The organism is Corallococcus sp. 4LFB (genome assembly GCF_046520365.1).
Classification (GTDB): Bacteria; Myxococcota; Myxococcia; order Myxococcales; family Myxococcaceae; genus Corallococcus; species Corallococcus caeni.
In genome coordinates this window covers 1-42,484 of record NZ_JBKGHJ010000012.1, presented here as the reverse complement: position 1 = coordinate 42,484, position 42,484 = coordinate 1, and the positions used below count along the sequence as shown (strand labels likewise).

35 protein-coding genes and 1 tRNA gene are annotated in these 42,484 nt (G+C 69.8%); 17 read left to right on the top strand and 19 right to left on the bottom strand.

Features of this window, described 5'->3' with window-relative positions; all coding sequences use genetic code 11:
* The coding region (locus tag ACLEQD_RS02715; protein WP_410381534.1) for a non-ribosomal peptide synthetase at positions 1–2,987 on the top strand (2,987 nt) is incomplete at its 5' end.
* A 116-nt stretch (positions 2,988–3,103) separates the two neighbouring features.
* Positions 3,104–3,177 (top strand) — tRNA-Arg (locus tag ACLEQD_RS02710).
* A gap of 116 nt (positions 3,178–3,293) precedes the next feature.
* Here the strand turns inward: ACLEQD_RS02710 and ACLEQD_RS02705 are convergent.
* The 3 genes from ACLEQD_RS02705 to ACLEQD_RS02695 form a co-directional block, all read right to left on the bottom strand.
* Positions 3,294–4,967, bottom strand: a complete 1,674-nt coding sequence (locus tag ACLEQD_RS02705; RefSeq protein ID WP_410381532.1) for a peroxidase family protein — start codon at positions 4,965–4,967, stop codon at positions 3,294–3,296.
* Positions 4,968–5,268: 301 nt separating this feature from the next.
* Positions 5,269–6,237: a pyridoxal-phosphate dependent enzyme gene (locus ACLEQD_RS02700; protein WP_410381530.1), complete on the bottom strand. Its 969-nt coding sequence runs from the start codon at positions 6,235–6,237 to the stop codon at positions 5,269–5,271.
* Between the two features lie 98 nt (positions 6,238–6,335).
* Positions 6,336–6,974, bottom strand: a complete 639-nt coding sequence (locus ACLEQD_RS02695) for a glutathione S-transferase family protein (protein ID WP_410381529.1) — start codon at positions 6,972–6,974, stop codon at positions 6,336–6,338.
* Between the two features lie 92 nt (positions 6,975–7,066).
* Between ACLEQD_RS02695 and ACLEQD_RS02690 the strand changes: the two genes are divergently transcribed.
* Positions 7,067–7,699 carry a glutathione S-transferase family protein gene (locus tag ACLEQD_RS02690; protein ID WP_410381527.1) on the top strand — a complete coding sequence of 211 codons (633 nt, stop codon included), beginning with the start codon at positions 7,067–7,069 and terminating at the stop codon, positions 7,697–7,699.
* Between the two features lie 473 nt (positions 7,700–8,172).
* Here the strand turns inward: ACLEQD_RS02690 and ACLEQD_RS02685 are convergent, their stop codons facing one another.
* Together ACLEQD_RS02685 and ACLEQD_RS02680 are read right to left on the bottom strand one after the other, a co-directional pair.
* Positions 8,173–9,363 (bottom strand): sensor histidine kinase, encoded by a 1,191-nt coding sequence (locus ACLEQD_RS02685; RefSeq protein WP_410381525.1) that lies wholly within the window; start codon positions 9,361–9,363, stop codon positions 8,173–8,175.
* Positions 9,353–10,021, bottom strand: coding sequence for a response regulator transcription factor (locus ACLEQD_RS02680; protein ID WP_410381523.1), 669 nt, complete (start codon positions 10,019–10,021; stop codon positions 9,353–9,355). Before ACLEQD_RS02680 ends, ACLEQD_RS02685 begins: the two co-directional genes overlap by 11 nt.
* 113 nt (positions 10,022–10,134) lie before the next feature.
* Here ACLEQD_RS02680 and ACLEQD_RS02675 point away from each other — a divergent pair, with 113 nt between their 5' ends.
* The 4 genes from ACLEQD_RS02675 to ACLEQD_RS02660 all read left to right on the top strand — a co-directional run bounded on the left by ACLEQD_RS02675 (position 10,135) and on the right by ACLEQD_RS02660 (position 15,138).
* Positions 10,135–10,908 (top strand): alpha/beta hydrolase, encoded by a 774-nt coding sequence (locus ACLEQD_RS02675; RefSeq protein ID WP_410381521.1) that lies wholly within the window; start codon positions 10,135–10,137, stop codon positions 10,906–10,908.
* Between the two features lie 1,094 nt (positions 10,909–12,002).
* Positions 12,003–13,121: a pyridoxal phosphate-dependent decarboxylase family protein gene (locus tag ACLEQD_RS02670; RefSeq protein WP_410381519.1), complete on the top strand. Its 1,119-nt coding sequence runs from the start codon at positions 12,003–12,005 to the stop codon at positions 13,119–13,121.
* 191 nt (positions 13,122–13,312) lie between these two features.
* A complete protein-coding gene (locus ACLEQD_RS02665; RefSeq protein WP_410381517.1) occupies positions 13,313–14,404 on the top strand; it encodes a saccharopine dehydrogenase family protein in 1,092 nt (363 codons plus the stop codon).
* Entirely contained in the window at positions 14,404–15,138 is a 735-nt protein-coding gene (locus ACLEQD_RS02660) for a TetR/AcrR family transcriptional regulator (RefSeq protein ID WP_410381515.1), read from the top strand. The genes ACLEQD_RS02665 and ACLEQD_RS02660 overlap by 1 nt, the downstream gene beginning before the upstream one ends.
* Here the strand turns inward: ACLEQD_RS02660 and ACLEQD_RS02655 are convergent.
* Both ACLEQD_RS02655 and ACLEQD_RS02650 read right to left on the bottom strand, forming a co-directional pair.
* A complete protein-coding gene (locus tag ACLEQD_RS02655) occupies positions 15,068–15,844 on the bottom strand; it encodes an SDR family NAD(P)-dependent oxidoreductase (RefSeq protein WP_410381513.1) in 777 nt (258 codons plus the stop codon). The genes ACLEQD_RS02660 and ACLEQD_RS02655 overlap by 71 nt on opposite strands.
* Positions 15,844–16,515 carry an SDR family oxidoreductase gene (locus ACLEQD_RS02650; RefSeq protein WP_410381511.1) on the bottom strand — a complete coding sequence of 224 codons (672 nt, stop codon included), beginning with the start codon at positions 16,513–16,515 and terminating at the stop codon, positions 15,844–15,846. Before ACLEQD_RS02650 ends, ACLEQD_RS02655 begins: the two co-directional genes overlap by 1 nt.
* Positions 16,516–16,768: 253 nt before the next feature.
* On the opposite strand from ACLEQD_RS02650, the gene ACLEQD_RS02645 reads away from it, so the two are divergent.
* The 3 genes from ACLEQD_RS02645 (at position 16,769) to ACLEQD_RS02635 (ending at position 21,329) form a co-directional block, all read left to right on the top strand.
* Entirely contained in the window at positions 16,769–18,463 is a 1,695-nt protein-coding gene (locus ACLEQD_RS02645) for an alpha/beta hydrolase (RefSeq protein WP_410381510.1), read from the top strand.
* Positions 18,464–18,783: 320 nt separating this feature from the next.
* Positions 18,784–20,862, top strand: a complete 2,079-nt coding sequence (locus ACLEQD_RS02640) for a sodium-translocating pyrophosphatase (protein ID WP_410381508.1) — start codon at positions 18,784–18,786, stop codon at positions 20,860–20,862.
* Positions 20,863–21,131: 269 nt separating this feature from the next.
* Entirely contained in the window at positions 21,132–21,329 is a 198-nt protein-coding gene (locus tag ACLEQD_RS02635; protein ID WP_410381506.1) for a hypothetical protein, read from the top strand.
* A gap of 40 nt (positions 21,330–21,369) precedes the next feature.
* Here ACLEQD_RS02635 and ACLEQD_RS02630 read toward each other — a convergent pair whose 3' ends face one another.
* Entirely contained in the window at positions 21,370–22,899 is a 1,530-nt protein-coding gene (locus ACLEQD_RS02630) for a M28 family metallopeptidase (protein WP_410381504.1), read from the bottom strand.
* 257 nt (positions 22,900–23,156) lie between these two features.
* On the opposite strand from ACLEQD_RS02630, the gene ACLEQD_RS02625 reads away from it, so the two are divergent.
* Positions 23,157–26,654, top strand: a complete 3,498-nt coding sequence (locus ACLEQD_RS02625) for a hypothetical protein (protein WP_410381502.1) — start codon at positions 23,157–23,159, stop codon at positions 26,652–26,654.
* A 23-nt stretch (positions 26,655–26,677) separates the two neighbouring features.
* Here the strand turns inward: ACLEQD_RS02625 and ACLEQD_RS02620 are convergent, their stop codons facing one another.
* Positions 26,678–27,694, bottom strand: a complete 1,017-nt coding sequence (locus tag ACLEQD_RS02620; protein WP_410381500.1) for an alcohol dehydrogenase — start codon at positions 27,692–27,694, stop codon at positions 26,678–26,680.
* Positions 27,695–27,948: 254 nt separating this feature from the next.
* Between ACLEQD_RS02620 and ACLEQD_RS02615 the strand changes: the two genes are divergently transcribed.
* Together ACLEQD_RS02615 and ACLEQD_RS02610 are read left to right on the top strand one after the other, a co-directional pair.
* Positions 27,949–29,331: an ATP-binding protein gene (locus ACLEQD_RS02615; protein ID WP_410381498.1), complete on the top strand. Its 1,383-nt coding sequence runs from the start codon at positions 27,949–27,951 to the stop codon at positions 29,329–29,331.
* Between the two features lie 33 nt (positions 29,332–29,364).
* A complete protein-coding gene (locus ACLEQD_RS02610; RefSeq protein ID WP_410381536.1) occupies positions 29,365–30,300 on the top strand; it encodes an NAD(P)-dependent oxidoreductase in 936 nt (311 codons plus the stop codon).
* Positions 30,301–30,311: 11 nt separating this feature from the next.
* On the opposite strand, the gene ACLEQD_RS02605 is transcribed toward ACLEQD_RS02610, so the two are convergent.
* The 3 genes from ACLEQD_RS02605 to ACLEQD_RS02595 form a co-directional block, all read right to left on the bottom strand.
* Complete coding sequence (locus tag ACLEQD_RS02605; RefSeq protein ID WP_410381496.1) at positions 30,312–31,052, bottom strand: fatty acid desaturase; 741 nt, start codon at positions 31,050–31,052, stop codon at positions 30,312–30,314.
* A 174-nt stretch (positions 31,053–31,226) separates the two neighbouring features.
* The gene (locus tag ACLEQD_RS02600; protein ID WP_410381494.1) at positions 31,227–32,096 is read right to left on the bottom strand and encodes an OmpA family protein; all 870 of its coding nucleotides are present in this window, start codon (positions 32,094–32,096) and stop codon (positions 31,227–31,229) included.
* Between the two features lie 146 nt (positions 32,097–32,242).
* Positions 32,243–33,421, bottom strand: coding sequence for a right-handed parallel beta-helix repeat-containing protein (locus ACLEQD_RS02595; protein ID WP_410381492.1), 1,179 nt, complete (start codon positions 33,419–33,421; stop codon positions 32,243–32,245).
* Between the two features lie 174 nt (positions 33,422–33,595).
* On the opposite strand from ACLEQD_RS02595, the gene ACLEQD_RS02590 reads away from it, so the two are divergent.
* The gene (locus ACLEQD_RS02590; protein WP_410381490.1) at positions 33,596–33,745 is read left to right on the top strand and encodes a hypothetical protein; all 150 of its coding nucleotides are present in this window, start codon (positions 33,596–33,598) and stop codon (positions 33,743–33,745) included.
* Between the two features lies 1 nt (position 33,746).
* Here ACLEQD_RS02590 and ACLEQD_RS02585 read toward each other — a convergent pair whose 3' ends face one another.
* Positions 33,747–34,790 carry an NAD(P)-dependent alcohol dehydrogenase gene (locus ACLEQD_RS02585; RefSeq protein ID WP_410381488.1) on the bottom strand — a complete coding sequence of 348 codons (1,044 nt, stop codon included), beginning with the start codon at positions 34,788–34,790 and terminating at the stop codon, positions 33,747–33,749.
* A 145-nt stretch (positions 34,791–34,935) separates the two neighbouring features.
* Between ACLEQD_RS02585 and ACLEQD_RS02580 the strand changes: the two genes are divergently transcribed.
* Positions 34,936–35,841 (top strand): LysR family transcriptional regulator, encoded by a 906-nt coding sequence (locus tag ACLEQD_RS02580; protein ID WP_410381486.1) that lies wholly within the window; start codon positions 34,936–34,938, stop codon positions 35,839–35,841.
* A gap of 21 nt (positions 35,842–35,862) precedes the next feature.
* Here the strand turns inward: ACLEQD_RS02580 and ACLEQD_RS02575 are convergent, their stop codons facing one another.
* Positions 35,863–36,852, bottom strand: coding sequence for an aldo/keto reductase (locus tag ACLEQD_RS02575; RefSeq protein WP_410381484.1), 990 nt, complete (start codon positions 36,850–36,852; stop codon positions 35,863–35,865).
* 323 nt (positions 36,853–37,175) lie between these two features.
* Here ACLEQD_RS02575 and ACLEQD_RS02570 point away from each other — a divergent pair, with 323 nt between their 5' ends.
* Positions 37,176–37,481, top strand: coding sequence for a hypothetical protein (locus ACLEQD_RS02570; RefSeq protein WP_410381482.1), 306 nt, complete (start codon positions 37,176–37,178; stop codon positions 37,479–37,481).
* Positions 37,482–37,530: 49 nt separating this feature from the next.
* Here ACLEQD_RS02570 and ACLEQD_RS02565 read toward each other — a convergent pair whose 3' ends face one another.
* The 5 genes from ACLEQD_RS02565 to ACLEQD_RS02545 form a co-directional block, all read right to left on the bottom strand.
* A complete protein-coding gene (locus ACLEQD_RS02565; protein ID WP_410381480.1) occupies positions 37,531–38,202 on the bottom strand; it encodes a tyrosine-protein phosphatase in 672 nt (223 codons plus the stop codon).
* Positions 38,203–38,268: 66 nt separating this feature from the next.
* Complete coding sequence (locus ACLEQD_RS02560) at positions 38,269–39,588, bottom strand: Kelch repeat-containing protein (protein WP_410381478.1); 1,320 nt, start codon at positions 39,586–39,588, stop codon at positions 38,269–38,271.
* A gap of 289 nt (positions 39,589–39,877) precedes the next feature.
* The gene (locus ACLEQD_RS02555; RefSeq protein ID WP_410381476.1) at positions 39,878–40,213 is read right to left on the bottom strand and encodes a hypothetical protein; all 336 of its coding nucleotides are present in this window, start codon (positions 40,211–40,213) and stop codon (positions 39,878–39,880) included.
* Between the two features lie 173 nt (positions 40,214–40,386).
* Complete coding sequence (locus ACLEQD_RS02550; protein WP_410381474.1) at positions 40,387–40,815, bottom strand: DUF4326 domain-containing protein; 429 nt, start codon at positions 40,813–40,815, stop codon at positions 40,387–40,389.
* A gap of 95 nt (positions 40,816–40,910) precedes the next feature.
* Positions 40,911–41,300 (bottom strand): hypothetical protein, encoded by a 390-nt coding sequence (locus ACLEQD_RS02545; RefSeq protein ID WP_410381472.1) that lies wholly within the window; start codon positions 41,298–41,300, stop codon positions 40,911–40,913.
* 219 nt (positions 41,301–41,519) lie between these two features.
* On the opposite strand from ACLEQD_RS02545, the gene ACLEQD_RS02540 reads away from it, so the two are divergent.
* The coding region (locus ACLEQD_RS02540; protein WP_410381470.1) for a CCA tRNA nucleotidyltransferase at positions 41,520–42,484 on the top strand (965 nt) is incomplete at its 3' end.

Genomic DNA, 42,484 nt, shown 5'->3' with positions numbered 1-42,484 from the left:
ACGCGCACCAGGAGGTGCCGTTCGAGAAGCTGGTGGAGGAGCTGAAGCCGGAGCGTGACCTGAGCCGGACGCCGCTCTTCCAGGTGAGCTTCCTCCTGCAGAACACGCCGACGCAGGCGAGCGAAGCGAGGCCGAGGGACGCGCTGGCATTGCGCGGAGTGGAGATGGAAGCGACGACGGCGAAGTTCGACCTGACGCTCGCGATGGCGGAGACGGGCCAGGGGCTGGCGGCGACGCTGGAGTACAACACCGACCTCTACGACGCGAAGACGGCCGAGCGCATGCTGGGCCACTTCGGGATGCTGCTGGAGGGCATCGCGCAGGACGCGGACGCGGGGGTGTGGGAAGTGCCGCTGCTGAAGGCCGAAGAGCGTCAGCAGGTGCTCCACGACTGGAACGCGACGGCAGGGGACTCCGCGCTGGAGGGCACCCTCACGGAGGCCTTCGAGCAGCAGGTCGCCCGGACGCCGGAAGCGCCCGCCGTGCGCTTCGAGGAGGAGGTGCTCTCCTTCGCCCAGTTGGAGGCCCGAGCCAACCAGCTCGCGCACCACCTGCGCACGCTGGGAGTCGGTGCGGACGTGCCGGTGGCGCTGTGCCTGGGCCGCTCGGTGGAGGCGATGGTGGCCGTGCTGGCGGTGATGAAGGCCGGCGGCTACTACGTCCCGCTGGATCCGGCGTGGCCCGTCCACCGCCGCACCCTGGCGCTGAAGGACAGCGCCGCGCCGGTGCTGCTGACGCACGCGCGCATCGCTTCGGGTTGGGACGTCGAGGGCGCCCAGGTGCTCCTCGTGGATGCGGCCCTGCCCGAAGGGCTGCCGACGCACGCCCCGGTGCGGGTGGCGACGGCGCGCAACCTGGCCTACGCCATCTACACCTCGGGAAGCACGGGCACGCCGAAGGGCGTGATGGTGGAGCACCACGCGGTGCTGCACTTCCACCGTGCGCTGAAGCAGACGGTGTACGCCGGCCAGCCTTCGGGGCTGCGCGTCAGCGTCAACGCACCGCTGTACTTCGACGCGTCGGTGCAGCAGTGGGTGCAGCTGCTGGACGGCCATTGCCTCTGCATCGTGCCGGAGGAGACGCGGCAGGAGCCCAAGGCGCTGGTGGAGTGGGTGCGGCGTGAGCGGGTGGCCGTGCTGGACTGCACGCCGTCGCTGCTGAGGCTGCTGATTCCGCAGGGGGTGCTGGAAGGGGAGACGGCCCCCAGGTGGGTGCTGCCGGGCGGCGAGGCCCTGGACGCGGCCACGTGGGCCGCGCTGGCGGCGGCGCCGGGGACCCGGGCCTTCAACGTGTACGGCCCGACGGAGTGCACGGTGGACGCGACGGCCTACGAGGTGCGTCCCGGGACGCAGCCCGTCCTCGGAAGGCCGCTTCCCAACGTGCAGGCGTACGTGCTGGACACGCACGGACGGCCGGTGCCGGTGGGCGTGCCGGGAGAGCTTTACCTGGGCGGCGAAGGCCTGGCGCGCGGCTACCTCCAGCGCCCGGAGTTGACGGCGGAGCGCTTCGTGCCGAACCCGTACGGGGCGGCGGGGACGCGGCTGTACCGCACGGGAGACAAGGCGCGGTGGAGGGAGGACGGGACGCTGGAGTACCTGGGCCGCATGGACTTCCAGGTGAAGGTGCGCGGCTTCCGCATCGAGCTGGGCGAAGTCGAAGCGGCGCTGGCCGCGGAGCCGACGGTGCGGGACGCCGTGGTGGTGGCCCGGGAGGACGTGGCCGGAGACAAGCGGCTGGTGGCGTACGTGGTGGCGCAGCCGGGCCACACGGTGGAGTCCGCCGCGCTGCGCAGTGCCCTGAAGGGACGGCTGCCGGAGTACATGGTGCCGTCGGCCTTCGTGGTGCTGGAGGCGCTGCCCGTCAACGCCAACGGCAAGGTGGACCGCAAGGCCCTGCCCGCGGTGAAGCCGGACGCGAGCACGGCGGGGAAGGTCATCGCGCCCCGTGACACCGTGGAGCTGCAGCTCGTGTCCATCTGGGAGGAGCTGCTGGGCATCCAGCCCATCAGCGTCGACGCGGACTTCTTCGAGCTGGGCGGCCACTCACTGCTGGCGGTGAGGTTGATGACGGCGATCCGCAATCGCATGGGCCGGAACCTGAAGCTGGCGGCGCTCTTCCAGGGGCCGACGGTGGAAGGCCTGGCGTCGCTCCTGCGCGAGGAGGCGGCGCCGTCGCTGTCGCCGCTGGTGGCCATCCGGCCGGAAGGCACCCGGCCGCCGCTGTTCTGCGTCCACCCGGCCGGCGGCAACGTCCTCAGCTACGTGGAGCTGTCCAGGCGCCTGGGCCCGGATCAACCGTTCTACGCCCTGCGCTCCCTGGGCATCGAGGGCGAGCAGGAGCCGCTGAAGACCATCGAGGCGATGGCGACGGCATACGTCGAAGCCGTGCGCACGGTGCGGCCCGAGGGGCCCTACCTGCTCGCGGGCTGGTCCATGGGGGGCGCCGTGGCCTACGAGATGGCCCGTCAGCTGCGCGCGGCGGGACAGACCGTGGCGCTGCTGGCGCTCCTCGACCCGGGCTCGGTGACGCGGACGGGCGGCACCGGCGCGGAGGACGAGCAGATTGGCCAGGAGCTGGCCGCGCTCTTCACCCAGGACGGGGAGGGTGCCGAAGCCCAGGCGCCCCAGTCCACCGACGCACGGCTGGCGCGCCTGCTGGAGGAGGCGAAGCGGGCGGGGGCGGTGACGCAGGACGTGGAGCTGGAGGACTTCCGCATCCTGATGCGCGTCTTCGAGCTCAACCGGAACGCCGTCCGCCAGTACGTCCCCGGGTCCTACGAGGGCGTCATCACCCTGGTCCGCGCGAGCAAGAGCGTGGACCCCGCGCCCCTGGGCCGGGACCGCGGCTGGGAAGCGGTGGGGCAGGGCGGCGTGAAGCTGCTGGAGGTGGAGGGCGACCACTACTCCATCCTCCGCGCGCCCCAGGTGACGGCCCTGGCCGAGGCCCTTCGGAAGCTGATCGCGGAGGCCCTGGAGGAGGGGAAGTAGCAGGCAGGGAGGAGCGTCCCCCAAGGAGCATTCGTCGCCCGGCGGTCACCCCGCCGGCCAGGGGGACGCTCACGCATTGCGCGCGTCGATGCGCCTGCTATAAAGCCCGCCGTCTCGATCCCGTAGCTCAGTTGGATAGAGCGGCGGTTTCCTAAACCGCAGGCCACAGGTTCGATTCCTGTCGGGGTCACTCGCCCTGCTTCCCAAGTTGGCGGAAGCAGGGCGTTTTTTCTGTCCGGCGGCGCAGCGCCCGGCTCGTCGCTCGCGGTGCGCGGCGGGCCGGGGTGGTGGGGCGGGCTCCTCGCGCTACTTCACGAAGAAGACGTTGTTCTGGATGTTCCGGATGCTGGTGTTGCGCCGGATGATGTCGGACAGCCGCGTCGTCTTCACCCGCAGGAGGTCGAAGAAGTTCAGCGACCGCTCGTACCAGAAGCGGTCACCGGCGCGGGTGCGCTCGAACTGCTCCACGAGCGCCGCGCGCAGCGTCTCGCCGACGATGCCGCCCGGCACGTCCTGCTCGACGAACATGCCCGTGAACACGTCGATGTTGTCGATGCTCCCGTACAGCTGCTCCAGCGCCTGGGCGGCCTGGGCGTCGTTAGTGATGTCCGAGAAGCGCGTGTACTTCCTCAGCCCCAGCTCCGCGCGCACCGTGTTGAAGTCCGGCAGGCCGTGGTCGCGCCCGCGCTGGAGGTTCAGCGAGAGGAGGTCCAGGCCGCCGGCGCCCGCCGGGCCGAAGAGGAAGCTGCGCACGTCGTCGATCATGAAGCGGTCCAGGTCCTGCGCCTTCTGGGCGGCGACACCGCGCAGGAACGGCTCGATGCCGCCGTTCTCCAGCAGGGGCGGCGTCGCGCTGAAGAAGGCATCGCGCAGCGACAGCGGCCCCGCGGCGACCGGCGAGCCGTCCTCATTGAGCCGCAGGATGAAGGGGCTGAGCAGCGTGTGGCCGAGCCGGTAGGCGGAGGTCGAGAAGCTCTGCGCGATGCCCGCGTTCACGCTCGGGTTGTAGCCGCGGTAGGGCCGCAGCGCGTGGGCGCCCAGCAGGGCATCCAGGAACTCGGTGTAGGTGATGTGCTGGAGCTCGGCGATCACGATGCGCCGCGCGGCCTGGTAGATCTGCTCGTCGGAGAAGCGGGGGTTCTCCCGCGCGATGCGCGCCGCCTGCCAGTTGTGCTCGCGCACGAACAGCGTGTGCATGACGGCCAGCGTGGGCTGCTCGTTGGCGCGGATGTCGCCGCCGACGAACAGGTCCGTGGACAGGTCCGGCTGCTCGGGCGAACCCGCGTTCGGCTGCGTGCCGTCGTTGTAGGGCAGCAGGTCGCCATAGGAGGTGTGCGTCACCTTGAGCCGGCCGCCCTGGAACGTGCGCAGCCAGGCGGCGCGCGCCGCGTCGGAGCCGTACACGTTCGACCCGTCCAGGTAGCCCGTGATCTCATTGAACTGCTGGCGCGGGTTGGTGGGGCCGGTACCGGTGGCCGGGTCATACACGGAGCGCTTGAAGGGGATCTTCTGCGTCCCGGTGCAGAGCACGTCCATGTACGGGTCGCACTGCGGCACGGGCACCGGCACGGACTCGTTGGCGCCCTCGGTGAGGCTGAAGTCGTGGTCGAGGAACTGCCCCCAGGTCCAGATGAAGTCGCTGATGCGGTGCTGGTTCGGGACGGAGCCGTTCTGCTGGAAGAGCGCGTTGCTGACGTCGCGCGGGCTGGGGCGCCCGGCGCCGCCCATCGCGGACACGCCATCCGCGTAGTGCGCACCGCTCGCCCCGCGCAGCAGGTGCTCCTCCGTCGCGCCCCACCGCGGGTGCGCCACGTTGTTGCCCGTTCCGTCGATGGAGCGGTACTGCGTGTGCAGCGACTCGGTGTCCGCCTCTTCGCTGGAACGATCCTGCGCGTGCGCGGCGGAACCAACGACAACCGTGGCGAACATGATCAACGCACGGGCCGGCTTCTTCGAGACAGCAATTGACGCTCTACGCATGTGCACTCCCCCTCGCTTCAATGCTTGCCCTCTATACAATTGTCATTGTCCAGTTGTCATCATAAAAGTGTGGCAGGCTTTAAACTCGGAGTGATGCAGGTGGGTCAAGGATTTCAGTCCCCGGGTCTTTCACGACATCAAAAACCCTCTCTGTGCAATGTTAACGATGGCATGGCGCGGATCGTCACAGCCCATGGCTGGATGGGCTGCGTTTGGGGACGGGCGGAAATGCTTTCAAGTCTGGAAAAGGAATCCCGGAGGTTGGGCGTTTTGCGTCACCCACCTCCATGACGCGCTGGGTTCAGGGGCCCGCCGGTACATCCCTGGCCATTGCCCGGCGGGAGGCCTGCTCCTCGCGCCACGTCACGAGCTTCGCCAGGTCCACGGCAATGCCACCGCAAACAACGAGGAGGGGCCGGCGATAGGGGGCCAGTACGTCGAGCCCCTGGTACGCGACCGCGAGGGCGGCGCCGCAGGCGGGTTCGACGAGGATGCGCAGGTCGTCTGCGAACTGCAGACACGCATCGAGCGCCTGCGCATCGCTCACCGTCACGCTGTGGATCGGGTGGCGGCGCGTCCATTCGAAGGCCGCGGGCGCCACGCGCTTGGCGCCGAGCGTGGTTGCGATGGTGGTGATGGCCGGCAACGTCACGAGCTTGTCGGCGTTCACCGCGGCGTGCAGTGAAGCGGCACCCTCGGTCTCCACGGCGATGACCGGCACGTGCGCCAGCTTGTTGCGGTGAAGCCCCTCCAGCACCCCACACATGAGCCCGCCGCCTCCTACCGCGCACACCACCACGTCGAAGCCATCCTCGGCCTGGGCCACCGCCTCGTCGATAAGTGTGGCGTTGCCGTCCCAGATGTCCGGGTGGTCGAACGGCGGCACATAGGTGGCTTCCCCGGTGGCGCAGCGGCGCAGGGCTTCCTCATTGGCTTCGTCCCAGACGGCGCCGTGCACCACCACCGACGCGTCGAGTGCGGCAATCTGCCGCCGCACCGACTCCGGTGTCGTATGGGGGACCACGATGGTGGTGGGCACGCCCAGGGCACGCCCGGCAACCGCCGCGGCGAAGCCGGCATTGCCACCGGAGGGGCAGATGAATTGTCGCGTGCCGGCTTCCACCGCCCGCTGACACAGCCTCCCGATGCCGCGCAGCTTGAAAGACCCTGAAGGCTGCAGACTCTCCAGCTTGAGCAGCACGTCCTTGCCGAGCGAAGCCGAGAGCGCGTCGTGGGGGAGCAAGGGGGTGGTGATGTGGAGAGGGCGCATGGAGGGGGGACGCTATACCAACCCGGCCCTGCGCATCGCGGCCCGGTGGGCCTCGTCGGCCGTCCAATCCATGCGTCCGGTGCCGCGGCGCGCCGCGCTCAGGCCGCTTCGACGCGGTCGCAGTAGGCGTCGAACGTCTTCTTCCAGGCCGGGCGCGCGATGCAGCGCTTCTGGAAGGCGAGCACGTTGGGATAGGCCTTGACGACACTCTCGTCGATGCCCGCGCCCAGCACATGCGTCATCAGGAGGTCCGCGACGGTGAACGCGTCGGTCGCGACGAACTCCCTGCCCTCAAGCCAGCCGTCGAGCTGCTTCAGGCGCATGTCCCCCCACTGGTGAAGCGCATCGCTCGCCTGGGTGCCCTTGCCGCCGTACAGGTCGACGAACCACGCGGTCAGGATCGGGACTTCAATCGTGTTCAGCGCCGCGATGCACCAGCGCAGCACCTGGGCTTCGCCGGCGAGGTCACGCGGCATCAGCTTGCCGCTCTTGCGGGCGAGGTAGAGCAGGATCGCGCCGGACTCGGTGACGACCACGCCGTCGTCGTCGATCGCCGGAATCTGTCCGAACGGATTGAGCGCGCGATACGCGGGCGTATCGAGGTCGCGCTGCGGATGATCCATCCCCACGACCTCGTAGGGCAGACCCATCTCCTCCAGCGCCCACAGCACGCGCAGGTCGCGGGTCCTGCCTCGGGCCATCTTGTTCACGCGGGAGAAGCCGTAGACCTTGATCATGCGCGCATCCTACTGCGCGCGCGGATGGAGCGTGCAGAGCTCTCCCTGAGAGGATATGCCGCGCCTTGTCACCCCGTTCGCACGGAGACCGCATGTACACGCTCTACTACTCGCCCGGTGCCGCCAGCATGCTGGTGCACTGGGTGCTGCTTGAACTCGGCCAGCCGCACTCGCTGGAACGCGTCGACACCGGCGCCGGACAGCAGAAGCGCCCGGAGTACCTGGCGCTCAACCCGAGTGGCGTCGTGCCGACCCTGCTGATTGATGGAAAGCCGCACTTCGAGGCCGCGGCCCTGGCGATGTACCTCGCGGACCGCCATCCGGAGGCGAGCCTGGCTCCCGCGCCGGAAAGCGCGGCGCGCATGGCCTACTACCAGTGGATGTTCCACCTGGCGAACATGGTGCAGCCGCTGTTCCGGCAGTGGTGGTACCCCCACGAGCCCGCGGGCGAGGCCCATGCCGAAGCCGTGCGCTCCACCGTCGCGGGCCGCATCGAGCGCGCGTGGCAGGTGCTGGACGCGCACCTCGCCGCGAACGGCCCCTTCCTGCTGGGGAAGACGCTCAGCGTCGCGGACTTCTACCTCGTCATGCTGATGCGCTGGTCCCGCGCCATGCCGAAGCCCGCCACGGCGTGGCCGCACCTGGCCGCGGTCGCCACCCAGTTGAAGGCGCGGCCTTCGTTCGCGACCCTGTACCAGCGCGAGGGGCTGACGGAGTGGGCTTGAGAGGCTGGGCTGCTCCACGGAGCTGAAGCCCGGGCTCGCAAGCCAACGAGGGCGACGGTGCGCCGCGGCGCACACCCCAGTCGATCTGCCTTCCGGGCTGGATGAGGGCTTTGTTCACGGTCTTGGTGATGTGCATGACCCCCAGCTTGCTCGTCGTGGGGGGCTCCAGCACGCGGCTGTCCTTGTCCTCGCGGTAGCTCAGGTTCGCGCCCTTGAAGTACTCGCGCACCGACGGCCACATCTCTTCGAGCGGCGCGTCGTAGATGGCTTCGGAGTCCGGTGTCTCCAGGCTCCTGCGGCCTGCACAGCCCACCACGAAGAACAACGCCATCCAGCCCACCAGCCAGGTCGAGCGCATTGGGTGATTTCCCTCACCCGGTTCCACGACGAAGGGGAGACGCGACCCGGCCGCGGCCATATCGAACGACGAGCCTCCGCCTGTCCAGGATGAGCCCGAGGTGCTGGACGTCCTGCTAGACGCGCCAGCTCAGCCGCACGCGGGTGCCGCGGGGTTCCAGGGCCTCGATGGACAGCGTCCACCCGAAGCGCTGGGCCAGTCGTTCCACCAGCGACAGGCCAATGCCGTGGCTCTCGCTGCCGGGCTCGGCGCGGCCGAAGCCGACCCCCGTGTCGGAGAGGGTCCACGCCGAGGGCTCGATGGCGATGACGATGTGCCCCGCGTCTGTGTAGGCGAGCGCGTTCTTGAGGAGGTTGCCCATCATCACCCTGGCGACGGAAGCGGGGATGGGCGCGTGGACTTCGCCAGCGGACTCGATGATGAGCTCGATGCCATCACTTCGGCGGAGATGCCCGTACAACGCGAGCAGCTCTCGTGAGACGCGGTGCAGGTCGCAGCGCTCCTCGGAGCGGCGCTCCCGCGCCAGCCAGAGGATGCCCTCCGTCAGCAGGCCCATCTGGCTCACGGCCCGGCGCAGCCGCTCGAACGTCTCCGCGTCTCGCGGTGGGTCGAGTTCCAGGAGCTCCACCGCGCCCTGCGCCACGGCGAGGGGCGTGCGCAGCTCGTGACTTGCGTCGCGGTTGAAGCGCCGCTCACGCTCCAGCTGCTCCTGGATGCGCGCGTCGCGTGCGTGCAGCGCGTCCAGCAGTGCGCGGACCTCGGCCACTCCGCCGTCATCCTCGGGAGGGGGGGCCCCTTCCGCCTGGCTCCACCGCACCATCCGCTCCAGCGGGCGGCCGAGCCTGCGGGCCACGAGGTGGGCGAGAAGCCCGGCGGCCAGCAGCGCCAGCAGCGCACTGGTGAGGAGCAGTCCCGCGGTCCGCTTCAGGTTGTCCGTCGTGCTCGTGAGGCGCGTCACGTCGAACGCGAAGTACCGGCGGTCTCCGTCCGCGCCGGGGCGCACCGCGACGTGGAAGTGTCCGTGGCTCCCGGCGGACACCTCGTACTCGCCCGGAGGGGCGTCAGGACGCAGCCGCTCCGCGAGCCAGGACGGCAGCGCGGAGTGCCCGTCATGGCGGGTGATGCCGGGGAAGTGGCTGGGCTCGGGCCGGTCCGCCTCCGTGGCCACGATGCGGCTGAAGATGACGTCCTCGAGGTCGTAGCTGAAGAGCGTGAAGAACCCGCCCATCAGCACCAGCGCGAACGCGGCGGACAGCCCCATGGCGCGCCGGAGCATCGCGCGCACCGACCGCGTATCAGCGCGCATCCAGCCGGTACCCCTCGTTGCGGCGGGTGGTGATGGCATCGTCGAGCCCCAGCCCGGCGAGCGCCTTGCGCAGGGCATAGACGTGGGTGCGCAGCGCGCTGGACCCGGGGGCGTCGTCCCCCCAGAGCCGCTCGGCCAGCGTCGCCGCGGGGACGGCTTCGGGGGCGGCCTCCATCAACCACCGCAGGAGGAGGGCCTCGGTGCGGTTGAGCCGGACGGTGCGCCCACCCCAGCGCGCCTGTCCGCTCTCCGGCTCCAGCGTGAGCCCGCCCCGCGTCAGCGTCCGTCCACTCGGAGGGACGGGACGGCGCGCCAGGGCCTCCAGGCGCCAGCGCAGCTCCCGGAGCGAGAAGGGCTTGACGAGGTAGTCATCCGCGCCGGCCTGGAAGCCCTCTTCCTTGTCCTCGAGCGTGTCCCGGGCCGTCAGCATCAGGATGGGGACGAGCCGGGGCGCGACCTGCCGGTAGCGCTCGCACACCTCGATGCCGCTCATGCCGGGCAGCATCAGGTCCAGCACGATGACGTCGTACGGGTGGGCCAGGGCCAGCGCGAGCCCCTCGGGCCCGGTGCCCGCGAAGTCCAGCTGGAAGTCCGGCTCCAGGAACCGCGCGATGTTGGCCTGGAGGTCTCGGTTGTCCTCGATGACGAGCACACGCATGGGAGTGACCCGGAGGCTACCCGCGGTCACGTCAAACGGAGGTCAGCTGGCGGGTGACGCCTGGCTGACCCTCGCTTCCGCAGGCTCCAGGGCCTCTCTTGATGGAGGCGTCCATGATGAAGCGTTCGCTGTTGCTGGGGCTGATGTTCCTCGCCACCTCCGTGGCCCGGGCCGCGAGCCCCGCTGTCCCCCTGGAGCTCCGCGCGGAGGATGGGTCGCCCATTCCCGCGTGGGTGCTGGAGCCGGAAGGGGAGGGTGCGAATCCGCCCGTGGCCCTCCTGCTGCACGGCCTCACCCGGAGCAAGGACGACTGGCTGTCGGATGCGGAGCCGACCTTCGGGGGGGGCCTGACGGCGCAGCTGCGGAGTGCTGGCTTTCGGGTCTACCTCATGGACGCGAGGCGGCACGGCGCACGGGCAACCCCCGATGCGCGGCCTGGAGCCCTCGCGAAGCGGGCGCACGCGGGTGAGCCCGGTCCCTATCAGGCAATGATTGTCGACACCGTGCGCGACGCGCAGGTGCTGCTCACGAAGGTGCTCGCCAACGGCAAGAAGCCGCCGAGGGTGCTCGTCGCCGGCTACAGCATGGGCGCCCAGGTGGGCCTCTTGCTGGCCTCGCGCGAGCCTCGCGTCACCCACCTGGTGACGATGGTGCCACCGCATGTCGACCCGGTGCTGGGCGACGCCGCGCCGGTGAACCGGATGGGCAAGGTCCATCAGGCCTGGCTGCTGTTGACCGCGAACCGCGATCCCTTCTCCACCGAGGAGGACACCCGGAAGCTCTTCGAGGCCGCGCCCTCCAAACGCAAGACGCGCCGGACCTTCGACAGCGGGCACGCGCTGCCGCGCGAGTACCTGGACGAGGTCCGTCGCTGGTGCAGCCTGTAGACGGACAAAGCGTCTTCCTCCGGCCCCGCGGTCACGGCGAAGTGCCGCCAGTCCCGGCTCACGGCGACCCTCGCGAAGGCCAGGGGGGCTCCGAGGGAGGTGAGTGCAGCCGCATCACAGCCTTGTGAGCATCGGACGGTCGGCCCCGCTCGGATGGGCGGTGCTCGTCACGCTCCGGTCACGCCACCGGGATTATCCCCGAAGCGTCCATGCCACTGAGACGACGGTTTCCTGTCACGCATCGCACGCGCAGTCGCTTTCCTCCTTCCACCAGCGCCTCACGCGGGCGGAGGTGGCGCTTTCCCGTCCTGCTGGGCGCGCTCGCTTCCCTTCCGCTGCTCCACTGCGCTCCCGCCCCGCGAGCCCGCCCGAGGCCGCGGCGCAAGCGGCCTCTCTGGGCCTTCCTGCCGACACGGTCCTTGCCACGGAGTCCGTGAACGGGTTGGCCATGGGCGCGCTGACCGGCGCTCTTCATGTTCCTCGCGAGCATCTTCACCACGAGCCGGGGCGTGGTCACGAAGTATGCGCTGGCAGGCTGTGACGCACCCGAGCGCAACCACATCACGAAGAACCATGCCTACGTGGTGTCCATCCAGCTCAAGAACTCCATGCCCTCGGGAGGTTTGACTGTCTTCGACGTCAGTGACCGCCGCCACCCCGTGCTGAAGAAGGTCATTTCCCTGCCGGGCGATGCCCAGCGGCGCTCCCCTGGAGGTGCACACCCTGTTCGTGGAGGGAAACCGGCTCTACGCCATGGCAGAGACCGTGGGCTGTTCCTGGCGCTATCGTCGATGGCACCGGCTTCCACTGGGGACCCCTGCAACCATGAGCGACCTGCTCTCCCGCGACCTCTCCCTGCTCCCGGACCTGCTCGACCAGGCCCGCGCGAGCGCCCTTGAATTCCTCACCGCCCTGCCGGAGCGCCCCGCGGGCATCCGCCCTCACCACCCGCGCCGCTCGGGCTGCCCGAGGCGGGCCTGGGGGCCGGGGACGCGCTCGCGCTTTTCCGCCGCCGCTACGAGGGCGGGCTCTCCGGCTCGGCGGGGCCGCGCTACCTTGGCTTCGTCACCGGTGGCACCACACCGGCGGCGCTCGTGGGCGACTGGCTCGTCTCCGCGTACGACCAGAACGTGAGCAACGACGGCGACTCGCTCGCCACCAGCGTGGAGCGCGAGGCGCTGGGGCTCCTGCGCTCCCTCTTCGGCCTGCCGGAGTCCTTCGAGGGGGCCTTCGTGAGCGGTGCGACGGCGGCGAACCTCGTCTCGCTGGCCACCGCTCGGCAGTGGGTGATGGAGCGGCTTGGGCACGACGTGAGCGAGGAGGGGCTGTGGGGCCTGCCGAGGCCCGTGGTGCTGGGTGGCGCGCCGCACGCGAGCGTGCTCAAGGCGCTCTCCATCCTCGGCATGGGACGGCGCTCGGTGGAGGCCGTCCCGTGCCTCCCGGACCGGCCCGTCATGGACCCGAAGGCGCTCGAGTCGCGGCTCGCGGCGCTCGGCGGCGCCCCGGCCATCGTGCTCGCGAGCGCGGGAGAGGTGAACACCGGGGACTTCGATGACCTGGAGGCGCTGGGGCAGCTGTGCCGCCGCTACGGGGCCTGGCTGCACGTGGACGGTGCCTTCGGCATCTTCGCGGCCTGCAGCCCTGCGCATGAACAGTTGCTGCGGGGGCTGGCCCACGCGGACTCGGTCGCGGCGGACGGCCACAAGTGGCTCAACGTTCCCTACGACTCCGGCATCGTCTTCACGCGCCACCTCGCGTTGCAGGAGCGCGTCTTCCGCGCGGTGGCGGCCTACCTCGGTCAGGGGCCGGATCTGCTGCACCGCACGCCTGAGAACTCGCGCCGCTTCCGGGCGCTGCCCGCGTGGATGACGCTCATGGCCTACGGCCGCGACGGGCACCGCGCACTCGTCGAGCGCGGCTGCGCGCTCGCGCGTGACCTGGGCGAGGGACTCGCGGCGTCACCGCACTACGCGGTGCTCGCCCCCGTGAAGTTGAACATCGTCTGCTTCGCGTTGCGCTCGGGGGATGCCGCGCGCCGTGACCGCCTCCTTCAGGCGCTGCAAGCAGATGGGCGCGTGCACTTTACTCCCACGCAGTACGCCGGTCGCCCGGGGCTGCGCGCGGCCTTCTCCAACTGGCGGACCGACGCAGCAGACCTCCCCCTCATCCTCGCGGCGCTGGAGGCGGCGGCCTCGGCTCCTCCTGCTGGGTGAAGCAGGCATTCAGCACGCCCAGGCCACCACCCCCGGCGACGCGCACGAGGGAAGGCCCTCATGGGCGTCGGCCGAAGCGGCCGCGCAGGGCGTTTCCAGCGCTCGCGGTCGAATGTCGTGAAGAAATAGGTCATTTGACCTATATTCGTCACGGGTCACGGAAGGAACCGTGCCTGCGCGGGGGATTCGCCATGGAGTCTGAAGGCCAGGTCTTGCTGATGGGGGGCTATGGAGTGGTGGGGGCACAGCTCGCCGTGTTGCTGCGGGAGCGTCACCCGGACCTGCCGTTGCTCATCGCCGGGCGCCGGGAAGCGCCCGCCAGGGAGCTGGCCGGGCGTCTGGGGCGGGCGGAGGGCGTCGCGCTGGATGTCCGCTCGCCGGATGCGCTGGCGGCGTTGGGGGTAAAGCCCCGGGCCGTGCTGTCCCTGGTCAACGACCCGGATGACACGCTGCTGCTGGCGGCGTCTCGCGCCGGCGTGCCTGTGCTGGACATCACCCGGTGGACGTCCCGGTTGAAGGCCACGGTGCTGCGGCTCTCCGGTGCGACGCCGGCCGCGCCGGTGCTGCTCGGCTCCGCGTGGATGGCGGGGCTGGTGCCGCGCCTGGTGGCGATGGCGGCGCGAAGGGTGGGGCGCCTGGAGCGCGTGGAGGTGGCCATCCGCTTCGCGCTCGCGGATCAGGCCGGGCCCGATTCGCTGGAGTACATGGACCGGCTGGGCCTGTCCTTCGAGGTGACGGAGGACGGACAGGAGCGGCAAGTGCTGCCGCTGACGGACGGACGGCGGGTGACGTTCTCGGATGGACGCCAGACCCGGGTGTTCCGGCTCGACACCCCTGAACAGGCGACGCTGCCTCGGGTGCTGGGCGCTCGCACCGTGACGACGCGGCTGGGCTTCGACTCAGGCTCCGCGACCTGGACGCTCGTCGTGCTCCAGCGGCTGGGCATCCTGCGGCTGCTCCAGCATCCGCGCTGGACGTCGCTGCGCCGGGCGCTGCTCACCGGCAGCAACACGGGAGGCGAAGCGGCGTGGGTCGCGGACGTGGAGGGAGCGCGGGGGACGGTCCGCATCGAGATGGTGGATCCGCGGGGACAGGCCCACCTCACCGCCGTCGGAGCGCTGCTGGGCGCGGAGCGGCTCCTGGGGCTGGATGGCGCACCTCCGCCGCCCCCGGGCGTGTGGTTCCCGGAGCATGAGCCCCGGCCCGAGGAGACGCTGGCCACCCTGCGTGCCTGCGGGGTCGAGGTCCGCATCGACGAGCAGCTGGCGCGCGAGGTGGCGTGATGGCCCGCCGCTCCAGCAAGAAGGTCCCGGGGGCGCTGCCCTCCGCGAGCCCCCGAAAGGGGACGGCGGTGCACGCCAAGGGCACCGAGCGCGTGGGGCGCATCCTCGATGCGACGATGGAGGCCCTGGCCGAGGACGGCTACGCGGGGCTCAGCCTGCGCGCCGTGGCCCAGCGCGCGGAGGTGAGCCTGGGCAACCTCCAGTACTACTTCCCGACGAAGCAGGACGTGGTGCGGGCGCTGCTGGCTCGCTACCTGGAGCAGGCGCTCCAGCGGGTCCGCGAGCGGATGGAGGGCGGAGGACAGGAGCCGGCGCGGCGGCTTGGGCTGGCCGTGGACGCCATCCTGGAGGACCAGGACTCAGCGCATGCTTGCCAGTTCTTCGCGGAGCTGTGGGCGATGGCCGCGAGGGATGCCATGGTCGCCGACGCGCTCGCGGTCTTCTACGCCGGTTATCGCGCGGGCGTCGTGGAGCTGCTGCGGGAGCTGGATCCCGAGCTCACCCCGGCGCGCCGGGAGCGGCGCGCGGCGCTGCTGGTCGCCCTCTTCGAAGGATTGTCCCTCTTCCGGGGCGGCGGGAATCTGCGCGGCGCGTCGGTGCCTGGACTGGAGCAGGAGCTGCGCGTGCTGCTGGAGCAGGTGCTGTTTCCAGGGGAGCCCGGCGTCAGAACGACGGCAGGTCGGACGCCAGATGTGCCGACAGGCCACCGTCCATCACCAGGGCGCTCCCGTTGACGTAGCCGCCAGCAGGCCCGGCGAGGAACGCCACCAGGCCCGCCACTTCCTCCGGCGTTCCAAAGCGCTTCACGGGGATCCGCTCCAGCAGCCGCTCACGCGCGGCGGCGGGCGCCTTCGCCAGCATCTCCGTCTCGATGTAGCCAGGGCAGAGCGCGTTGCAGGTGATGCCGTAAGCGCCCCACTCCGCGGCGATGGCCTTCGAATAGCCCACGAGCGCGTGCTTGGTGGCCGCGTAGGTGGACGACTGCGCACCTCCGAAGAGGCCCATGATGGACGCGATGTTCACGATGCGCCCATACCCCTGCGTCTTCATGCGCGGCAGCGCCCACTGACACAGGTTGCGCACGCCCTCCACGTTCACGCCGAACAGCAGGTCCCACTCGGCGACGCTGACCTCGTCCGCGCGATGGAACGGTCCTCCGATGCCCGCGTTGTTCACGAGCACCGCCGGCACGCCCACCTTCGCTTCGAGCTGATCCAGCGCTGACGTCACGTCGGCCCGGTTCGCGACGTCACAGGCCAGCGGCCACGCGTGGCCCCCGGCCTCCACCAACTGCTTCTGGAGTTGCTCCAGCGCGGCCACGTCGCGAGACATCAGGGCCACCTCGAACCCGCTCCGGGCCAGCGTGGTGGCGATGGCCGCACCAATCCCCCGGCTGGCTCCGGTGACGACGGCGACAGGGGCCTTCGGTTGCGTTTGCATCAGAGGACTCCTCGGGGCGGGACGAGGCGGAGCTCGTCGACCCGCACGTTCAGGGGCTTGATGGCGATCTCCCAGATGCACTGGGCCACGTCCTCCACGGAGAGCATGTCCGCGGGACTGAACTCCGGCCGGGACTTCCAGAAGGCGGTGTAGACGGCGCCGAGGGACAGGAGCGTGGCGCGGATGCCGAACGCCTGGCCCTCCTCGTTCAGCACGCCCGTCAGCCCACGCACGCCGTGCTTGGACGCGGCGTAGGCGCCGTTCATGGGGAGCGTGAGGTGGTCGCTCACGGAGCCGATGTGGATGATCCGCCCGCCACCTCGGGACTTCATCCGCCGGACGGCCTCGCGCGCGCACAGGAACGTCCCCGTGAGGTTCACGGCGAGGCTGCGATTCCAGTCCTCCAGGGACGTCTCGTGGATGGGCGTGAAGACGCCGAAGCCCGCGCAGTTGATCAGGACCGAGAGCGGCCCCGACCGCGCCTCCGCCTTGTCGAACATCGACGTCACGGAGTCCTCGCGGGTGACGTCCACGTGCAACGCGTCCGGGGTCTCCCCGGTCACGTCCTGCGCGGCGCTCAGCACGCGCAGCCCTTCCGCGCGCAGCTTGTGGACGACAGCGCGCCCGATGTCGCCAGTTCCTCCGACGACGATGACGTTCCGAGTGCTCAAGCGCCGTGTCCTTCCCCTGGGGGCATGCCCGTGAGGAAGGTAGTACGGAAGGTCCTGGGCCGTGCGCGCTTCCTTCAACGACACGAGCCTCAGGTGCGTCGACCGCATGAGCACCGGGCATGCCGGGCGCACGCTGCCGGAGAGCACTCTCGGGGCCTACCCTCTGGAGTGCGCCCTGGAGGGACGGCGAGCCCCAATGGCTGGCGTCTCCCTGGCTGGCAGGCCAAAGCCAGCGCACCTGCCCGGAGTCCGCATGGAGCACCTCCTCACCCACGCCGAGCAGCCCGTCGCGGCGGGCAAGGCCAGACGTGCAAGCCGCGCCTGGCCCCGCTGGCTCCGCTACACCTTGCCGGGGTCCTGGGTCGCGCTCCTCTTCGCATGTCTGGCTTTCACGCCGTCCCTGCTGCCGCGCGGCGGGCCCTTCCAGGGCTTCGTCAGCGGCCTCAGCGCGGCCATCGGTTATGGGCTGGGGTGTCTGGGCGCGTGGCTCTGGCGGGAGTTCGCGGACCGCCCCGCCAGGACTCCGCGCCCGCGCGCGTGGCAGGCCTTCTTCATTACGGGCGGCGTGGCGTTGGTCGCCTCGCTGCTGCTGGGCTGGCATTGGCAGCAGCGCATCCGCGAGCTCATGGGCATGGCCGCGTCGGGTGGCGCGGGGTACCTGCTCGCCCCCTTCGTCGCGGCGGTCGTCTTCTTCCTGCTCGTCGCCGTGGGCCGCGGGCTGCGCGCCGTGTCCCGCGCGTTGGCCGCGCGGCTCTCCAGGCACATCGGTCCTCGCGCGGCCCGTGCGACGAGCTTGCTGGCCGTGGTGGTGCTCACCGCGCTGGTGGCCAGCGGCGTGCTGTGGGACGGCCTCATCTCGATGGCGGACCGCACCCTGGCGGTGCAGGACTCGCTGACCGACGAGGGCGTGGTCCAACCCCGCACCGCGCTGCGCTCCGGGGGCGCCGGCTCACGCATCGCGTGGGAGTCCCTGGGAAGGGAAGGGCGCAACTTCGTGGGGCGGGGGCCCTCCGTCGAGGACCTCTCCCGGTTCCATGGCACGGACGTGAAGGAGCCGATCCGCGCGTACGCTGGCTACGCCTCCGCGCCGGACGCGGAGGGCCGGGCCGCGCTCGCGGTCGACGACCTGGAGCGGGCCGGCGGCTTCGACCGCGCGTACCTGCTGGTGGCGACGACCACGGGCAGTGGCTGGGTGGTTCCAGAGGCCGTGGACGCCTTCGAGTACATGACCGGCGGCGACTCGGCGATCGTCTCCATGCAGTACTCGCACCTGTGGTCGTGGCTCTCCGTCCTGGTGGATCAGGAGCGGGCCCGGGAGTCAGGCCGTGCGCTCTTCGACGCCGTCTACGAGCGCTGGTCCCGGCTCCCTCCCGCTCACCGCCCGAAGCTGCTGGTGTTCGGTGAGAGCCTGGGCTCCTACGGCGCGGAGACGGCGTTCAGCGGCGAGCGGGACCTGGCCAACCGCACCGACGGGGTGCTCTTCGTCGGGCCGCCGAACTTCAACACCCTGTATCGCGCGTTCACCGACCACCGGGACCCGGGCAGCCCCGAGGTGGAGCCCATCTACCGCCAGGGCCGCATCGTCCGCTTCAGCCGCAGGCCGGGCCAGGACATCCCGCCCGCGTCCGCGCCCTGGGGTGACTCGCGCGTGCTGTACCTGCTCCACCCCTCCGACCCCATCATCTGGTGGAGCCCCCGGCTCCTGGTGCGGCGGCCGGACTGGCTGCGCGAGCCGCGAGGCGCCGACGTCCTGGGGGAGATGGTGTGGATCCCCTTCGTGACGTTCTGGCAGGTGACGGCGGACCTTCCGCTGGGGATGGAAGTGCCCGCGGGGTACGGCCACGTCTACACCGGCGAGCACGTGGACGGCTGGGCCGCGCTCCTCCGGCCCGAGGGCTGGAGCCCGGACCAGACGGCACGGCTGAAGGCCCTGCTGCGCGCACGTTGAGTGTGGCGCCCCTGTAAAGAGGGGGACTCAAACCTTCCCCCCCGCGGGCCGCTCCAGCGCGTCAGGGCTCCCTCCCCAGCCATGAATCATGAGTGAGTCCAGGCACTTATGGCCGCTCAGAGGCTCCGGTCCGCCGCGGCTGCCGCCAGGGGCCGCTCCCGCGCTGGCGGCCCCGGACGGGCCCTCCTTCCCGAGGAACCGCTCCGAGGCTCCCAGCTTGCCCTGAAATCACGTATAGGCCTCCGCACATTTCGCGCGGCACGCGAGCGATCCGCAGGGCGAGCGGTCTGAGGCCCCCCGGGACCGCTCTGGAGGAACGGATGGAGTTGTCGAGTCTCGAGTCGAATTTCTGGGCAATCGCACCGGGCGTCATCGGCGCCGTGGGTCTGCTCTTCTCTGCGTTCTTCTACTTCCGCGTCAAAGCGCTCCCCGACGGCGACGCGACGATGAACCGCATCGCGGGCTACATCCGCGAAGGCGCGATGGCGTTCCTCGTCCGCGAATACAAGGTGCTGGCGATCTACTGCGTCGTCGTCGCGGTGATCATCGGCCTGGCGCTGGGGCCGACGGCGAGCGCGAGCTTCGTGGCGGGCGCGTTCCTGTCGCTGCTCGCGGGCTACATCGGCATGAAGGCCGCGACGTACGCGAACGTGCGCACCGCGCAGGCCGCGCGCACCGGCTCCAAGCCGAACGCGCTGCTGGTCGCGCTGGATGGCGGCGCCGTGATGGGCCTGGCCGTCGCCGGCCTGGGCCTCATCGGCATGGGCGTCGTCTACTACTTCTTCCGCTCCAGCCCGGAGCTGTCCCCCATCCTCCACTCGTTCGCCGTGGGCGCCAGCTCCATCGCGCTCTTCGCGCGCGTGGGCGGCGGCATCTACACCAAGGCCGCGGACGTGGGCTCCGACATCGCCGGCAAGGTCATCGAGAACATCCCCGAGGACGACCCGCGCAACCCCGGCGTCATCGCCGACAACGTGGGTGACAACGTGGGCGACGTGGCCGGCATGGGCGCGGACATCTACGAGTCCATGGTGGCCGCCATCGTCGCCGCCATGGCCATCGCGCTGACCGCCAACTCCACGGAGCTGTCCCGCCTCGTGGTGGACACGAACGCGACGGGCTCCGCGAAGGTGGCGGGCGTCATCCTCCCGCTGGTGCTGTCCGCGGTGGGCCTGGTGGTCAGCCTGCTGAGCATCTTCATCGCTCGCGCGCTCAAGCACATGAACCCCGCGCAGGTCCTGCGCAGCGCGCTCATCATGCCCCCCGTCATCCTGGTGGGCCTGTCGTTCGTGATGATGAACGTGTTCGGCCTGTCCCAGTCCATCACCCTCGCGCTGGCCGCGGGCGCCTTCGGCGGCGCCATCATCGGCCTCGTCACGGACTACTACACCTCCTCCACGCCGGTGCAGCGCATCGCGGAGGCCTCCATCACGGGCGCGGGCACCAACCTCATCCGCGGCCTCGCGGTGGGCATGGAGAGCGTGGGCATCTCCATGGCGACCATCGCCCTGGTGGCCTACATCGCGGACCGCGCGCTCGGCCTGTACGGCATCGCGCTGTCGGCGGTGGGCATGCTGGGCGGCACCGCCGTCGTGATGACGGTGGACGCGTACGGCCCCATCTCCGACAACGCGGGCGGCATCTCCGAGATGTCCGGCCTGGGCCCGGACGTGCGCGCCATCACCGACGAGCTGGACGCGGTGGGCAACACCACGGCGGCCATCGGCAAGGGCTTCGCCATCGGCTCCGCGACGCTCACCGTCATCGCGCTCTTCTCCGCGTTCAACCTGGAGGTCAACCACACGCGCGTCGCCAACGGCCTGGCGGAGATGAGCCTGGAGTTGACCAACCCCAACGTCATCGTGGGCCTGCTGCTGGGCTCCATCCTGCCGTTCCTGGTGGGCGCCTCCACGATGCTCGCCGTGGGCCGTGCCGCCGGCGCCATCGTCGAGGAGATTGGCCGTCAGTTCCGTGAGATTCCCGGCCTGATGGAGCTCAAGGCGGAGCCGGACCCCAAGAAGATCGTCGACATCTCCACCAAGAGCGCCCTGCGCGAGATGATCTTCCCGGGCCTCATCGCCATCGTCGCCCCGCCGCTGGTGGGCTACGTCCTGGGGCCCCTCGCGCTGGCGGGCCTGCTGGCCGGTGCGCTCGTCGTCGGCGCCACCATGGCCCTCTACATGGCCAACGCGGGCGGCGCGTGGGACAACGCCAAGAAGTTCATCGAGAAGGGCAAGCTGCCGGGCCACGCGAAGGGCTCGGCGGTCCACAAGGCCGCCGTCGTCGGCGACATGGTGGGCGACCCGTTCAAGGACACGTCGGGCCCCGGCGTGGCCATCCTCATCAAGGTCATGAGCGTCGTCTCGCTGCTCGTGGCCTCGCTGATCGCGCTGCGGTAGCGCGCCCTCGGGGTGCGGCCCCCTGCCTGGGCGCCGCACCCTGGGTGTGGAAGACCGAACACCCGGCCGGGCGATGTCTGGCCGGGCCATGGGGCGGTGGGCGAGCGCGTGCTTACACTTCACGGTGTTCCGCGATCGCCTGCGCGCCAGGCCTCAGGAGCAGCAGCAGCCTCGGCCCTCACGGGCCTGACGCGCGCGCGCTCGCACCCGCTCCCTCGGGTGTGTGGGGGAGGAGTGCCGCCGCTGTTCCTCTGACAGTGAGGTGTCCCATGGTCCTGGAGCTCTCCCCGCAGCAGATCCACCTCCTCCGTGCCTGTCTGGCCGAAAGCATCGAGGGGCTGCACGACGAGGTCCTCCACACCGACGAGCGCGACCTGCGCGGCGAGCTGAGGGACCGGCTCGAGCAGCTGCAGGCCCTCCAGCGCCACGTGGATGCCCGGGTGCAACAGGATCAGCCGGCGCTCTGACGGGGGCTGGCCTGGCCCCCTGGTGGGGGCCGCCGGCTTTTCAGCGCGGGGCGGGGGCGGGCCTGCCCTCCAGGGGGTGTCCCCGGGCGCCGGTGGCCCACTCCTCCCAGACGTTGAAGGCCTTCATCTGCTGGCCCAGGTCGGTGTCCCGGATGAGCGCCTCCACCTCCGCGCGGCTCTGGCGGGGCAGCTTCTCGTCCATGGTGGCGAAGGCCCACGCGAGCGCGCCCACCACCGCCGCGTTGGCGCGCAGCGTGCGGGCGTCGCACTGCTCGAACTCGTCCGAGCGCGCGTGGTAGTTGGGCCCGTACGTGGCCGGTTCCTGGTTGGCGATGAGGTTGGCCACGCCGTGCATCATGAAGTCGAAGTTGTCCGTGCCCACCACCGGCACGTCCAGCTGCGTGAAGGGCCCCAGGCCCTCCACCGGCTTCAGCGCCCGGTCCACCAGCGGCACCAGCGGTGCACGGCCGTTCGTGTAGAAGCCGGTGATGCGCCCGCAGCCGATGTCCACCGACAGCGCCAGCGTGTGCCGGTCCAGCTCCGCCGCGTGCGTGCGCGCATAGCCGGCCGAGCCGTACATGCCCTGCTCCTCGCCGTTCCACAGCGCGAAGCGCAGGGTGCGCGCGGGCTTCAATCCCAGACGCTGCATCTGCCGCGCGAGGTCGAGCAGCATCGCGACGTTGGCGCCGTTGTCCAGCGCGCCACCGCCCAGGTCCCAGCTGTCCAGGTGCGCGCCCAGCACGACGACCTCGTCCGGACGCGTGGTGCCGCGAATCTCGCCGATGACGTTGCGCGCCTCGTAGGGGCCGCCCGTGCGCAGGTCCAGCGCCGCGGTGAGGCTCAGGGCCTTGCCCGCGCGCAGCAGCCGCAGCGCGCGCTTCGCGCCGTCGCGCTCCATCACCATCATGGGGCGGGTGTTCCGGGGGCCCACGGAGACGCTGTGCCGGTAGAGCTGGTTGCCGGGCCGGCTGCCCATGTAGACGACGCCGGCCACGCCCGCGGCGAACGCGCGGGATTCGATGAGCGCCGCCTCCTCGTACTCGCGGAACAGCCCGTCGACGTCCTTGAGCTCGTCTGTCTCCACCAGCAGGAACGCGCCCCGCGCCTTCGCGCCCACCCGCTGGAAGTCCGCCTCGGTGCCGCGGCCCACCTCCAGCAGCGGCGCGGTGAGGCCGCCCCTGGACGTGGCGGTGGAGAAGGGCATCGCGGCCACGCGCGGGGTGAAGCGCACGCCCGGGCCCTGCACGGAGGCGGTGGCGCCGCGCTCCAGCCACAGCGCCGGCATGGGGAAGGGCTCCGCGCGCGCCGTCACGCCCGCGGCGCGGAAGCGCTCCAGGGCCCACTCCACGGAGCGGGTGTTGGCGTCGGAGCCCGTGGCCCGGCCGCCCACCTCGTCCACCAGCGAGCGCAGGTCCTCCAGCATGGGCGTGCCTCCCAGCACGCTCCCCACGAGCAGCGCGGCCTCGCGCTCACGCGCGGAAGGGAGGGGCGCGTCGGCCCTGGAGGGTGCCGGGAGGGCCAGGGCGAGGGACAGCGCCGCGAGGCGGAGCAGCGGGCGGGTAGGGGACATGCGAAGGGCACCGGGGGAAGAGGACGGCGCAAGCATCTCCACCCCGGCCGTCCCCCGGCAAGCGCGAGTCCCCACGCGGCCGAGGCCCTGCATGACGCAACGAGTGGGCGCCCCGCACGCGTCCCCGCCAGACGCGGCCGCTTGTCCGAGAGACGCGGCTTCGGGCCTGGCCGCGCACCGTCTCACCAGGAGTCGTGGATTCCATCTTGCATTGAGGGTTCTCCAGCCTCCGCACTCATCCCCCGTGAGTCCCCGACATGATCTTCTTCGTCGTCCAACCCAACGACCCGAACTTCGTCGCCATCAAACAGCCGAACCCGGGGCCCGTGGGGCCGTGGGGCCGCGTCAACGTCAGGCTGGTGACATGGAACGCGGTGTACCCGGGCCTCGCGACCTTCTTCGAGGCCATCGTGTGTACGGCACTCATGGACCCGGTCTGTCAGGGGATGCTCGCGACGATGGAGTCCGAGTTCGCGATTGCCCCCCTCGACCCCTCCTTCCTGTCCGAACCGTCGCGATTGAGCCGGGTGACGGCGCTCTTCTACGGAGTGCTCCGCTACTGGTGCAGCCCTCAGATTGGCAATCCCCAATCCCCCACACCGGCGCCGTTGAAGAAACCGACAACGCACATCCGTCTCTGGTTGCCGATGCTGGAGGAGGGCGCGACGCCCGATGCCATCACCTCCCTCTACAAGGACCTGAAGGCCACTCCGCTCTCGACAGCGACGCGCCGGGCCCAGGTCCGCATCTACGACAACATCGTGGAGGCCGCCCGGGCGGTCCTGGCCGAGGTCACGACCTCTCCCATCCGGCGGCTCGACAAGCTCTTCGCCCTGAAGCTCACGAACAGCACGCGGATGCTGGCGCGGCAACGCGCCCTCATTGGCGCCTACGTCCACAGGTGTGATGAGTCCATCGACACGGCCATCACCGAGAAGAAGCAGATCTTCACGATCAAGGTCTGCCAGTACCTGGCCTATTACTTCGGTCCGGACCTCTGCAAAACCCTCAACGCGCTCGAGGCGCTCAAGGCTCGCGAAGTCATGGACGCGTTGATCGCCTTCGCCCTGGAAGACTCGGACGAGACGGCCCTGGCGCCCCTTCCCGAGGCGGTGCGGGCCATCTGGCGACGGCTTCCCCCGGTGGCGCGCTGCAGTGTCCTCATCAATGATCTCCGCAAGCTCGTGGAGGACCCCAAGTCCCCCACCGATGTCCGCGCCGCGCTGGCGCTGCCGAAAGAGACGCTGTTGGGGGGGGAGGGGCCTCCGCGGCTCTGGCCGCGCACGTACCGGGTCATCCGTCCGGAAAGAAAGACATTCGACAACGTAGCGCAAGGGGTGAATGTGCGATTCCTCGCCGCGTGGAATCCGGATGAATACGCGGAATATGTCATGACCTACCGGATGAACCTCTGCCCCCTGTGGGGAGGCGTCTCCGGTCATGCGGCCAATGCCATCTATCACTGGCGGGAGCACCTGGATGAGGACTCGCCAGAGGACATGGCGTCGGTCGTGGCCGCGAGCCTCTTCGTGTTCTGGCGGTTGTTCTATGACATCCGCATCAGCCCCACCCATACCCTGACGGAGACGTTCGAGGCGACGCTTGCTCCGAGGGACAAGAAGGTGCTGGACCCGGAAGAGGCCCACAATGGCGTGGAGATCGCGGCGGTTCCTTCCTTGCGGGGGCGGGTTCCCAAGTCGGACGGTCCGCCCCAATCCATCGCGCGGGTGATACCGAAAGGGCTGGACGATGCGTTCGAGGTGCTCGAGCTGTGCCGGCTCAGGGACGGGGACCGGCAAGGTGCCATCAACCCCATCGGGCTGGTGCGGACGCTGGCGCGGGCCTACTGGGAAGGGCAGTCCTTCGCTGGCTACGACACGGTTCGACAGGCGGTCGACCTCGAGCGGAAGAAGCTCGCGGACCAGAAGTACTGGCTTCCCCAGTGGTCGCACGACACGACCTCCCATATGGGCACGAGCGTGCAAGCCTATGCAGGGCCTGAGGACCCAGACATGCGTCCCGTCCGGCCCGAAGTGTCCCGGTATGCCGTGGAGAAGTTGGGCCCTGTCCTGTTGCGGTTGTGCACACGGCCAGAGGGAAGGCGCGAGTCCCGGGCGCCCTGGGCGGTGCATGCACGGACCTTGAGCGAGTTGAAGCAGCGTCCCAGGCAGTTGGAAGCCCGTCGCGAGCATGCCGAAACCCTGCTGAGGCGCGGGATGCGGGAACTGGAGGCGATCGAGCCGCTCGTGGGTGTGCAGGAGGGGCTGGCCCCCGCGCTCCTGCCGCACCTGCGGGCCGTGGAGCGGACCTTCCGGGTCTGCATCCAGTGGTTGGAGCCCAACTCGCCCGAAGGGCGGGCCCCGACAGTGGGCATCCTGCCGTTCGAGCTCATGACGATGCTCTGGGCCTGGCTGTCCGTGCTGCCTCGGCTGCTTCAGGAAGCCGCGAAGCCCTCCCTGCACCTGTCATTCCAGGAGACGCTGAGAATGGCCGCGGAGGCGCTGGAGCAGCTGAAGGCGGAGTTGATGCCCCTGCTGCCGTCGTCCGCGCGTGCGGGGACGCGGGACGAGGGCGGGCGAAGGAAACCCGACACCCTCGTGACGCACGGGCCTGCCCCTGAGGTGAAGGCGGCCCGGGCGGCGGTGAACCGGCTGATGTCCTCATTGAAGCCGCTGCTCCAGTCCCTGGCGAACGAGATGCGAAGCGGCATGGGGCTCGCGAAGCAGTGCTCGCTGCCGTGCCGTACCGCCGTGCATCAGGCCCTGCGCTTCTTGGAGGAAGACGAGGCGCTGCTGAAGCTGGCCACGACCCCGTTCCATGAAGGCCGGACCCTGACGCGGCTGTCGGATGATGCCATCGAAATCAAGGTACGGCAGTTGGTGCGGGACCTGCCCGGTGGGCTGCGCTCGCTCGTGAAGATGCTGCGAGCGCATACGCGAAGCTCGAACGTCTCGTCCGTGAACCGTGGCTTCCTGAACTCTCATGCGACCCGGATCGAAGCGTTGCTCCCGGAAGTCGAGGGATTGAAGCTGTCCCCCCACGACGACCTCCCCCAGGAGCGCTGGGACCCCTCCGAAATCCTCTCGCATGCGCGCAAGTCCCAGCGGCCCGTGACCCGGAAGCACTCTGGGACTTCATCGCCTTCCTTCGGTCCGCCAGGACCCCGTGTCAGCGGCAGGCCGTCCAGGTCCACGCGTGCCTTCACCGGGAGGATGGACACTCACAGGTACACAGGAGACGAGATCTGGGTGCTGCTCGGGTTGTACCTGCATGACCGCCGCGACCGGGTCTACATCATGGAGGGCATCGACGCGCATCTGCACCAGGGCTTCCCCCTGGAGGACAACCTGCGCCGGGTCCGTGATGCCCTCCGGGACACCGGAACCGAATGCATCGTGGTGCCGGTCCATGTCGGAGGCGATCACTGGACGGCGCTCTCCCTCCACTTCGACCTCCTGGCCACGAAGCCCTATCTCTCCCCCAGGATCCAGTACGTGGACCCGCAGGGAACGCGAGGCCTGCCCGAGACCCTGCGCCTGTCCCTGCTCAGCCTGTTCCCGGACGCCACCCTCCATGTGTCGGATCGCGTCTATCAACCGCTGGAAGACTCCCACAACTGTGGCCCCTGGACGGTGGCCCTGCTGGAGCACCTGGCGAGGAACGCAGGCGCGCCGCCGTTGGTGACGGCCTTCAACATCCAGACGCGCCGTACGGAGGATGGAACGCGTCTGCGTCAGGTGTTGGACCGGCACTGAAGCGCGAGTCCCCGCCCGCGCCTTCAGCGCATCTTGAGCACGACCCGGAAGCGGGCCTTGTTGCTCATCATCCGCTCGTAGGCCTCCGTCGCGCGCTCCAGCGGGAACACCTCATTGCGTGAGCGCACGCCCGCGAGCGCGCTGAAGGCCATGGCCTCCTGCGAGTCCTGGGGCACGCCGCTGGGCCAGCCCTGGATGCGCGTGCGCTTGCCAATCATGGACAGGCTGCTGACGGGGATGGGCTCCGCGCCCGCGCCCAGCAGCAGCAGGGTGCCGTTGCGTCCCAGGCCTCCGAGCAGCTCTCCCGCCAGGCTGCTGCTCGACGCGGTCATCATGATGACGCGCGCGCCGCCGAGCTTCTGGAGGGCCTCGGCCGGAGAGCCCTTCTCCGTGTCGATGTACTCGTGCGCGCCCAGCTCGAGCGCCAGCGGCCGCTTGTCCGCGCCTCGCGAGATGGCGGCGGTGCGGTAGCCGAACTTGTGGGCGTACTGGATGGCCAGGTGGCCCAGGCCGCCAATGCCTTGCACCGCCACCAGGTCACCCGGCCGCGCCCCCATGTTGCGCAGGGAGTTGTACGTGGTGACGCCCGCGCAGAGCAGGGGCGCGGCATCCTCGGAGCCCATCCCCTCCGGGACGCGGGCCAGCGCCTCCTGGGGCGCGACCAGGTACTCCGCGTAGCCGCCGTCGTAGCTGATGCCGCAGATCTGCTGCTTCTCGCAGGTGACGAAGTCCCCGCTGCGGCACGCGACACACTGGCCGCAATGGCCCCCGTGCCAGCCCACGCCGACGTGCTGTCCTTCCTTCCAGGCCGTCACGCCGGGACCCACCTGGTCGATGCGGCCCACGACTTCATGGCCGGGCACCCGGGGGTACTGGATGGGCATCCAGCCCTCCTTGGTGATGGCGTCGCTGTGGCAGACGCCACACGCTTCCACGGCGAGCCGGACCTGCCCCGGACCGGGCTCGGGGACCTCGCGCTCGACGACCTCGAGCGGGCCTCCCGCCTTCGGCACCTGCACTGCCTTCATCTTCCTGGCCATGGCGTCTCCTCGGAGGGAGGGATGGGGATGACGCGGTGCGCGCGCACGGGGAGTAGGGGAGGACGCCGGGTCGGAGGGCGAGCAGGAAGGACAGGCCCTGGCCACTCATCGAACGTCAAAGAGTCGCAGTCTGGCATTCAAAGCCAGTCAGGCAGACGACCGTTCCCGGCACCCAGGGCCCTGAACAAAGTCGTCTGGTTTCGGGAAGAGGGGCGAAGCGGATGCCAATTCCTCCGCCGGTTTTATGCTCCCTCATGCGTTCCGCCCAGGGAAGTCCGGCCCCGCGCCTGTCTCCGCCAGCCAAGGGCGACCACCACGTCCAGTTCTACGAGGCCCCGTCCTTCCTGTTCGACGTGGTCGCGAGGTTCCTGGCCACGGGTTTCCAGGAGGGTGAACCCGCTGTCGTCATCGCGACGGAAGCAAACCTCAGCGGCATCAAGGCGCAGTTGAAGACCATGGGCTTCGAGGTGGAGCCCGCCCTGGAGGACGGGCGGCTCGTCCTGCTGGATGCCCGGGATACCCTGGCGCGGTTCATGGAGGGAGGGCTGCCGGACTGGAGTCGCTTCCTGCAGGTCATCGGCGCGGTCCTCGACAGGAGTCAGCGCGCCGCGGGCGGGCGCAAGGTTCGCGCCTACGGCGAGATGGTGGACCTGCTGTTGAACGATCAAAACCCCCAGGCCGCGCTCCTCCTGGAGGAGCAGTGGAACGAGCTGGGCCGGTCGTATTCGTTCAGCGTGCTCTGCGCCTATGCGTTGGGAGGCTTCCAGACGCAGGAGGATGCGCGGACCTTCCATCAGGTCTGCGCCGCGCATTCCCACGTCAGTCCCACCGAGTCCTATTCGCAGGTCCCTGACGACGAGCTGCGCCTGCGCGAAATCGCCGTCCTTCAGCAGCGCTCCAGGATGCTCGAAGCAGAGATCGAGCACCGCAAGCGCGTGGAGAAGGAGCTGTTGACGGCGGTGCGGCTGCGCGATGACTTCCTGTCCATCGCCGGGCATGAGCTGCGGACGCCACTCACGGCCCTCCAGCTCCAGCTCCACTCGCTCGTGCAGCTGGTGCAACAGACCGGTGATCCCCACATGAGGGAGCGGCTGACACGGGCGCGGAAACAGGCGCAGCGGCTCGGAACCTTCGCGGAGCAGCTCCTGGATGCCGTCCGCATTGGCGCCGGGCGGCTCGCGCTCCAGGTGGGGGCGTGTGACCTGTCCGCGCTCGTGCAGGAGGTGGTGGAGCGTTCGGCCGAAGCGGCGGCCCAGTCGCGCTGTCAGCTCCGGGTGCTCGTCGATCCGTCGGTGCGAGGCCAATGGGACGGGGCGCGGCTCGAGCAGGTGGTGACGAACCTCGTCTCCAACGCCCTCAAGTACGGAGCGGGCGGGGCCGTGGAGGTGATGGTGAAGGCCTCCAGGGACAGGGCGACGCTCGTGGTCCGGGACACCGGCATCGGCATTCCCCTGGATGCCCAGGCCCGCATCTTCGACCGGTTCGAGCGCGCGGTCTCCACCAACCACTATGGTGGATTGGGGCTCGGGCTGTGGATCGCCAGACAGGTCGTCGAGGCGCACGGCGGTGTCATCCGCGTGGAGAGCGAACCGGGCCTCGGGGCCACCTTCACGGTCGAACTGCCGTACGGCGCCTGAGGCGCTGGGGGCCTCCACCCCGCCTGTGCTCTCATCCCCACGCGCCGGTCCCAGGACCGCGCTTGCTCGAAACAACAGGGGATTGAGATGACTTCCAGCCGTTCGACGAAGTTGGCGGTGATTGGCAGTGGGCTCATGGGCAGCGCGCTGGCGCGAGCGTTCGCCGCGGCGGGGCATGACGTCGCGGTGTGGAACCGGACGCACAGCAAGGCGAAGGCCGTGGGCGGTGGCACCGTCGCGTTCGAGAACCTGGTGGAGGCCGTCTCCGGACGGGAGCTGGTGGTCGTCTCGGTGTCCAACTACGCCGCCAGCGCCGAGCTGTTCTCGTCGCAGGCCGTCGCTTCGGCGCTGGCCGGGAAGACGCTCGTCCAGCTCACCAGCGGCTCACCGGCGGACGCCCGGGGAGGACTGGAGTGGGCGAGGGCCCACGGCGTGGACTACCTGGACGCGGCGATCCTCGCCTATCCCGCGTTCGTGGCCACCGACTACGCGATGGTCTTCTACGCCGGATCGCGCGCCGTCTTCGACAGGCACCTGGAGACCCTCCGGGCCATCGCCAAGAACTCCGTCTACGTCGACGAGAAGATCGGCTCCGCCGCGACGCTCGACTGCGCGATCCTGGAGGCCTACTACGGAGGCTCCCTGGCGGTCCTCCACGCCGCGGCGATGTGTCAGGCCGAGGGGCTGGACCCGAAGGCCTTCTTCGCCCAGAAGAACTCCTTCCTGGGGTTGATCTCCGTCACCGCCGACGCCGCGCAGGGCATGATCGAGAACAACGACTTCTCCGGCCAGCAGTGCAGTCTCAACACCCACGTGGCGGCCATCGAGCACATCGTCCGGCTGAGCACGGACGCCCGCATCAGCTCGCGCTTCCCCAGGGAGCTGCTGGAGAACTACCGGCGGGCCCTGGGCGCGGGCCTGGGCGAGCAGGAACTGCCCGCCGTGTTCCGCACCCTGAAGCAGGACTGAGCCCGGCCCCTTCAGAACGTCGCGCGCTTCTCCAACCCGGGGAGCGCCGCGTCCAGGCGCTTCGCCAGCTCCGGCAGCTTGATGGTGGGCACCGCCGGGAAGAGGTGGTGCTCCAGGTGATAGAACATGCTGAACGTGATCAGGTTCTTCCACCTGGTGCGCTGGGTCCGCGCGAGCGCCGGGGCATCCTGCGTGTCGTGATGCACGGTCCACACGGCGAAGAAGGCCATCAGGCACTCGCCCAGGGCCATCACCGCGACGTGGTAGATGAGGAAGTGGAGCCGCAGGTGGAAGACCCCGGCGACGAAGACCGCGATGGAGGCTAGCTCGAACAGGACGTTCCAGCGGTACTTCCTGTCTCCCTGCTGGAGCGTCACCTTGTGGATCAGCCACATGTGGACGGGGCCGTACAGGATGGCGCCGTACCAGGACATGCCCGCTGACTTCCCCTCGTAGTCTCCCTCCGCCAGGGTGTAGCGGTGATGTCTCAGGTGATTGAACTTCACCGCGTGGAGCGACACCACCATCAGCACGCTGTTGGAATACAGCGTGAACCAGGTCAGGAACCGGTTCGTGCCCAGCGCGCGGTGGAAGCCGTTGTGGACCTGTCTCAGGGCCGTGAGGAAGAAGAAGGCGGAGAAGGGCAGGGCGAGGGCGTAGTGCTCGAAGTACGCCAGCAGCATCGAGAACAAGAACCAGGGCAGGGTCAGGTTGTTCTCGATGAGGAGCTCCCGGGTCGAGAGCGTCCTCAAGTCCTTCCACTTCACACCGCGGAGCAGTTCCGGAGAGGCCATGTCGAGGGTGATGCCCGACGACGGGTGGAGCAGCGAGGCGGTTCTAACCGTCCCGCGTCCCGCTGGCGGTACACGGCCTTCCAGTGCATCAGCTGGCGGAGTCGGGGATAGAAGTCGGGCAGGCCCTCGCGACTACCGGCCCGTCTTCTTCCCGACGGCGGGCTTCACGGCGGACGCCTTCGCGGCAGTCCCCTTCACGGGCGTCGCCTTCAAGGACGCCGCCTTCGCGATGGCGGGGTTCCGCCGGGCGGCCTGCTCCGGGATCAACAACAGCTCGATGCGGCGGTTGCGGGCGCGCCCCTGCGGCGAGGCGTTGGCCGCCAGGGGCCGCGTGTCGCCGTAGCCCGCCGCGAGCATGCGCTTCGCGGGCACGCCGCCCTTGTCCTGGAGGTAGCGCACCACGTTGACGGCGCGCGCGACGGACAGCTCCCAGTTGGTGGGGAAGGTGGCCTGGAGCTTCTGCGTGGGCGGGGAGTCGTCCGTGTGGCCCGTCACCTGGATGAGCTTGTCATCCACCTTGGACAGCACGCCGCCCAGCCGGGTGAGGACCTCCTGGCCGCGCGCGCTGATGCTGGCGTCGCCTGAATCGAAGAGGACCTTGTCGACCAGGTCCACCTGGAGGCGGCCCCCGTCCTGCGTCAGGCGGATGGCGCCCTCGGCGATCTCCTTCTTCATCTTGTCCTGGAGGTCCTCGTAGGTGGCCTTGAGCCGCGCCAGCTCCGCCTCCTGCTCCTGCACCGTCTGGCTGAGCTGCTCCTTCTCCGTGTTGAGCTGCTCCTTCTCCGTGGACAGCTTCGCGTGCTCCGCCTCCAGCGCGGCCAGCTTTGCCTCCAGCTGCTGCTTCGCCGCCTCCGCGTCACTGGCCCGGGCCGCCGCCACGGCCGCCTCCGCATCCGCGCGGGTCGTGCTGCGATGCGACAGATACAGCACCAGGCCCGCGAGCACCGCCACCAGCGCCGTCACCAGCCAGGGGACCCAGGCCCTTCCGCGTTCCGTTTCCATGTCGCGACCTCCAGGGTGGAATGGACGGAGGCCACGCTAGTGAAGGGCCCCGGGTGCGCCTCAAGGCGACCCGGGTGCGTGCTTGTGTCTGGAGGTTCATTGTTCCAGCCAGGGCAGCCGGAGTGCGGCCGCCGCCGGCCGGGACGTCAATACATGGAGCAGGTGATGCCCACGCAGTCGCCCGCGGTGTTGTTTCGCGCGACGTTCCCGCCGCCGTCGAAGGCGGTGGGCGCGTAGATGCCGAAGCCCGTGTTGCCCAGGGCGACGTTGTCGATCACCGTGGGGGTGCTGGGCGGCTCCACGCGGAGTCCGTCTCCGTCGTTGCTCAGGAACTGGTTGCCGCGGACGATGCCCGTGAGCGGGACGGGGACGGCGGTCTGCAGGTCGGACAGCGTCAGGCCGCCTGCGTTGTCATAGAAGGTGTTGCCATCCAGATAGACCGTCAGGGCGGAGGTCTGGAGCCCCATGCCATTGCTGACGGCCAGCGTGTTGATCATCGCGAGCCGGTTCGTTTCCCAGACCGGCTGGAGGGCGGGCGCGAACGCGGCGTTGTTCGAGAGGAGCGAGTTCTCGAACCGCATCTCGTTGCAGGTGTAGGGGCCGCCGAAGTCGAGCTGCATCCTGCCCACCGCCTCGTTCCACGCGAGCGTGCTCCCAAGGATGCGAGCGGAGCCCCCGAAGCAGAGGATGACGAGCCCATTGGACGTGAAGGTGGAGTCGCGCACGTCGATGTGATGGAAGTCCGCGATCATCGCGGTCCCGTTGTGGGTGAAGGTCGAGGACCGCACGTCGAAGAGCCCCGTGGACGCGTCGAACTCGCTGTTCAGCCCCTGGCCGTTCCCGCTCACGCGGCACTGGGTGATGAGGAAGTTCGTATCCGACTGGCTGTAGACGGCGATGTCGTTGTCGAGGAGCGCCAGCTCGTGCAGCCGCAGGTTCAGCGTGTTTGAGGACCAGGGGGTGATGATGCCCCGGCCGAACCCCTGCACCGTGCCGTTGCGCACCATCCGGCCGTTGTCGACGACGATGCCTTGCGAGTCCTCGTTCGCCGGGCCGGTGCGGCGCACGGTGTGGCCGCCCAGGTCCAGCAGGATGCCTTCACCGTCGAGCCGGAGCGCGAAGGGCGCCGAGCCCGGGCAGTCGAGGTCGTGCGTGAGCCGCGTGTGTTCGGTGAGGGTGTCACCGCACCGGACGTTGAGGCCGGCGGTGAACTTCACCTCGGCTTCCACCTCGGAAGGGACCGTGCCACGGGCCTGGACGTCAGGTGCTCCCGTGAGCAAGGTGGTCACAGCCAGGGCCACCGTGAATCCGCGCGTCTGCTTCATGCTGCCTCCCCGGGCCGGAGAAGTCCGGCCACCGGCGGAGAGGCTATTCACGACGCTCTTCGCGGCTTCCCCCCCAGCGGTGTCAGCGCGCCGCCCGGGGGGCGACAGCGTGGCGGCGCCCAGGGGTGAAGCGGCTCACCCTGGCAGGAGCGTGGGGGGAACGGGCCTCACTGTGTGGGGAGACCCGTCGCCAGCCGCGTGTCGCGCGCTCCGCGCTCCCAGGACGTCGCTGCGACGGTGCTGCGCGCCTTCGGGCTGGAGCCGGGGAAGGACTTCTTCATCCCCGGCGGCTACGGCGTCTTCGACGGCGTCGTGAAGGGCTGAGCTACTTCAACGTCGCGGTGTCGATGACGAAGCGGTACCGGACGTCGGAGGCGAGCACGCGCTCGTAGGCGTCGTTGATCTTGCTGGCGGGGATGACCTCGATCTCCGCGCCGATGTGATGCTTCGCGCAGAAGTCCAACATCTCCTGCGTCTCGCGGATGCCGCCGATGAGCGACCCGGTGAACACGCGGCGGGGCATGAAGAGCGTGAACACGTTGACGGAGAGCGGCTCCGAGGGCGCGCCCACGTTGACCAGCGCGCCGTCCAGGGCCAGCAGGGACAGGTAGGCGTTCAGGTCGATCTTCGCGCTCACCGTGTTCACGATGAGGTCGAACGTGCCCGCGAGCTTCTGGAACGTCTCCGGGTCCTTGGTGGCGTGGTAGTGGTGCGCGCCCAGACGCAGGCCGTCCTCCTTCTTGCTCAGCGACTGCGACAGGACGGTCACCTCCGCGCCCATCGCGCGAGCGAGCTTCACGCCCATGTGGCCCAGGCCGCCCAGGCCCACGATGGCCACCTTCTTGCCGGGGCCCGCGCCCCAGCGGCGCAGCGGCGAGTACGTCGTGATGCCGGCGCACAGGAGCGGCGCGGCGGCGTCGAGCGCGATGCCTTCGGGGATCTTGAGGACGAAGTCCTCGGTCACGACGATGTGGGTGGAGTAGCCGCCCTGCGTGAGCTGACCATCCCGCCCGATGGCGCCGTACGTTCCGACCATCCCCTTGAGGCAGTGCTGCTCCTCGCCCTTGCGGCAGGACGTGCAGTCGCCGCACGAGTCGACCATGCAGCCGACGCCGACGCGGTCGCCGACCGCGTGCTTCTTCACCCCGGCGCCGACCTGCGTGACGATGCCGGCGATCTCATGGCCGGGGGCGAGCGGGTAGGTCGTCCCGCCCCACTCGCCACGGACGGTGTGGATGTCCGAGTGGCAGATGCCGCAGAACTTGATCTCGATGAGGACGTCGCGCGGGCCCAGCTCACGACGCTGGAGGGTGATGGGGCCGAGGGGCGACGTGGCGGAGCGGGCCGCGTAGGCGTTGACGGTAGGCATGGGTCTCTTCTCCGGGGGACTTGGGGCCAGTGGGCCCCGTTCTCGAGAAGAGAGATACGCGCCGGGCCCGCGGATGACTACGGGCGAGGGAGCCAATAGGCTCTTAACCCGTGCTTAACAGTGAGCTCGGGTATGGTCCTCGCGAATGAATACGGCGCCCTTCACGCAGCTGCAGGTGTTCCTCGCCGTGGCCCGGCTGCGCAGCTTCAGCGGCGCGGCGCGCGAGCTGGGGGTCTCCACCGCGGCGGTGAGCCAGGCGGTGCGGCAGTTGGAAGAGCAGCTGCGGGTGGTGCTGCTCACCCGCACCACCCGCAGCGTCGCGCTGACGGACACCGGCAGGCGGCTCGTGGAGGAGGCGGGCCCGGCGGTCGGGCAGACGCTCACCGCGCTTCGAGAGGTCTCCGCGCAGCCGGGAGAGGCCGTGGGCCGGGTCCGGTTGTCGGTGCTGACGGCGGCGGTGCCCTACGTCATCGCCCCGGTGGTGCCCACCTTTCGCGCGCGTCACCCGCGGGTGGAGGTGGAGGTCGTCGTCGAGGATCGCTTCGTGGACATCGTGGCCGAGGGCTACGACGCAGGCGTGCGGTTGAGCGAGGCCATCGAGCGCGACATGGTGCAGGTGCGGCTCACCGACGCGTTCCGCTTCGTGGTGGTGGGCTCACCGGCCTACCTCGCCCGCCACGGCACGCCCCAGCGTCCCGAGGACCTCCTGCGGCACGAGTGCATCACCTTCCGCTCGCAGACGACCGGGGCGCTCTACCCATGGGAGCTGGAGCGCGGCCGGAGGAACTGGCGCGTGCCGGTGCGCGGAGGCGTCATCAGCAACGACCTGCACCTGCTGACGACCCTGGCGGAGGCGGGCGTGGGGCTGGCGTATGCCTTTGAGCCAGCGGTGGCGGAGCCGCTGCGCACCGGGCGGCTCGTGCGGGTGCTGGAGGCCTACGCGCCCACCGTCCCCGGCTTCTTCCTCTACTACCCCAGCCGTGCGCAGCGCTCCGCGCCGCTGCGGCTCTTCGTCGAAGCGGCGCGAGAGCTGGCGGTCAAGGCCGTGTGAAGTGCCTCCGGCCGCCGCGCTTCAGCGATTGATCATCTTCTGCATCGCCTCGGGGTAGCGTTCCCCCTGCGCCGTGAGCGTCGAGGCCGCGTCCGTGAGCTCGCGGAGCTCGTCAGGCGTCAGCGTCACCTGGAGCGCGCCGAGGTTCTCCTCCAACCGGTGCGGCTTGGTGGTGCCCGGGATGGGAACCATCCACGGCTTCTGCGCCAGGACCCAGGCCAGCGCGAGCTGGGCCGGGGTCACCTTCTTCCGGGCCGCGACCCTGCCAATCAGGTCCACGAACGCCTGGTTCACCTTGCGTGCCTCCGGCGTGAAGCGCGGCAGGACGTTGCGGATGTCGCTCTTGTCGAACCGCGATGCGTCGTTCAGCTTGCCCGTCAGGAAGCCCTTGCCCAGGGGGCTGAACGGAACGAAGCCGATGCCCAGCTCCTCGAGGGCCGGGAGGATCTCCTGCTCGGGCTCGCGCCACCACAGCGAGTATTCACTCTGGAGGGCGGTGACCGGCTGGACCGCGTGCGCGCGGCGGATCGTCTTCACTCCCGCCTCGGAGAGGCCGAAGTGCCGGACCTTGCCTGCCTGGATCAACTCCTTGACCGCTCCGGCGACGTCCTCGATGGGCACCTCCGGGTCCACGCGGTGCTGGTAGAAGAGGTCGATCGTGTCGGTCCTGAGCCGCTTGAGCGAGGCCTCGGCGACCTGCTTGATGTGCTCGGGCCGGCTGTCCAGCCCGGCCTGCTTCCCGTCGGGAGTCAGCTTGAACCCGAACTTCGTGGCGATGACCACCTGCGCGCGGACGGGCGCCAGGGCTTCCCCCACGAGCTCCTCGTTCGTCCAGGGGCCGTAGACCTCGGCGGTGTCGAAGAAGGTGACGCCCCGGTCGACCGCCGTGCGGATGAGGGAGATCATCTCCCGCTTGTCCGCCGGGGGACCGAAGCCATGGCTCATCCCCATGCAGCCGAGCCCGAGGGCGGAGACCTCCAGATTGCTGTTTCCCAGTTTGCGCTTCTGCATGGTGCTCTCTCCTCTGTGCGTTCCGTCGCACGAAGAGAGATACGGCCCGGCTCCACGGCGGACCAGCGGCGTGGACGCAATGGGCTCTTAAGCCTGGCTTGAAAGTGGAGGGCGCCCTGGCTCGGAAGCGGCAGTCCAGCGCGCCAGCCCCCCGGCCACCCGGGGCACTGCCGGCCCACCTGTCCGACAGGCCTTGGGTCGGCGCAAGCGTTCAGTCACCAACGATGGCGGCGCCGGCGTCTGTCATTGCGCCCGGGGTGTGGCGTCTCCTGCCAGACGTGCCTGCCCTCGGGCAGACACATCCCCCTCGCAACGGAGTGTCGATGAACGCGCTGAAGAAGTCCCTGATGGCGGTCACTGCTGTCCTCGGCGTCGCCCCCACCGTCGCCTTTGCCTATCCGCCGCAGTGCTATGACATCTGCTACCTGTACGACTGCACCGGATCTTGTTTCGTGAGGACCATCCCCACCACCTGTGAGGCGTGGGGCGGGTATTGCTCCGCGTCCGCGCAGCCTTCAGAGGAGACCGCCTCCGTCTCCTCGGAGCAGACCCGGCGGTCCGAGGACACCGCGCCGGTCTGCGACGCCGCCCACCCGGAAGCGGAGCAGGCCCCGACCGCCAAGAGCTGAGCGTTCTTGAGCCTCCGCGAGGCCCGGCGTCATGTCCTGGCCTCGCGGTTCAGGCCAGGGCCGCGGCCAACGCGTCGAGCGCGCGCTCCTGCTGGACGGAGAGCCGCACCGCGGGCCGCGCCTCCCGCACCCTCGCGAGTGCCGTCTTCGCATCCGGCGCATCCCCCCGGGCCACGAGGAGCGCGGCGGCGATCATCCCCGTGCGCCCATGTCCCTGCGCGCAGTGGACGTACAGCGGCCCGGGCAGGGTGGCCAGTTCCCGAAGGACCGGGACCACCCGCTCCAGGGGCAACGTCGAGGCATCCAGAATGGGGAGCGACACGTAGCGGCAGGCGCTTCGGATGCCTTCCGGTTCGATGAACTCGGAAGTCAGGTCGAGCACCGCGCTGACGCTTGCGGGCAGCTCACCGGGCAGCAGCCGGCGTCCCACCAGGACCCCCGGCGCCACTTCGTCCAGGACACGCTCCCGGGAGATGCGCCGTGCCAGATACCAGGTGCCCCACGTGAGCAGCAGGTAGGGCAGGAGCGCGAGCACCGCCCCCGGACGCATCCGTCCATCCGCTTGCTTCCCGAAGGCCCGCGCACCCACTCCGGCGTAGGCGAGCGCCACGACGGCGAAGCTCACGGAGGGCCACAGCAGCAGCCAGCCAGCGCCTTGAATCCGCTGGGCCAGGAAGGCGAGGAGCAGCGCCGCGGTGGTGAAGACGAACGTGTATTTCATTCGCGGCGCAGCGTAGCCGGTTCCCGGGTGGCCTCCACACGGCGGAGGCCGACCCGGAAGTGACGGCTACTGGCTCACGACGCAGCCCGGCTGCGCGATGACACACCAGGAGGTGGCCTCACTGACGCAGATGCTGTCCCAGGCCGTGGTGCAGCAGTACGGGTCGCGGTTGCACACCGAGAACGCGCAGGAGTTGCAGTCCTTGCTCAGCGACGTGCCCGACGTACAGACGTTGTGGGTGCAGGCCGCGGCGACACAGACGTTGCTGGTGGAGCAGGTCTGCCCGGCGCCACAGGTGCCGCAGGTGAGGGTGCCGCCACAGCCGTCGGAGATCGTCCCGCAGGTCTTTCCCTGCGCCGCGCACGTCGTCGGGACGCAGGTGGCGGACGCGTCGAAGACCTCGATGCTGGCCAGCGCCTGCATGTTGCCCTGGGCGTTGTAGGTCGTTCCTCCGAGGAACAGGACGCGGCCGTTCGGCAGCGCCACGGTGGGGTGTTCGACGCGGGACTGGGTGAGCGTCCCCACCGTGCTCCAGGTGTGGGTCGTGGGGGAGAACAGCTCCACCTGCATCGTGTTGAAGGAGCCTCCGGCCATCAGGATGGTGCCATCCGGCCGCGTCACCGACGGCGCGGTGAAGTGCTGGACGGCGGTGGCGCCGGTGTTCGTCCAGGTGTTGGCGGCCGGGTCATACAGCTCCGCCGCCACGACGTAGCCCGTGACCAACGCCTTGCCGCTGGCGAGCAACTGCAGCGTGTGGCCATTGCGCCCCGCGTTCATCGGCGTGACGGTGGTCCACGCCCCCGTGGAAGGGCTCCAGAGCTCCGCGTGGTTGCTGGAGGACGTGGTGCCATTCCCACCGCCCGCCACGAGCACGCGACCGTCCGCCAGCAGCACCGCGGCCTGCCCCATCATCCCCGCGTTGAGCGAGCCCGTGGCCGCCCAGGTGTTCGTCGACGGGGTGTAGACGTAGGTCGTGGTGACGTAGCCTACGCCGCCCACCACCAGCACGCGACCGTCCGCCAGCAGCGTGGCGCTGTGGCCGTAGCTGATGCGCGGCAGGGGAGCGGCGGCGCTCCAGGTGTTGGTGGCGGGGTCGTAGCGCTCGGCGGACGCGATGACGCTCGAGTTGATGCCGCCCACGACCAGCACGGTGCCATCCTGCAACCGCGTGGCGGTGTGCGCGCGGCGCGCGGTGAGCATCGACGGACCGGCGACGGACGTGGCCGTCGCCGGGTCATACAGCTCCGTGGTGGCGTACGCGCCCGAAGGCGTCCCGCCGCCCGCCACCAGCACCTTGCCGTTGGCGAGCAGCGTGGCGGTGTGCTGATAGCGCGCGGACAGCATCGAGCCGCCGGACACCACGACCGCGGACGACTGGGAGGACACGAGGTCCTCCTCGGGTAATTCGCTCTCGGGACTGCAACCGAGACAGAACAGCAGGGGAAGGACGGCCAAGGACATCCAGCCAGAGGTGCGCATGTGGGGGGCTCCCGGGAAATGGGCCCACGACCATGGCATGCGTCGCCTGGATTCCTTTCATGAAACATGAACACAAGGCAGGTGTCTCAAGACACCCTGGCTTGTCTCAGGGAGCGGGAAAAGCCGGGCCTGAGCTGGTTTCAATGGGAGTCAGTCCACGCGGCTCTTCCTGGCAGCTCCGGCGCCAGCGGTTCAGCTAGCCCACGCTGTTCATCTGCACGGCGGTGGGCGGGACCCCAGCGACAGTGGCTTCCGCGGCCCTGCGCGTGTTGGCTTCCGTGGCGACCTGGCACAGCGCCACCTGCGCCTGGAGCTGGAGCGAGAAGGCCCGGCCCCGGCCGAACATCACGCCGATCAACGCCACCACCAGACCGCCCATCAAGACGATGAAGCCTTCCGCGTTCATGGCCTTTGCCAGCGCCGCGCCCGCGATGAAACCGATGACGCCCCACGCGAAGATGATGCCGGAAGCGCGGTCGTACAGCGCCTGCGCGTGCTTCGTGATGATGCTGGGATCGTAGCGAACCGCCATGGGAGCTCCGCTGGGTTGAGAAGAAGGGGCCAGTGGATCAGGCCCGCGCGACTCCATCCCACCGTGCGGAGCGCCTGGACATCCCCCGAGAGAGGGATGGCGCGTGCTACCGAATTGAGCCTCCCGGACAAAGCCCGCCTTGAGCCTGCGTCTCTCCCTGCGGGCGTGCCGCGTCATTGACGTGGACTGGAGTCCAGCCACGCGGCCAGCACGTCCGCGTGGCACGGGCCGGGCTTGCACCAGCAGCCCAGTCGCTTGCCGCGCAACGTCCGCACGTCGCGCAGGAAGTCCGCGTCGTGCTTCGTGCGCAGCTCCAGGTACCAGCGGAAGGACTCGAACGCATCCGGGCCGGGCGCCATCCGCCGCTGGGCCTCGTCGCGGATCCGCGCGGCTTCGTCGGCGGGCAGCTTCGCCAGCCAGGGCTCGAAGTACGTGCGGATCATCGCCTTCCAGGTCTTCACGCCTCCGGGCTTGAACGGGTTGCCGAAGCGGCCCGGTACGGGGTTGAGCGGGCCCGGCTTCGCCCAGGCGCGGAAGGCGCGGCCCACGTAGACGTCACAGGCGTTGTGCACGTGCACCGCGGTGGTTCGGGATTCGGACATGGCGCGTCCATCGTTAACAGACGCGCCCGCCGTGCGGGATGGCGGGGAAGGGGAGCGCTCCGGGAACGCCCCCCGGCCCCGTCAGCAGGCAGGGGTCACCAGGGGTGGATGCCCTGCTTCTCGTGCGGCGTCTGCGTGTACGTGGACTTGAAGACCGAGCCCGCCGCGTTGAGCACCGACCCGGCGGCCTCCACGCTCCCCTGTCTGACATTGCCCTTGCTGAAGCTCTCGAAGGCGTCCCGGGCGAAGCCCACGACCTCGCGCTGGTGCGCGTTGATCTCGCTGCGCTCCCCGCGCTCCACCTTGACGACGTTGTCGATGACGCTGTCCCGGGACCGGTCGGAGATGCCGACGTTCTTCTTGTCCAGGAAGTGGTTCATGCCGTTGACCTGCTGCCCGTAGTCGGTCTTCGAGCCGTCCGACGTGCGATCCACCTGGAGGCGGGAGGGGTTCTTGAACGTGTAGCTGCTGATGGCCTTGAGCATGGTCTTCCTCGCTGGGGGCGGCGGCCCCTGGCCCCGCCCGCGGTAGGTGCTGCGTTGAAATGATTGTCGGGGCGTGTGCGCGAGAGTTTCCTGAAGACTTTCATTTGCGCACGTATACGTCATTTGTCGTATGCCGGCCTTCACGGGGCCTCCGCAGTGGTCAGGCCCGCCGGAAGGCGGCAACGTACGCGCCCGCCTCCTCCCACCCCGTCCGCGGTCATGATCGCCAACCTCCACGACGCCGAAATCCCGAAGCCCGTGCTCGAAGTCATCACCCGCCTGCGCGAGCTGGGCCACCCCACCTATCTGGTCGGCGGCTGCGTGCGGGACATGGTGCGCAAGGTCCACCCCAAGGACTTCGACGTCGCGACGAGCGCGCTGCCGGAAGAGGTCCAGCGCGCCTTCCGCAAGGTCATCCCCACCGGCATCCAGCACGGCACGGTGACGGTGGTCACCGGCGGCAACCACGTGGAGGTGACGACGTTCCGTTCGGAAGGGGACTACCTGGACGGACGGCGCCCCAGCTCCGTGTCCTTCGAGCGCGACATCGTGAAGGACCTGTCCCGGCGCGACTTCACCATCAACGCCATGGCGTACAACCCGCTCGACCGCGAGCTGGTGGATCCGTTCGGCGGCCAGGTGGACCTGCCCGCGAAGCTCATCCGCTGCGTGGGCTCCGCGCAGGAGCGCTTCTCCGAGGACGGCCTGCGCCCGCTGCGCGCCGTGCGCTTCGCCGCCGTGCTGGGCTTCACCCTGGACCCCGCCACCCGCGACGCCATCCCCGCGACGCTGGCCGTGTTCCGCAAGGTCGCGCTGGAGCGCGTGCGCGAGGAGCTGCTCAAGCTGCTCCTGTCCCCCCGCGCGGAGACGGGGCTCCACCTGCTGGCCGACACGGGGCTGATGGAGGTCTTCCTTCCGGAGGTGGCCCGCGTGGACGCGGAGGCCGCCCGGCTCGCCCGCGCCGCCGTGCAGGCCGCGCCGCTGGACGCGGACCTGCGCATGGCCACGCTGCTCGCGGACATCGACACCGCGACGCAGGCCCGCGACCTGTGCCTGCGCCTGAAGTTCCCCAACAAGTCCGCCGACCTCATCGGCCTGCTCGTCGAGCACGCGAAGCTGGAGACGCGCGTGAACGACACGGACCCCGCGCTGCGCCGGCTGCCTCGCCGCGTGGGCTCCCGCAG

Coding starts and splice junctions, on each gene's coding strand:
- ACLEQD_RS02705 (WP_410381532.1), bottom strand. CDS start 4,967: ATGCGTAGAGCGTCAATTGCTGTCTCGAAGAAGCCGGCCCGTGCGTTG.
- ACLEQD_RS02700 (WP_410381530.1), bottom strand. CDS start 6,237: ATGCGCCCTCTCCACATCACCACCCCCTTGCTCCCCCACGACGCGCTC.
- ACLEQD_RS02695 (WP_410381529.1), bottom strand. CDS start 6,974: ATGATCAAGGTCTACGGCTTCTCCCGCGTGAACAAGATGGCCCGAGGC.
- ACLEQD_RS02690 (WP_410381527.1), top strand. CDS start 7,067: ATGTACACGCTCTACTACTCGCCCGGTGCCGCCAGCATGCTGGTGCAC.
- ACLEQD_RS02685 (WP_410381525.1), bottom strand. CDS start 9,363: ATGCGCGCTGATACGCGGTCGGTGCGCGCGATGCTCCGGCGCGCCATG.
- ACLEQD_RS02680 (WP_410381523.1), bottom strand. CDS start 10,021: ATGCGTGTGCTCGTCATCGAGGACAACCGAGACCTCCAGGCCAACATC.
- ACLEQD_RS02675 (WP_410381521.1), top strand. CDS start 10,135: ATGATGAAGCGTTCGCTGTTGCTGGGGCTGATGTTCCTCGCCACCTCC.
- ACLEQD_RS02665 (WP_410381517.1), top strand. CDS start 13,313: ATGGAGTCTGAAGGCCAGGTCTTGCTGATGGGGGGCTATGGAGTGGTG.
- ACLEQD_RS02660 (WP_410381515.1), top strand. CDS start 14,404: ATGGCCCGCCGCTCCAGCAAGAAGGTCCCGGGGGCGCTGCCCTCCGCG.
- ACLEQD_RS02655 (WP_410381513.1), bottom strand. CDS start 15,844: ATGCAAACGCAACCGAAGGCCCCTGTCGCCGTCGTCACCGGAGCCAGC.
- ACLEQD_RS02645 (WP_410381510.1), top strand. CDS start 16,769: ATGGAGCACCTCCTCACCCACGCCGAGCAGCCCGTCGCGGCGGGCAAG.
- ACLEQD_RS02640 (WP_410381508.1), top strand. CDS start 18,784: ATGGAGTTGTCGAGTCTCGAGTCGAATTTCTGGGCAATCGCACCGGGC.
- ACLEQD_RS02635 (WP_410381506.1), top strand. CDS start 21,132: ATGGTCCTGGAGCTCTCCCCGCAGCAGATCCACCTCCTCCGTGCCTGT.
- ACLEQD_RS02630 (WP_410381504.1), bottom strand. CDS start 22,899: ATGTCCCCTACCCGCCCGCTGCTCCGCCTCGCGGCGCTGTCCCTCGCC.
- ACLEQD_RS02625 (WP_410381502.1), top strand. CDS start 23,157: ATGATCTTCTTCGTCGTCCAACCCAACGACCCGAACTTCGTCGCCATC.
- ACLEQD_RS02620 (WP_410381500.1), bottom strand. CDS start 27,694: ATGGCCAGGAAGATGAAGGCAGTGCAGGTGCCGAAGGCGGGAGGCCCG.
- ACLEQD_RS02615 (WP_410381498.1), top strand. CDS start 27,949: ATGCGTTCCGCCCAGGGAAGTCCGGCCCCGCGCCTGTCTCCGCCAGCC.
- ACLEQD_RS02600 (WP_410381494.1), bottom strand. CDS start 32,096: ATGGAAACGGAACGCGGAAGGGCCTGGGTCCCCTGGCTGGTGACGGCG.
- ACLEQD_RS02595 (WP_410381492.1), bottom strand. CDS start 33,421: ATGAAGCAGACGCGCGGATTCACGGTGGCCCTGGCTGTGACCACCTTG.
- ACLEQD_RS02585 (WP_410381488.1), bottom strand. CDS start 34,790: ATGCCTACCGTCAACGCCTACGCGGCCCGCTCCGCCACGTCGCCCCTC.
- ACLEQD_RS02580 (WP_410381486.1), top strand. CDS start 34,936: ATGAATACGGCGCCCTTCACGCAGCTGCAGGTGTTCCTCGCCGTGGCC.
- ACLEQD_RS02575 (WP_410381484.1), bottom strand. CDS start 36,852: ATGCAGAAGCGCAAACTGGGAAACAGCAATCTGGAGGTCTCCGCCCTC.
- ACLEQD_RS02570 (WP_410381482.1), top strand. CDS start 37,176: ATGAACGCGCTGAAGAAGTCCCTGATGGCGGTCACTGCTGTCCTCGGC.
- ACLEQD_RS02565 (WP_410381480.1), bottom strand. CDS start 38,202: ATGAAATACACGTTCGTCTTCACCACCGCGGCGCTGCTCCTCGCCTTC.
- ACLEQD_RS02555 (WP_410381476.1), bottom strand. CDS start 40,213: ATGGCGGTTCGCTACGATCCCAGCATCATCACGAAGCACGCGCAGGCG.
- ACLEQD_RS02550 (WP_410381474.1), bottom strand. CDS start 40,815: ATGTCCGAATCCCGAACCACCGCGGTGCACGTGCACAACGCCTGTGAC.
- ACLEQD_RS02545 (WP_410381472.1), bottom strand. CDS start 41,300: ATGCTCAAGGCCATCAGCAGCTACACGTTCAAGAACCCCTCCCGCCTC.